This window comes from Ruegeria sp. AL11, assembly GCF_056540865.1.
This window is the reverse complement of the sequence record NZ_JBQFXO010000001.1, coordinates 447,542-502,886: the sequence shown is the minus strand read 5'-3', so window position 1 is coordinate 502,886 and position 55,345 is coordinate 447,542. Positions and strand designations below refer to the sequence as shown.

Below are 55,345 nucleotides of genomic sequence, written 5' to 3'. Positions count from 1 at the left end.
TGCTGCCAGATACCGCGCAGGCCAAGCGCTAGCGGAACGATCCCAAGATACCCGATCCACTCTGGCAAGCCGCTCTGGCTTAGGCCTGTTGCCACGGCCAAGGACAGGCACAAGACAAGTCCATGCGCGACGGCAAACCCCATAAGCGAGCGGCGGTGATCCATCACCAGCATCAGCCCCAACAACACGGCCAGGTTGTCGAGATTGGTCGAGACCATCACAACCCCGGCCGAAATCGAAAAGAGCAGATACTCAAGCATCAGCGTTGGTCATCCGCGCCAAAACGGCCTTGGCGGCGCGCAGGCCCGGTGCCTCACCGCCGCGGCCCAGACGATCCATTGTAAGCGTCATGGCCTCCCGCTGGGCCTCCGGGTTCGCGGCGACCTGTGCCAGGGCTTCGGCGATCTGGTCGGGCTGGCAATCGTCCAGCAGACACTCGGGCACTGTCCGCGTATCCGAGACAAGATTGACCAGAGTCACCGTGTCCAGATGCACCATCCGCTTTGCGATCAGAGTTGTCAGCCAGTTGAGGTTATAGGCAATCACCATCGGCGTAGCCTGCGCCGCCAGTTCCAGTGACACAGTCCCTGACGCGGCCAATGCCAGATCCGCCGCCGCAAAGGCCGCCCGCTTTTGCGCCACCGCCTGATCCGAGGGCAGATCACCCGGATCAACCACCACAGGCGATCCGGGCCAACTGCGCAAATGATCCGTCACCGTGTCGACCATATGGGCCACCGTTGGCACAACAACCCGTGTTTCGGGGCGGGTTTTCAGGTAGAGGGAAAGCGCCTCGCCGAAGACAGGGGCAAGCCGGTCGACCTCGCCCCGACGCGACCCCGGCAGGGCCAGCAAAAGCGGCGCATCCCCCAGATCATAGGTGTCTCGGAAGGCCTTGATCTCCACCTCCGTCGCCTGCGATTCGCTTGCCACCGGGTGTCCGACAAAATCGCACTCCATTCCGGCGCGTTCCATGTAGGGCGGCTCGAAAGGAAGCAGAGCCAGAACGTGATCGATCACCTTGGCCATCTTGTCGGCACGACCCGGACGCCAGGCCCAGACGCTGGGGGCGACATAGTGAACAGTGCGAATGTCGCTGCTCGCCTTGACCAGTTTGGCCACACGCAATGAGAAATCCGGACTGTCGATGGTGATCAGAACATCTGGTTGGGTGTCCAACACAGCCTGCGCAGTCTCGGCAATCCGGCGTTTGAGGTGGAAGAACTTGGGCAGAACTTCGACCAACCCCATGACGCTGAGTTCGGACATGGGAAAGCGGCTGTTCAGGCCCTGAGCCTGCATCAGCGGCCCGCCAACCCCGTCAAACGCGACGTCAGGGACCAGCGCCTTTAGGCCCTCCATCAACGCGCCGCCCAGCCGATCGCCCGAAGGTTCTCCGGCGACCAGAAAAACGCGCATCAGACAGCCCGCTCGCGCACATAGAGGAACAGGCCAAGGCGGTTGCACTCGGCGATGACATGATCCCGCCGCAGCACCATCACGCCGCCTTTTTCGATCACAATACCCGTCAGACCGGCGGCCACCGCATCAGTGACGGTCTCCGGACCGATTGCAGGCAGATCAACACGGCGATCCTGATCGGGTTTTGGGCCTTTGAACAGAACCCCGCCGCCCGCATCAGGCCGCTGGGTCAACGATTGCAACATCCACGCAGTGCCAAAAATGCTCTCAACCGCCAGAGCCTGCCCTTTGGAGACGGCACAGGCCTGACCAATATCTGCGCTGCCCATTGCGCGCAGAATACCTGCGGCACGATCCGCATCTCCCAGATCGGCCTCGGACGGATGCGCCTCGGTCAGACATCCCAGCGGAGGCAGCAGGTCAGGCGCGATCTCATGCGCGGCTTTGACGGCCAGGCCCGCATCCTCAAAGATACCGATCACAGCGCGCAAAGCGCCATCATCACCCGACATCATCGCCTTTTGAATGATCGGCACCAAAGGCATCGTTGCGGCATCAATCCGCGTGGGATCGACCTTTGGCCGCTGCACCGCACCCGCCATGCAGATCTGCGTCACGCCGCGCACCTTGAGATCTGCGAGAAAGCTGCCGAGCTGCTCCAGACGGAAAACGACGTCTACAGACAGGCTCTCAGGTTCGAACCCCTCCATCGCGCAGACCAACGGACGGTCTGGCAGAGCGTCCACGACAGCGTCCGGCAGAACACCCGTTCCTGCGATCAAAGCCAGCATTTGGTTATTTCCTCGGCGTCAGGAACGAGCGATCTGATTGACCGGTGACGAACTCGACAATGCGTTGAACATATTCGCTGTCGGTGTCCTTGCCTGCGCGATGGGCGCGTTCCTGAAAAGTCCCCTCGCCGCCGGACAGTTCCTTGAACGCCGCCCGCAGAGCCGAGATATCCTCACGCGATACACCGCGACGTTTCAGGCCAACAAGGTTCAACCCGTCCAACTTGCCACGCGGCGCTTGCACCAGACCGTAGGGAATAACGTCATTCGGAACCATGGTCAGCGCGCCGATGATAGCGCCGCGACCGACGCGGACCCATTGGTGCAGGCCCGAGATGCCGCCGACGATCACATCATCTTCGACGATACAATGCCCCGCCGCGCCCGCGTGGTTCACCATGATCACGCGGTTGCCGATCTGAACGTCATGGGCCACGTGAACTCCGGCCATAAACAGGCAATCGTCGCCAATCCGAGTCACACCACCACCGCCTTCGGTGCCCGTGTTGATGGTCACATGCTCGCGGATGCGGTTGCGCTGGCCGATCTCAAGCCGCGTATTCTCGCCCCCGAATTTCAGATCCTGCGGGATCTCACCGATCACTGAGAAGTTGAAGATGACAGTATCGTCGCCGACCGTGGTATCACCTGTGACGACCACATGCGTCTTCAGCTCGACCCGGTCGCCCAGTTTGACCTGAGGACCCACGTAGCAAAACGGACCAATCACGCAGTCCTGACCAATCTGCGCACCGTCTTCGATGATTGCGCTTGGGTGAATGCCGCTCATGTTGTTTTTTCCATGTCCCAATCGACATAGGCCGAGAATTCGGCTTCGGCTGCGACCTCACCGTCAACGGTGGCGCGTCCGTTGAACTTGAACAGCTTGCCGCCCTTCTTGCCGCGCAGGGTTTCGACATGCATCTCCAGCACGTCACCCGGCACCACTTTGCGGCGGAATTTGCATTTGTCGATGCTCATGAAATAGATCAGAAGCTCGGTATCAATGACATCCATGCCGACGCCCAGCATCACGCCCGAGGTCTGCGCCATCGCCTCGACAATGGTGACACCCGGCATTATCGGCGTTCCGGGGAAGTGGCCCTGGAAATGAGGCTCGTTCATGGTGACATTCTTGATGCCACGGGCCGATTGATAGCCGTCGATGTCGACCACCTTGTCGACCAGCAGAAACGGATAGCGATGCGGCAATATCCGCTGAATCAGCTGAATGTCGGCGCTTTTGGTTTCCGTCGTCATCGTTCACTCGTCCCGTTATTTGGATGTGTCAGTTTCCGCGTGGTTAGCAATACCCGCCCCTGAGGGCAAGCGAACCTATTCGCCTGTGCCGTCCTGCAGGCCGGTTCCATCGCCAATTGCGGCATTGATGCGGGCAATCGCATCATCCGTGATGTCGGAGGTGTCGGCGCTAAGGAATACATTTGCGCGTTCCAGCACGACGGCGGCCCCTGTTTCGCGCATCAGTTCGATTAGAACGGGCTGCGCCAAGGCGTAAAACGTTTGGCGGCTTTCTTCGCTACGCCGGGCCAAAGCGTCCAGTTTGGCGCGCTGGCCTTCGCGATGCGATTGCACCTTTTCGTCGAAGGCCTGCGCAAGAGGGCGGAAATCCTCTGGGGCCAGCTCGGCGCGTTTCTGAGTCAGGTCTTTCTCTTCGCTGCTGAGTTCCGCAACGATCCGCTCATTCTCTTCCGCGAGCTGAGCACCCTCGGATTCGATCTCGCGTAACACGCGCTGGCCGAACGCCGAATCCGCAAACAATCGGTCGCTTGAGATGGTCAGGACCAGCGGATCACGCACGCCCAATTGCTGCGCCGCTGTTTGGGACGCAAGTACAAGGCCCAGCAAAAGGCAAAGGGCCCGAACCGGGCCCCATGCGCGTCTAGATATTCGCAACCGCATGCCGGATCAGAACCGAGCCTGAACGGTCAGGTCGAAATTCTGTTCCTTGTCGAAGTCTTCCTTCTTCAACGCTTTCGAGAAGTTGAAACGCAGCGGGCCGAACGGTGTTTCCCACAGAACCGACACACCGATGACGTGACGAATGGAGCCATCCGCACCCACAATATTTGCACCTGCGGTGTTTACGTCATTGATGTTGTAAAGGTTGCCGACGTCGTAGAACAAACCGCCCCGCAGACCCAGTTCTTCCGGCAGCCCCAATGGGAAGTCGCTTTCGAACCGCGCCACCCAGTAGTAGTTGCCTCCGATAGCGTCGTCCTGCCCGTTGGACAGATCACGCGGGCCAAGACCGGCCGGTTCAAACCCGCGGAAGGTGTTCGGCCCCAAAACGAAACGGTCGATGGTACGGCTGAAGTCATTCCCCGACCAGTGAAGCGCACCAGCCTCAAGTGTCGCGCGCAGAACGACCTCTTCGTTCCATACACGGGTTTGCGCGATCGTGCGCGCCGTGGTCTTGAAGTACTTGTTGTCGCCACCCAAACCGGCTGCATCGAAGCCAAGTTCGAACAGGACACCCGCATTCGGGTTCAGGCCGCCGATACGGCTGTCATAGACATAGGTCAGGCCAAAGCTGCTGTTGACCCGCTCACCCTGCGCGATCTCCGATGTGATGACCGCACCGTTCGCCTCGTTGTCCTGCTGGGTCATTTCCGAGCGTTCCCAGCCGTAACGCACGCGCAAGGCCGACAGCTCGCCGATCGAATAAGTCAGCTGTGGGTTAAAAAACACGCGGTCCGTATCATAGCTGGCAAAGCTGGAGTTCGTGGTCGCGATACCCAGGCCCAGATCAAAACGTAGTTTGCGGCCCAATAGGTAAGGCTCAGTAAAGCTCAGCGAGTATTGCTCGGAGTCCTGAGCAGTCGAGATGGTCAGACCAAGGTTCTGCCCCCGGCCCAGAAAGTTCGATTCATTCAGACCGATGGCGACACCGAAGCCATCCGAGACCGAGTAGCTACCACCAAGGCTCAACGAGCCGGTAGGTTGTTCCTCGACATCCACATCCAGTATCACCTGGCTGGGCGAGGATCCTTCGCGCGGCTCGACCTCGGCGTTGGCAAAGAAGCCCAGGGCGTTGATCCGCTCAGCCGCCTGACGAATTTCGCGTGGGTTAAACGGGTCGCCTTCCACGGTGTCGAACTGACGACGGATCACCCGATCCAGCGTGGTTGTGTTGCCCTCAATATCAATACGCTCCACGAAAATCCGCGGCCCACGGCTGAGGACGAATTCCACGTCCAGCGTCAGATCACGCGGGTTGCGCGTGACGCGCGGTTCGACCCGCAGGAAATCCACGCCCTGCTTCACACCCAGCCGTTCCTGACGTGCAATCGAGTTCTCGATCAGGGTCGGCGAATAGGTCACGCCCGGCTTGATCTTCAGAGCATCCTGATAGATCGAAGGATCGACACCTGGGATCTCGCTTACGGTCGTGATTTTGCCGAACGAGAACTTCTGCCCTTCGGTGATGTTCATGACTAGGAAAAAAGCGTCCCGCTCGCGGGTGAATTCAACATTGGCACTGTTCACACGGAAGTCGACATAACCTCGTGACAGGTAGAAATCCCGAATGACCTGCTTGTCGAATTCGATCCGGTCCCCGATGAACGTATCGTTGCGGAAGAACGTCCGCAGGAAGGTCGCCTGTTTGGTCTCAAGCACGCGACGCAAACGACGGTCCGAGAAGGCACGGTTGCCGACGAAACTGACGCGTTCAACCTCAATCGTGGTGCCTTCTGCAACTTCAAACACCAGATCGACGCGGTTGTCGTTTCGGCGGATGACGCGCGGGATCACAGTTGCCGATACCCGGCCTTGGGCGGAATAGACTTCGGCAATCAGATCGGCGTCCGCCTCGGCTGCCTGCGGAGTGAAAACACGGCGCGGCTCGGACGAGATCACATCAAGTAGAAGGTCATCTTTGACGCGGCGATTCCCTTCGATGCTGATCTGGTTGATCGTCGGGTATTCCTGCACCTCGATCACCAGAGTCGTGCCTCGAGGTGTCAATTCGACTGTTTCAAAAACACCACTGTCAAGCACACGCTGATACGCATCATTCAACTGACCGGCCGAAACCGTCTGCCCGGGTTCGATTCCCGTCCGTTGGATGATTGTGCCGGTCTCGATACGCCGGTTGCCCTCAACCTCGAAGGAGTTGATGGTAAAGTTTTGCGCCTGTGCTGCATGCGGCAAAGCCAGTAAACCCATTGCCGCAGTAAGAAAAAGAAATGATCGTGTGCGCCACAAAATCTTGTTTGTTGTCATCTGCCCTCCGCAGGATATACCCGCGCCTCGCCCGTCAGCCATTTTTTCTCTACCCAAAAATTTAGGACTTAATGCTGAGTAACGAGATTGAATGCGCTTGTCAAAACTCCAAAACCATCGGGGCGACGATAGGTCACCTGACACGAATTCTTATAGGGTTTTGGGGAATCAGAGACCGGCGAGATACGCGCCGCCAGCAAGCGCCAGCGCCGTCAGACCAAAGCACAAAAGCACATCCCAGTTCAGAACAAACAGGACGCTGACACTCTGATAGGATTTTTGAATAGCTTTGGTCATGGCCGCCTCATTTTCAGCGGCTATTTTTTACCTCCGAAATGAGGCATCAATGCGGCGCGATTGCGCCGCTTGCGCCACAATCAGCAAAATAGATCGTTACTGACCGAGAAGACCATGAGGCTGAGAACTACCGCAATCCCGAGGGTCATCAAAATCCGCAGGGCTTTGTCGCTGGGCGGTTTGCCCGAGACCGCCTCATAGGCGTAGAACACGAGGTGCCCTCCGTCCAACGCCGGGATCGGGAAAAGGTTCAGAAGACCCACGGCCGTTGACAGCACCGCGATGAAGAAGATGAAGTTTTGAGCGCCCTGGCTGGCCATAGCGCCTGAGGTCTCGGCGATACCGATCGGACCCGAGATGTTACAGGTGCTGATCGCACCGGTAATCATGTGCCACATGCCGGACAAAGAACCTTCGATGATGCGCCCGGTCTGACCCACGCCACCAACCAGCGAATCCCAAAGCCCCGCAGGCTCGGTCGCGGGTTGCAGCATCATACCGCCAACGATCCCGATCCGCCAATGGGTGACGAACCCGCCATCCGGCTGAGGCTCATCGGTTCGACGCGGAGCAAGCGCGAATTCAAGCTCCGCCCCTTCACGCCAGACGTTCAACAACAACACGCGACCGTCCGAGCCTTCGACATGTTCTTTCAACTGCTCGAAGGCAAAGATCGGATCTCCATCGACCGAGGTGATGACGTCGCCCCCTTCCAGTTGGATATCAAACGCCGCACTGCGCGGTGTGACCTGCTGAATCAGCGGCGGGAACAGCCAAGGGGCTGAGACATCCAGCGTTTCGCCATCGCGCAGGACTGTATAGTCTAGCACCGGCTCGACCGGCAGCGCATCGGTGAAGTCGCTCCACGCGCCTTCTTCGTCGAAATCAGGGACTTCAATCCCGGCAATCGCCAGAATCTCATCGCCCTCCTGCAGCCCCTGCTCTGTTCCCGGCAGCGGCTTCAGTTCTCCAACCGTCAGCGGCTCACGCGTGACGCCCTGAGACCAGAAGATCAGGCCAAAGACCAGAATCGACATGACGAAATTGAACACCGGCCCTGCCGCCACAGTGGCTGTTCTCGCCCACAGGGGTGCTCCGTGCATGGTGTGGCGCAGATATTCCGGCTGCTGCTGCGCGATGTCACCCATCGCCTCTTCATCCTTGCCTGAGGCTGCATTGGCATCACCAAGGAATTTCACGTAGCCGCCAAAGGGCAACAACGCGATCTGCCACCGCGTGCCGCGTTTGTCCACGCGGCTCCACAGAACAGGTCCGAACCCAATCGAGAACACTTCGGCATGAATGCCAGACCAGCGGCCGACGATGTAATGCCCGTATTCGTGAACCGCGACGATCACGGACAAGGCAATCACAAAGGCCACAATCGTCCAGAGCAAATTTCCGAACTGAGGGATCAGCGAAAGTACGTCCAAAACTCTATCCTGCTCGTTTGATCACGGTTTCATCCGCCCACTGCCGTGCGAGATGGTCCGTTTGCTGTACGTTATCAAGGGTCAAAGGGGCGTTAATAAGGCCATCCTCGGCATCAAACAGGTCCAGAACGCGTGACACGACCTCCGCCATGGTCGTGAAACCGATCCGACCTTCGATGAAGTGATCCAAAGCACGTTCTTTCGCGGCGTTCAAAACCGCCCCCGAAAGGCCGCCGCGCGCCATCACGTCTCGGGCCAGTTTCAGCGCAGGATAGCGGTTCTGGTCGGGATGGGAAAAGCGTAACTGGCTGAGTTGCGCCAGATCCAGCCGCTCAACCGGCAGATTGCGGCGTTCGGGCCAGTGCAGAGCATAACCAATTGCATGCCGCATATCAGGCGGGCCCAGATGTGCCATCAGCGCCCCGTCCCGAAACCCGACCATCGCATGAACAATGGATTCTGGATGAACCAATACCTCGATCTGGTCCGGATCGACGCCAAAGAACTCTCGGGTTTCAATGACTTCAAGCGCTTTATTGAACATGGATGCGCTATCAATCGTGATCCGCTGCCCCATGTCCCAGTTCGGATGGCTTGAGGCCTGCGTAACGGTCGCGGACGCCAAATCCTCGAGCGGCCAATCCCGGAACGCTCCGCCGCTTGCGGTGATGATAACGCGCTCGACCGCATCCATATCCTCACCGACCAATGCCTGAAACACCGCTGAATGCTCACTGTCGACGGGCAGTACACGCGCATCGTTTTCACGGGCCGTCTGCAACACAAGGGCGCCCGCACAGACCAGAGTCTCTTTATTGGCAAGCGCCAGCGTTGCGCCCTGTTTTAACGCCTCAATACCAGGCGCGAGACCGGCGGCGCCAACGATCGCGGATAGCACCCAGTCCGCCGGGCGCGCGGCGGCCTCAACGATCGCGCTCTGACCCGCCGCCACCTCGATCCCGCTGCCCTGCAACGCATCACGCAGGTCCTGCAATCGGTCCTCAAACGCGGTGACAGCGAGTTTCGCGCCAAGCCGTCGGGCATCCTCGGCCAGTTGTCGGATATTCGAGCCACCTGTCAGGGCGACCACATCATAGGCTTCGATATCGCGCGCAATAAGGTCAATCGCATTCTGACCAACCGATCCGGTCGCCCCAAGGATTGAGACTTTGCGCATCACATCTCTCCGGGTGCGTAAACCAGCCCTGCGATCAGCACAAACAACGCCGCACCCATCATGCCGTCAAACCGGTCGAGAAAGCCGCCATGCCCCGGTATGAGGTTCGAGCTGTCCTTGACGCCGAATTTCCGTTTGACCGCGCTTTCAACGATATCGCCCGCCTGGCTGGCCATGGACGCCATAACTGAGACCAGAACGAACAGCACTCCAAATCCGCCATGCAGTGCGAAACCCACGCCAATCAGGCCCGCCGCGACCCAGCCACCAGCTGTGCCCGACCATGTCTTCTTGGGGCTGACCTTGGGCCAGAATTTCGGGCCACCAATTGCCTTGCCCACGAAATACCCAGCAACATCCGTGGCCACGACGACCGCGATCAGCCAGACCATCCAACCGAAGCCCATGTTTTCACGAATGGAAATGAACCCCAGACCAGCGCCCGCGATCCACAAGGCAAACAGAAAGTACAAGCCGCGCGAACAGGTGACCTGCCCTGCCCCGACCAGCGCCGGAGCCACCAGAAACGGCAACTTATAGAGCGGCGGCACGTGATAGCTGATGATCACCGCAACCCCGGTCAGAATACCGAGTTGCATGGCCAAGCCTCCGCGCTGCGGTTCGATCATGCGTACCAGCTCCCAGGTCATCAAACCGCAGGCAACCGCGATGAAGCTTTCAAACCACAACCCGCCCAGCCATACCTCGACCGCGCCGATTGCGACCAAAACGACTGCGGACAGAATCCGTGCGGTCAGATCAGACCATCGGCCTTCGCTCATGCCAGAACCGCTCCGAAACGCCGCTCGCGCGAGCCGTAGTTGCGGCACAGACGCTCCAACTCGGCGGCGGTGAAATCCGGCCAGAGCGTGTCGATAAACTCGTATTCGGAATAGGCAGACTGCCAGAGGAGAAAGTTCGAAATCCGCGCCTCTCCGCTGGTGCGAATGACCAGATCGGGATCAGGAAGAACGCGCGTATCCAGATACTTGGGGAGGGTCTCTTCATCCACATCCTCGGGCTTTAGCTGCCCTTCGGCCACATCCCGTGCAAGACGTTTCGTGGCCCGCGCCACCTCATCTCGGCCGCCATAGTTCAACGCAACGGTCAAATGGACCAAATCGTTGTCCTTCGTCGCCTCTTCCAGCGAATCCATCAGATCGATCAGCTTGGCATCCAAACGGACCCGATCGCCGATAAAGCGTACGCGAATGCCGTTCTCGGCCAGAGTGCGGGTTTCCTTGATGATGTAGCGCCGAAACAGGCTCATGAGGCCAGCCACTTCGACCTGAGTCCGCTTCCAGTTTTCCGTCGAAAACGCAAAAACGGTTAGGTATTTGATGCCCAACCCCGGACAGGCCTCGACCACCTCACGTACGCGCCGCGCACCTGCGTGGTGACCAAAAAGCCGAGGGCGGCCACGCGCCTGCGCCCACCGACCATTGCCATCCATGATAATCGCGACATGCTTTGGGCCAGCCTGCACGTCCGTATGTGGATCCTTGGGCATCAGTACCGGCTCAGACCTGCATGATTTCCGACTGCTTGTTCTCAAGCGCGGCATCAACAGCTTTGATCATCGTGTCGGTCAGATCCTGAACTTCGCTCTCCCAGAACTTCTGGTCATCTTCGGACATTCCGTCCGATTTCGCTTTCTTGATCTGATCCATACCGTCCCGGCGCACGTTGCGGATCGAAACCCGCGCGCTTTCGGCATATTGCCCGGCAACTTTGCCCAACTCGCGGCGGCGCTCTTCGTTCAGTTCCGGGATCGGCAGCATGATGATTGTGCCGTTCAGCTGTGGATTGATACCCAGCCCGCTTTCACGGATCGCCTTTTCCACTTTGCCCACAAGGCCCTTGTCCCAGACATTCACCGTCACCATCCGAGGTTCAGGCACATTGACCGTGCCAACCTGGTTGATCGGCGTCATCGAGCCATAGGCATCCACCATCACCGGCTCCAGCATCGAGGCCGAGGCCCGCCCGGTGCGCAGAGAGGCAAATTCAGTTTTGAGATTGGACATAGCGCCGTCCATGCGGCGTTTCAGATCGTCGGTGTCCAGTTCGAAGTCGTCAGACATGCTGCTCACTCCCCGTCTTCAAGTGCTGTTTGGATGGGTCTTAAGCCATCACATTTGGGATGTATAGCAATCATGAGCATGAATTGTGGCAATGACCAGAACTGTTTCGGTCCTTTTGCCGCCCAGAAGGTTAAGCCAGGGCAGTTCTGCCCCGGCTATTTTCTTGGATCAGGCGTTTACGTCGACGACAACGCGGCCCTTGACCTGACCTTTCAGAATATCCGCACCCAGTTGCGGCAAATCGGACAGAGCTGCCGGATGCACCATGGCCTCCAGCTTGTCCATTGGCAGGTCGGTCGCGATGCGCTGCCAAGCCCGCAGGCGGTTGTCATAAGGCTGCATCACGCTATCGATCCCCAGAAGGTTCACACCGCGCAGCAGGAAGGGAATCACTGTTGCAGGCAACCCCGCTCCGCCAGCAAGACCGACTGCGGCGACCGAGCAGCCATACTTCATCTGCCCCAAAACGCGCGCCAGCATGTCACCGCCAACGGCATCGACACAGCCCGCCCAAGTTTCGCTTTCCAGCGGGCGCTTCGTAGTCTCGTTCAGCTCTTCACGCGGCACGATGGTCGTGGCGCCAAGCGATTTCAGGTAGTCTCCGGTCTCAGGGCGACCGGTCACAGCCGCGACCTCATAGCCCAGCTTGCCCAGAATGGCCGTCGCCACTGAACCAACGCCGCCTGCAGCACCAGTCACCAGCACAGGCCCACGATCCGGCGTCAACCCGTGATCCTCCAGAGCCATGACCGCCAACATGGCCGTGAACCCAGCCGTTCCAACGGCCATCGCCTGCCGCGCGTCCAGCCCATCCGGCAACGGCACCAACCAATCGGCCCGAGCGTTGGCCTTCTGCGAATAGCCACCCCAATGGGCCTCACCCACACGCCAACCGGTCAGAACCACCTTGTCACCCGGCTTGTAGCGGTCGTCCGAGGACGCCTCGACCGTTCCTGCATAGTCGATACCGGGAATGTGCGGGTAGTTGCGCACCAGACCGCCGCCCTTGGCCGACAGGCACAAACCGTCCTTGTAGTTCACCGTCGAATACTCAACAGCAACCGTCACCTCTCCGTCAGGCAAATCCTCAAGCGAGAGTTGCTTGACCGAGGGACTTGCCAGACCGCTTTCTTCATCCTTTTCCATAACCAAAGCATTGAACATATTGCTATCCTTTCATTTTTGACGGCCAGCCCAATCCTTCACCTGGCCCAAAATATCTCGGGGGAGTCGCGCAGCGACGGGGGCAGAGCCCCCTGCCTCCGCTAGATCCAAAACTGCCCCTGCACCGTCGCGCCTCGCATACCGTCAGGCGTTTCAACTTCGACCTTGGTTCCGGCGTCCCAATGGCTCAATTTGACCATACCAATCGAAACATTGGTCGAGAAATCCGGAGACCAGGCAGAAGACGTCACCTGACCCACCTGCTTTCCGTCCGCAAAGACAGGCCACGGCTGGACACAAGGCAGCACCGCATCTCCGTCGATCGCAATCGGACGTATCTGTTGCACCGGACCTTCTTTGGCCACACGCAACAACGCATCCCGGCCCACGCAGCCGATGGCGGTATGCGTATTGCAGAACTTGCCCAGCCCACATTCATGCGGTGTGTTGTCATCGGTCATATCATTGCCGTAGGACAACAACCCTCCCTCGATCCGCTCGATCAGGTTGGGACACCCCGCTCGCACGTCCAGGTCTTCGCCCGCCGAGAACAGAGCGTTCCACAGAGGCATACCGATGTCGCTGCCCTCGACATAGATCTCGAACCCACCTTGCTTGGAGTAGCCCGAGCGGGCAACCGCAAGATCGCGCCCTTCGAATTCGAACATGTCGAACTTGAAGAAACGAATATCACGTACACGGTCTCCGAATACGCGCGCCATCAGCTCATCTGCTTTTGGCCCCTGAACGCCCAAGGGCGACACGTCCGGCTCATCAACCAGCACATCCAGGCGATATCCGTTGGCCAACCCTTTGACCCATAGCAACAAATCGCTGTCGGCGATAGAGATCCACCAGCGGTCTTCAGAAAGCTTCACGGCTACGGGATCGTTCAACATCCCGCCGGTTTCGTCCACAATCGGCACGTAGAAGCACTGTCCGGGCAGCATCCCGCGCAGGTCACGCGGTGTCAGCATCTGCATCAGACGCGCAGCATCCGGCCCGCGCAGTTCAACCTGACGTTCGCAGGAGACGTCCCAGACCTGAACGTTCTTCTTCAGGTGATGGTAGTCGGCCTCGACACTTTCAAAGACCGTCGGCAACAACATCCGGTTGTAAACCGTGTAGCCTTTGACACCAGCGGCTTCGACGCCTTCGGAAAACGGCGTGCGACGCAGGCGACGAGACAGGGATATTTGCGGCATTCAGCCCTCCTTTGGCATGAAGCAAAGATCGCTGACCGGGGCCTCGGAACCGGCTTCGGTCAGCATTTTGTGTAGTTGTCCACGATGATGGGTTTGATGGTTGAAGAAATGCATCACGCATTGCGCGTAAGGCAAAGTAACATCAGCCTCTTTTGCGGCCGAGTACCAAGTGAAAGGACCCGACAGTACTTCATTGCCAAGCGTATCCGCCCAATCCGAGATCCGGTCATCCATAGCCACGCGCAGAGCCAGCCAGCTGTCGAGATCAGGGCAAAGATGCACGCTTTCGTGGATGCCGCCTCCGGGTCGGTGGATATTACTCTCCGGCCCCGGCCCTTTGTCAAAGCGTGACATCCAGATCCAGTCGCCCCATAGCAAGTGGTTCGCCGTACCCATAATCGAGCCGAAAAACGCGCCGCGTTCCTGCATCAGTTCCTCGGGCGACAGTGCTTGAAGAAATTCCGCCAACTGGCTGTTTTGCCAGTGGTTGTAGCGTGCCATTTCCCTTGCGTAGGCTCCGGTGATCATCACTTGGGCCCATGCCAGTCGATCGGGCAGATCTCGGCTGATTTACCACCGAAATCCCAGACGCGCCCATAATCGCGCACTTTCGATTTGTTTCCGCGTGCCACGATGATGTCCGGCCCCATCCAGTATTTGGAGTTCGACACCATCACCGGATGCTCAGGGTCTTTACCGCCCAGCATCTCAATCTCGCCTTGGATTTTACGACCGATCGCAATCCTGCGCTTGTTGCCGTCCCGTTCGATCTGGACCGGAGCACGCTCGGCCCCGATGATCTCACTCACAAGCATCGTGAACAGGCCAGTGGTGCCGCCGGCCTGACCGCTGAAGATCTGCAGCAGCCCATTATAGGCCTTGCCGCTGGCGCGTTCATCGACATAGGCGGCGACTTTCCACTGCCCCTCGCCCATGCGGCCCGGTATATCGACCAGAAGACCAACATTCAGGCCCGACAGATCCTCGCCCTCGTAATGCCCTTCGTCGATGATCACGCCCATCCAGGCGTGGCAGTGGCCCTCGGTCGGAGGGTGCGCGCCCAGTGAGACCACGCAGGGGCAGAACACATCGCATGAGCAGTTCAGGATCAGCTCGCCCTTGATGGACCAATCCGTCGGGCTCATCTCACGCCGTTTGGGGTTGGGCATACGGCTGTCGATCCGCTGACTAATCGGAAGCCGGTCGGCCTCGGGTTTTCTGTTTTTCGCCATCAGCTTATCCTCCGTAAGCAAAGGGATAGATCAGCAGCACAACACCGCCTGCAATCAGTATGAACCCCATGGGTCGGGTCACAGCATGCCCGATCTGGGGGAGTTTTTCCAAAACCATGAACAGGGTCGCCAGACCCATCCACAAAAGGCTCATGACGCCACCAACAAAGCCAAGCGCCATGAAGCCCCAGCAGCAACCGGCGCAAAACGCGCCGAGCCCCAGCCCCATTCTCACACCGCCCGCAAAGCCGGTTTTCCAATGGCCCAGGAAATACGTCATTGGGGCGTGACAAACGCCGTGGCAGACCTCTTTCGCGCGAGTGAACTGGAAGGCGCCGACCACGATCAGCAGCCCTCCGGCCACCCAATGGGACTTGGCGATGCCCAGCATATCGACAAACCCATCGAACAGCAGGGCGAGTTGCACACCTGCAATGAGCGCCGCAAATCCGACCCAGACGATGAAATACCCGGCCAGAACGCCCAGCCATCCAGCCCGCGTACCATTGGCGCTGCGGATCAGGTCGTCATAGCTGCGGAGCGTCGGCACCAGCGTCGGCAACATCATCGCCGCCATCATGATCGCCCACATCCAGAACAAAGGTCCGAATTCAGCCATGGGCATATACATATCCATGCGCGGGTCCATCGCCGCCATAGCCTGCCCCATCGGCCCCGGCCGACCAATCCAGTCGAGGTCCATGTCTCGGCTCATCGAGAACATGACCCACCACGCCCACAGGATCACAGCATAGAACGCCAGCCACATTCCGCTGCGGAATAATGCGCGACTCATGTGATCCTCCGACTCAACTCTCTTGCTTTTCAAATGTCAGACTTTTAAATGTCAGACAAATAAAATTTTCAGACTGGCCACAAATGAAGATAGACCCCGCCAATCCCGCAGACCTCTCTGCACAGATCGCACAGGCCATTCGGAACGCGATTGTGTCCGGCGAATTGATCGTGGATGAGCGCCTGCCCTCTGAGTCAGAACTTGCGGATCAGTTCCAGGTGTCGCGACCAACGGTTCGAGAGGCCCTGAAGCGCTTGGCTGCTCAGTCCCTGATCCGCACCCAACGCGGTGCAACCGGCGGGGCCTTTGTGAACCGGATCAGCTTTGAGGACGCCTATTCGCAGCAAATCACCACCTCGACCCTGCTTCTGTCGATGAACGCCGTCAGTTTCGATACGGCCTGTGAAGCGCGATATGCTCTGGAGCGCGCCTGCGCGGCTTTGTCGGCCGAACGCCGCACTGCGGATCAACTGGCAACAATGCGGGCCGAGATCTTCCGTCAGGCTCAGCCGGGCCTGACAGATGAGGCCTTCTGCGCCTCGGACGTCGCCTTTCACCGCGCGCTGGTCGATGGCGCTGACAATCCAGTGCTGTCCTATCAACTGGCGGGTGCGGTCGAGGCCATGCAGCCGCTGATGAACATGATCACCTTCACCGCGCGCTCGCGCGAAGAGATCATTGCGCTGCACACCAAGATCGCCGACGCGCTTGAGGCGCGCGATGCGCCATCAGTGGACGCGACGCTGATCGAACTTGAAACCTATACACGCCAACTGGCCCGAGATGTGGCCGAGCGCAAACGTAAAACCGCCTGACACTCAGGCCCGAAATCTGACGCAGACCAACAGGCAGAAAGGAAGCACGAGCAGGCAGGATGTCACCCGGCGTCAAGACCGGAACTCTCAGAACGAATTGAAGATCAATGACTTACGGGAGGATGTTATGAATACAAGACCGGACCCAACCTTTTACCCATCGGCCAAACTGGCGATGGAGGGCCCCACTGAGACGCTTGCTTTTACGCTGATGCTCAGCCCGGATTTTTCGCAACCAGACGGGCTCGCGGTTGTAAATGTCGATCCGACTTCTGACGACTATGGAAAGATCGTCCATCAGGTCATCATGCCGGAAAAAGGCGATGAATTTCACCACTTTGGCTGGAACGCGTGCTCTTCGGCGCTGTCGCCGCTGACGGGTCACGCGTTTCTGGAGCGGCGCTATCTGATCGTTCCGGGCATCCGCTCCAGCCGGATCTATGTGATCGACGTGAAGAACCCGCTTGAGGCCAAGATCCACAAGATCATCGAACCCGAGGAAGTCTTTGCAAAGACTGGATATTCTCGCCCTCACACCATTCATTGCGGGCCCGAAGGAATCTATGTCAGCACCCTGGGTGGCGGCGGAGAGGACGGGACCGATGGCCCTCCGGGTATCTTCATCATGGATTGCGAAAGCTTCGAGATCATAGGACGGTATGAGATCGAGCGCGGCGTGCAAGACAAGCACTATGATTTCTGGTGGAACCTGCCTCGCGACTACATGGTCAGTTCTGAATGGGGTCTGCCGCCACAGTTTGAGAACGGAATCGTGGCCGAGGATCTGCTGTCCAACAAATATGGTCACAGCATCCATTTCTGGAACCTGCGCAGCCGTACCAATATCCAAACCATTGATCTGGGCGAAAACCACCAGATGGCTTTGGAGATCCGGCCCGCGCATGATCCGGTCAAACAGTATGGGTTCTGCGGCGTCGTTGTGGACACAACGAATCTGCAAGGCGCGATCTTCACATGGTGGCGAAACGACGACGGCACGTTTGAGGCCAAGAAAACCATCACCATCGACCCGCAACCGGCTGACCCTGATGACTTGCCGGACCTGCTGAAAGGGTTCTCGGCCGTTCCACCGCTGGTGACGGATATCGACCTGAGCCTCGACGACAAGTACCTCTATGTCGCCTGCTGGGGCACCGGAGAGATGCATCAGTACGATGTCTCAGACCCGATGAACCCGACGCTGGCTGGCAAGGTTGAAATCGGTGGTATCGTCAAAAAGACCAAACATCCGAACGGTCAGGACTTTGGCTATGGCCCGCAGATGGTTGAAATCAGCCGCGACGGGAAACGGGTCTACTGGACCAACTCGCTCTATTCCACTTGGGACGACCAGTTCTATCCCGGCGAGCGCGGTGCGGCGATGGTCAAAGCCGATGTCGGCGAGAACGGCGGCCTGACCTTGGATCCCAAATTCTGGGTCGAATTCCCCGAAGGCTATCGTAGCCACCAGATCCGGTTGGAGGGCGGAGACTGTTCGACCGACAGTTTCTGCTACCCTTCGGTCTGAGTTGGAATTTCTGATGACATCAACGGCTGGCCTCTGGCTGGCCGTTGTTCTCAGCGGTGCCTATCACGGGCTGAATCCCGGAATGGGCTGGCCGCTTGCTGTCTCCTCCGCGTTGATGGAGCAGCGCCAGTCGGCCCTCTGGCGCGCCTTGGTCGCGCTTGCGGGCGGTCATTTTCTGGCGATGCTGGGTGTCTTGTTGCCATTTGCAATGATGGCTGTGTTGATCGACTACCAACGCGAAATCCGCATTGGGGCGGCGCTGATCGTTATTGCGATGGGGCTGTATATTGCCGTCACACGCAACCACCCTCGGTTTTTGTCACGCGTGCCGCCAAGTAAACTCGCGCTGTGGTCCTTTCTGGTCGCGCTCGCCCACGGCGCGGCCTTGATGCTGGTTCCGATCTATCTGGGCCTGTGCAACCTGGATGAGCTGGACGCCGGGCATCAGGCCATCTCTCAGATCATGACAACAAACACCCTGCTGGTTCTGGCCGTGGCCGCGCTGCATACGGCGGCAATGATCCTGGGAGGCGGTCTTCTGGCCTATGGCGTCTATCGCTGGCTTGGGCTGCAATTCCTCTCACGCACCTGGTTCAACCTTGAACTCATCTGGGCACTCAGCCTGATTTTGGTCGGCGTGCTGGGGCTTTGGTCCGCAATCTAGTCGCAGCGTGAACACCTTGCACATGTTCCGAAAAACCGCTTTGTCCTGCTTTGAAAGAAGTTAGGAGTTTTCGAAGTGTCCCAGAACACGCGCCCCACGGAAATGCTGCGTCAGGGCAAGGCTGCCGACTGGCAGGCGGCAACAACCCATGCCTTCACGCGCGAGCTGTCAGACGGCACCCTGCCCGAGGACAAGATGCGCTGGTATCTGCAACAGGACTATCAGTTCGTCGATGGCTTCGTCCGCCTGCTGGCCAGCGCCATTGCACACGCGCCCACCCTGGGCGACAGCGTTCCCGCCGCGCAGTTTCTGGCGGTGATCACAGGCCCTGAAAACACCTACTTCCTGCGCTCGCTCGAAGCGCTGGGCACCCAACCCAGCACCGACCCTACCCCCGCTACCAAAGCCTTTCAGGACCTGATGGCCGAGGCCGCAGCCTCGGGCCGGTATGAGAACATGCTGGCGGTTCTGGTTGTCGCCGAATGGGTCTATCTAAGCTGGGCCAGCCCGGAAAATCCGCCGAAACCCGACCTACCCTTCTGGTTCGCGGAATGGATCACGCTACATGCCGGAGAAGGTTTTGAGGGCGTGGTCGAGTATCTGCGCGGGCAGCTCGACAAGACCTGGCCCACCTTGACGCCAGAGGCGCAAGCCGAAGTAACACGGCTGTTCCACCGGGCGGTCGAGCTGGAGAAAGACTTCTTTGACGCCGCCTACGCGGTGTAACCGGACAAAGGCACAATCATGGTACATATCCTCAACGTCATCGCGGCTCTGCTGACCATCGGCTTTGGCCTGTTCGGCTTTCTCGCACCTTTGCACACCGCGACGGCGCTGGATCTGGCCCCGACGAACAGCAACATGGGTCTGAGCGAGATGCGCGCCTCGGTCGGAGGGTTGTTCGTTGTCACGGGCATCGCCGTGATCTGGCTAAACCACCCAATGGCATACGCCATGCTGGGCGTAGCCTATGCCGGGGCGGCTTTGGGGCGGTTCGTGTCGGTGCTGCTGGACAATCCACCACTTGCTAAGGCCATGATTTTCGGGGGAATTGAACTGATCCTGGCCGTCTGGCTGATCGCCGCAAATCTGAACCGCACCCCGTGATTTACAGTGCTCTAAGGGCATTTCCGGGTTTGCATCCCGAAATCTCCTCACCTATATAAGTTCTGTCCTTCGGGACTATGGACATAAACGCGCTCGTAATAAGCGGATCGGACCCGGGGGCGGTACCCGGCGGCTCCACCAACCATCCTTCGTTTGAGGATTTTGGGGCCGAAATAGGATCGACGAACGTCTAAAGGGGTTAGCTTTGTCTCGGCTGTCTGCCACCGTTATCGGCGAAACTAGTACAATTGCAAACGACAATCGTGCTCCGGTTGCAGTTGCTGCGTAAGCAGTAACAAGACCGAAACTTAAGCCCTTGCGCCTAGCCGCGTAAGGCGGGGTTCGCAGGTACCTGGCAACAGAAACCTGCATTTCCCCTACCTTATGTCTGCGTTTATTTCGGCTCAGATTCAGAGTTTATTCATCTCTTTTGTCCAAAGTCATCCCAGACAGACAGGAGGGCCGGGATGACCCACTCAGATATCTTGAAAGCGTGGTATTCGGAAGTTTGGGAACAAGGGAATACCGATGCAATTGATCAGTACTTTGCGCCGGAAACCATGGCCGAGGGGCTGATCCCCGAAATGCAGGTTGGGGCCGATGATTTTCGCGATCTTGTGATGGCCTTCCGGCATATTCTGGGTGAAATCTCGGTCGAGCTGCCAAAGATCATCGAAAACGGGGATTGGGTGTCCGCCATTCTGCACGTCAAAACCTTCCGCGCCGACAACGGTGCCCCGCTGGAGGTGACGGGCCAGGTCATGGCCCGCTTCAAAGGCGAAAAGATGGTCGAGGCCTACAACCAGTTCGATTTCATATCGTTTTTTGAACAACTTGGTCAGTTTCCGCAGGATACCCTGCCCGTCTGCATGACCGGTCAGCGACTGGATTGGAGCTGAACACCCAAGCCGCCTTGACCCCCAAGTTTCTGACGCGATAGCTAAGGCCATACGTGCCGAGCGCATTCGGCGCACGGCCGCCATTGCGGGGAAATGGGTCATGCTTCGTGATCGAAAAAACCAGCTGTCCGAGCGCATTTTGACCGTTGGGCTAACGTGACATGACGCCTTCAGTGCGCGAGCTTGTTCTGGTCTTCGGCAGAATTGGCCTTTTGTCCTTCGGCGGCCCTGCGGCGCAGATATCCTTGATGCATCAGGAGTTGGTAGACCGTCGCGCCTGGTTGTCCGAGGAAACCTATTTGCGCGCTCTTTCCCTATGCATGTTGCTGCCGGGGCCAGAGGCGATGCAGCTGGCCACTTATGCGGGCTGGCGTCTTCGGGGCGTGACCGGAGGGTTGATTGCAGGCACCCTGTTCGTTCTGCCGGGTGCCGTTGTGATCGCTGCGCTGGTTCTGCTTTATGCGAGCTTCGGCACCCTGCCCCTTGTGCAAGCCGGTTTTCTGGGGATCAAGGCCACGGTCATCGTGATCGTCCTTCAAGCGCTCCTGAAGCTGTCACGAAAGGCATTGACCGACACGGAACACCGCCTCATCGCGGGGATCGGGTTCCTGGGTATCTTCCTGTTCAACCTGCCCTTTCCACTGATCATTCTGGCCGCCGCGCTATGGGGCTATGTGTCTTTCAAAGGACCCGTTGCGCAGCAAGACACCTCCCCACGCGCAAGTTTTTCCCGCACCCTACGCACGGTTGCCATTTGGGTGCCGCTCTGGCTCGGACCATTGGTCCTCCTGTCCCTGTCCGGTCATCAATTGCTCAGCGACTTGGGATGGTTCTTCGCCCGTCTGGCCGTGGTGACCTTTGGCGGGGCCTACGCTGTTTTGGCCTACATGACACAGACAGTGGTCGATCAATATCAATGGATCAGCACCGGCCAGATGATCGACGCGCTGGGCCTTGCGGAAACCACCCCCGGGCCGTTGATTCTGGTCACGCAATTCGTCGCGATGCTGACCGGACAAATCAACGGAGGGGTCTCGCTGGCCTTCGCCGCAGGTGCGGTTGCGCTATGGGCGACGTTCGTCCCGTGTTTCCTTTGGATCTTTCTGGCCGCTCCGTATTTGGACAAACTGGCGACCCGCCCTCGGCTCTCTGCCGCTTTGCATGGCATAACGGCAGCCGTCGTAGGTGTGATTCTCAACCTCTCCGTGTGGTTCGCCTTGAACGTTCTATTCGGTGCGCTCACGCAATACAGTTGGGGGCCTGTCTCGATACCTCTGCCAGGGTGGGACTCGCTAAACCTCACTGCGGCTGCGCTCACTATCGCCGCTGGGGTATTGATTTTTCGAGCAAAATTAGGGATGGCAACGGTTCTGGCACTGATGGCCGTCGCGGGCATCGCTATCCAGCTATTATGATCAATCCGGCGATACCCGCCCTTTCGTTTCCAGCTAAAACGCCTATGCTGGATGCAACCACTTTCGAGGATGACACATGTCGCAAGACATCGACTATGGAAACCTGATGCACACCGCCATGCGCGGGCTGATCAAAACCGTTCTGACCGGCGTGTCTGAAACCGGCCTGCCCGGCGCGCACCATTTCTTCATCACGTTTGATACAAGAGAAGACGGCGTCGACATCGCGGACTGGCTGCGTGACCGCTATCCCGAAGAGATGACCATCGTGATGCAACATTGGTTCGAAAACCTCGAGGTCGGCGAAAACGGCTTTGCGATTACGTTGAACTTCGGCGATGCGCCGGAACCGCTCTACATCCCCTACACGGCCATCAAAACGTTCGTAGACCCGTCCGTCGAATTCGGCCTGCGCTTTGAAGGACCCGAGGATGACGACGCGGAAGAGGAGTTCGTAGAAGAGACAATCGAGGTAGAAGAACCCGAGGTTCATCACGACGCCGACGTCGTCTCATTGGACAGCTTCCGCAAGTAGTCCATCAAACCCCGCGCCGGTCGCGGGGTTTATTGTTTTTGCAAAAAGGTCTCGACCGCGCGAGATTTGTCTCCGTTGATGAAGCGCGAGAACGACAGATTCAGCCCGCCCTCGGCCAGGGTTCGATCATATTGCTGCAACTCGTAGCCGCCCTGCGCATCAATAAACAGGGAAAACACGGTCATCGTGTCCCCTTCAATCCGACCCCAGACAAAGGGTTCTCCTTTCATTGGGTCCAGAGGCACCTCATGGCCGAACACATTCCGTTGCATGGCAGCCGAAAACACATCGGGCCGGTCCGAGGGCACAAAGTCGACCGAGAATTTCTGTTGCTTGACCCGCCCGTCCAGCTTGTAGGTCGTTGTGGTCCAGCTGACATTGAACCCGTGGCGGGTCTCATGGATCGAAACGCTCATATCCCGAGGCGTCGCAGTTCCATCTACGTCGACAACATTGGCGGATCCGGTGTAGTCCCCGACGAAGGGCGTGATACTGGATGCGCTTGCCAGCGTGCCCAGCAGGACCAGCCCCATGGCCAACAGCATGGTTTTCAACGGGATCATCCGAGCTGAGATTGGCATTTCATCCTCCACGATGGCCACACATATATTGTAGCTCAGCGGCAGGCGCGCACAATGGGGCTCGTGCGCGCGATTAGAACAATTTCACCCGCCTTGCGCCTATACCTTGGGTTTTGTTGAGTTTAAGCTGCGCGCAACTGGCCGATTGCGTTGCGGCGCGGCCTTGGCTAAACGGCATACAACTGCATACCAGACGGAGTACCCGATGTCTCAGACCCGCACCGAATCCGACAGCTTTGGCCCGCTCGAGGTTCCCGCTGACAAGTACTGGGGGGCGCAGACGCAGCGCTCGATTATGAACTTCCCCATCGGTTGGGAGAAGCAGCCCGTAGCCATCGTGCGCGCTCTAGGCGTGATCAAAAAAGCCTGCGCAATGGAGAACAAAGCGACCGGCAAGCTGGACGCCAAAATCGCGGACGCGATAATTCAGGCCGCTGGTGAGGTGACTGAGGGCAAATTCGACGACAATTTCCCTCTGGTCGTATGGCAGACCGGCTCGGGCACACAGTCCAACATGAACTCGAATGAAGTGATCGCAAACCGCGCGATCGAGATTCTGGGAGGCGTCATCGGCTCGAAAGACCCGGTTCACCCCAATGATCACTGCAACATGGGCCAATCGTCGAACGACACATTCCCGACCGCCATGCACATCGCAACTGCGGTCAGCGTGCGCGACGTGCTGCTGCCCGGTCTTACCAAATTTGCCGAAACGCTTGAGAAAAAGGCGGCTGAATTTGCGGGCATCATCAAGATCGGACGCACTCATACGCAGGATGCGACTCCCCTGACACTGGAACAGGAATTCGGAGCTTACGCCCATCAGATCCGTCAGGGCATTACCCGCGTTGAGGCTGCAATGCCCGGTATTTACGAGCTGGCGCAGGGTGGTACCGCCGTTGGAACTGGGTTGAACACCCATGGTGGATGGGACGAAGCCGTCGCAGCTAACATGGCTGAAATTACTGGCCTGCCCTTTGTAACCGCTCCGAACAAATTTGAAGCCCTAGCCGCGCATGACGCCATGGTCTTCTTGTCGGGTGCATTGGCGACCATCGCCGGGTCTTGCTATAAGATTGCTAACGACATTCGCTTGCTAGGCTCAGGCCCCCGCTCGGGTCTGGGCGAGCTAATTCTGCCTGAAAACGAGCCAGGGTCTTCCATTATGCCTGGTAAAGTGAACCCGACACAGGCCGAAGCGCTCACTCAGGTTGCCGCACATGTCATGGGCAATGATGCTGCGATTAAGTTCGCGGGCTCCCAGGGTCATTTCCAGCTGAATGTCTATAACCCTATGATGTCCTACAACCTTCTGCAGTCGATCCAACTGCTTGGCGACGCCACCGACAGCTTTACCGAACGGATGCTATCGGGCATTCAAGCCAACGAACCGCGCATCGACAAGCTGATGAAGGAATCGCTGATGCTGGTAACCGCTCTGGCCCCAACCATCGGCTATGACAACGCCACTACGGTTGCCAAAACAGCGCATAAGAACGGCACGACCCTCAAGGAAGAGGCCATCGCGCTGGGCTTTGTCGATGAAGAGACCTTTGACGCCGTCGTGCGCCCCGAACAGATGATCGGCCCGAAAGACTGATGGGTAAGCCGGTCAACTTAAACCGGTATCGGAAAGAGAAAGCGCGGGCCGAGAAAAAGGCCCGCGCGGATCAGAATGCGGTCGCCTTCGGGCGCGGCAAGGCCGAAAAACAGGTCGTAAAGCTGCAAAAAGACAAGCAGAACCGCGATCTGGACAATCACGAGCTGGATGAATGAGCGGCCCTCCGGTCAAACGCTCTCTGACCCTCAAGGGGCACCGGACGTCAGTCTCGCTTGAGGATGAGTTCTGGCGTGCGTTTCGCGATATTGCCGAAGAAAAACAACAACCCATCAATGCTTTGGCGGCAGATATTGATGTTGCACGTGACCCTGAAACAGGGCTGGCATCGGCCATACGTGTTTTCGTTCTGAACTGGTACCGCGACAAGCTTTGAAGCTTGTCAGAGCCTCAGCTTTGAGTGTAGGCTGGATGAGAACAAAATAGGTACATTCATGAGCAAAACCGTTTTGGGTCCTGATGGCCTCGCCCGATGCGCATGGTGTCAAGCGGCGCCTGAGTTCTTCGACTATCATGACACGGAATGGGGTTACCCTGTGTCCGATGATCGACGATTGTTCGAAAAACTGTGTCTTGAAAGCTTTCAGTCCGGCCTCAGCTGGCGCACGATCCTGAACAAGCGCGAGAATTTTCGCCGGGCCTTTTGCGACTTTGATTTCAACAAGATGGCCGAGTTTTCTGACGCAGATATTGAACGCCTTTTGCAAGATTCAGGTATCATCCGCCATCGCGGCAAGATCGAAGCCGTGATCAACAATGCCCGCCGCACGCAGGAGTTGGTGGCGCATGAAGGTTCCCTCGCGGCGTATGTCTGGCGATATGAACCGACCTCACCGCCAGAGCCACAGACTGCCAGCACCTCAGCCGAGTCGGTCGCAATGTCGAAAGACCTGAAAAAGCGGGGCTGGAAGTTTGTCGGCCCCACCACCGTTTTTGCCTTCATGCAGGCGATGGGGCTGATCAATGATCACGCGATAGGCTGCGTCAGCCGAGAAAAAGCGGAACAGATGCGCCGCGATTTCGTCAAACCGGTTTAGGCGTTAGGCCGACGCTTTGAAAATCTTGTCGATATTGCTGCCGAGGGCGGCGTTGAATTCCGCATCCGATTGCTGTTTCGAAAGCCCCTCGGTCAGCGCGCGCGAGAAGGACGCGATCATTTTGCCGTTTTGCCCCAGCAGATCACAGGCCTGCTCGGTCGAGTAACCACCCGAAAGGGCCACTACGCGCAGAACGCGCGGGTGATCGGCCACTTCGTCATAGAGGTTCGCAGAGTTTGGGATGGTCAGCTTCAGCATGACCTCCTGCCCTTCGGCCAGTTGGTCGAGGTTTTTCAGGATTTCGGTTTTTAGAATATCCTCGGCCTCGGCCTTGGTTTCCGAGTTAATGTTCACCTCGGGCTCGACAATCGGCACCATGCCAGCTTCGGTCACGACGCGGGCCACGTCGAATTGCTGGGCAACAACGGCGGCGATACCTTCGGCGTTGGCTTCATGAATGACCGAGCGTTCCTTGGTGCCAAACACGCCTTCCGTTTGGGCCAATGTCTCGGCCAGCCCCGGGATGGGCTTCATCATCTGCACACCGTTTGCAGTATCTTCCAGACCCTTGTCGATTTTCAGGAACGGCACGATCCCTTTGACGGACCATAGGTAATCGGCGACCTTGCGACCTTCGATCTCTTCGCCAAGGGTGCGTTCGAACAGGATCGCGCCGATCACTTTGTCCTTGGTGAAGTCATCCGCCAGGATGATCCGCGCGCGCATGTTCTGGATTTCGCCGAACATCTCCTCTTCCGAGGCGTATTGCGCAGCGTCCACACCATAGAGCGCCAGAGCCTTCGGGGTTGATCCGCCGCTTTGATCCAGTGCTGCAATAAAGCCTGCTCCATCTGACATCTGCGCGCGCTGTTCTGCTTTGGACATAGTATTTTCCCGTTCAAGACTGATTCCGATTTCCTTCACCGCATACAGCACAGTTATGGGTGATGGTAGTTTGTTAGCGCTCAACCACGCGCAACCATATACCATCCTGCGATCTGACCGTCAGATGAGCCACCGGAACAGGCATTTTTTCCGGGATTGTTTCGAATCTGAAATGGCGCAGCAATGTGGACAGGATCAAGGGCCCCTCGACCATCGCAAACCCGGCCCCGGGACAGACGCGAGGGCCTGTCGAGAAGGGAATGTAGGCTTCGCGCTGACAGGATTTGCCGTTTTCCGTGCCCCAACGATTGGGATCGAAACCATCCGGGTTGTCCCACAGCCGCTCCTGCCTATGCAGATGCCACGGGCTGATCACGATCTGTGAGTCTTTTGGAATGTCTCTGTTGCGAAACTTCTCAGGGCAGCTAGCCTGCCGGACCATCATCGGCACAGGCGGATAGAGCCTCAGGGCCTCGCGGAACACATCCCGGCTGAGTTTCAGCTTGGACATCACTGTGAAAGACCGATCCTCAAGCGCGTGCGCTTCCGAGACGAGTTTCTCCTGCCACTCGGGGTAGAGCGCCATCAGATAGAGAGTCCACGCCAAAGCCGAGGCGCTGGTTTCGTGTCCGGCCAGAAAGAAAATCGCAACCTGATCGACCATCTCCTCCGGTTTAAAACACTTGCCGGTTTCCAGGTCAGGTGTCGTCATGATCTTGGTTGCCAGATCATCGGGCGCGCGATGCGCAGCAATCGCCGCAGCCCGATCTTTCGTCAGTTTGGCAATCAGGGAGCGAATCTCTTGCGCGGTCTTACGAGTCTTTCGCGAATGAAATCGGGGCAACCAGCGCGGGAGCGGCACAAAAGCGGCCAGGTTCAACAAGGGCTGCTCGCGCTGATACGTTCGGAACCTGTCAAATACCTGTGCGGCGATGTCGTGTTCGATAGGCACGGAAAACAGAGTTCGGAAAATCACGTCAGCGGCGGCATGGCTAGTGACCTGTTCGCACTCGACTTGCGTTCCCACCAAAGGTCGCAGCCGATCCACACAAGCATCCGCAGCCGCGCGCATGGCAGGGAACGTATCCTTCAGCCGTCCGCCCTCAAAAGCAGGGTCAATGATACGACGCTGGCGTTTCCACACCGCGCCATTGGTCAGAAACACGGACTCCCCCAGCAATGGCCGCAGCCCTTCACTGATACGATGGGATTTCGGAAAATCATCCGGGCGTTTCTTGAGGACCTCATCCACCAAATCCGGTTGATTGATCATGTAGGACCGGAAAAACGGCGTGCGAAACTCGGCCATCCACGCGCGGTAGAGCCGCTGAGGTTGCGCTGACAGCAGGTCCTGTCGGAACAATTTCAGATAGCGCCAGAGAGAGACACGATCCGGGCGAGACTGCGGCTTGGGCGGCTTCATCGGCTCGTATCCGTGTATTTGGAAACCGGCGTCTCGATCCGGCTGTTCGACGGCGCGCGGTCTTTGAACCGTTCTGCCAATGTCAGAGGTCCCGCAGTGATGCGAAAATAATCATAGGTTCCCGGTCGGTCAAAGGCGCAGAGGTATTGAAAATGCAGCCGGAAGAACCTCCACCGCAGGGCTTTCCATCGCTCGGGCGACAGCGTCTGTGTAAACGCGGCGGAGAGGACCAAAGGCCATTTCTTGTCGGGACCCGCGACACCGCTGACGGCGACCGGATCACATAGGGCGAAAGAACAGCCATCACCGGGCGCTGAAACATCCACCCATGTCAAATTGGTTTGCGTAGACAGGAACTGAAGGTCCGACCTGAGTTTCTGCGCCTTGGGCAGGAACGAGACCATCGGCACCACTTGCCCAAGCGTCAAAAACGACAATGCAGTCCGGCTCGAGCCTACCTCCTGTCTGCGCAGAACATCCCCCAGAACAGAAACGCCAAGATGCGCGCCCGAGCTATGGCCGATGACTAGAACCTCATCAACATCCGCTTTTAGCGTGGCCTCTATCAAATCCGCGAACTCATCCAGGCGGTGCTGCAGTTTGCCCGGAATCTCCCCCTGAAATTGCGCGGAATATGCGTAGTCATGCATCAGGTAGTAGGCGAAAAGCCGATTGTCGATTTTGCGGAACCAGCGCAGCAAGCCATAGGCCAAAGTCAAACCCGGTAGTAGTCCCCACCATCCAACCAGAGTGACCGCAACTATCACGACGAAAACAGCGGCGAGAAGTTGCAGCAGCAGCATCCCCACCGGATAAAGCGCTGCAATCACCGGGCCCTTCCTGAGTTGCCGCAGCCTCCTCAATGTTCCTGTTGAGATATAGGTCCACGCCGTCTTACCAAGCTGCCCGTAAGTCGCCAGAATTGAGCCCGACATGCTGTCCTGCACGATATCGGACCAGACCAGAACCTCGATATCCGTTTGAACCTCAACCCCGTCCTGAACGGATGAAACATGCCAGCCAAATGGGCCATCGCCCGTCCTTGGCGCAAGCGCGACCTGATATCCCGAAATCTCAGCCTGCGCTTGCGACTCGGTCCGGTACAGCTCGCGATAGCGCCGCGCGGGGATCGGGTCGTAGCCGGGAATGTAAAACACATGCCGCCTGCGCAGCTGTGGCTGATTTATCTGACTGCTCATGGCCTTACCTTCTGCTGCGCAGGTTAGCGCAGCATTGCGGCCAAGGTAAGGTGGATCAGCCTAGAACCGCCAGCGCCGGGAAGGTTTCCAGCAGCCACCAGCTGAATTCGGTGAACAGGCCGGTGATCAGCATGATGCCCACGAACAGAAGCAGCCCGCCCATAACCTTCTCGATCGTGCCCATATAGGGTTTGATACGGTTCATGACACCCATCGAGCGATTCAGGAACATCGCAGCCAACAGGAACGGAATACCCAAACCCGCCGCATAGACGCCGAGCAACAAAGTACCCCGTGCGACTGATGCCTCAGATGCGGCCAGCGACAGGATCGCGCCTAGCTGAGGGCCAATGCACGGCGTCCAGCCAAAGGCAAATGCGAGACCCAGAATATAGGCGCCAAAGACCGAGCCGCCGGAGTCTCCGGTTTCCACCCGCGCCTCGCGATCCAGTAGAGGGATACGGAACACGTTCAGAAAGTGCAGACCAAAGACAATCACCACCGCACCCGAGAGCTTGGCGAAAAGAACCTGATTTTTCAGAACAAACGCCCCAAAGGCCGAGGCTGTAAAGCCAAGCAGCAGGAATACGGTCGACAGACCCAGAACGAAGAACAAGGCGGTCAAAGTCGCCTTGCGCCGGGCGCGGGCCTGATCTTGCATTTCGTTAATGCTGACGCCGCTCATATACGCCAGGTACGGCGGCACGATAGGCAGCACGCAAGGCGACAGAAAGCTGATCAAACCGCCGATCAGGGCGATGAACATGGCAGGCAGCAGACCCGCGTCGATGATATCTATTCCGAACATGTTTCAGCACATATGGTAAGAAGGCGGCTTCGTCACGGGGCTATTAAGTCACATCATCGTGGTTGCGCGCTGGACACTGCGCCTTGGGCGAAATATCTGAGCCTTATGTCTAATCCTACTGAAACCCTCGATGCCCTGGGCCTGTTGTGCCCCTTGCCTGTGTTGAAAGCGCGCAAAAGGTTGAAGTCCTTGCCCGGTGGAGCAGTATTGCGCGTGCTGGCGGATGATCCTGCGGCGATTGTTGATGTCCCGCATTTTTGTTCGGAGAGCGGCCACACCCTACTGTCGCAAGGCGAAGAGAACGGCCATCAGGTGTATCTGATCCAAAAAGCGGGCTAAGTCGCAAGCAATCGAATCGAAAAAGGCGGGCCTCAAGCCCGCCTTTTCTTTTTTAGCTTCTCATTTTAGCTTCCGAGCGACCACCAGCCGCGCCGTTTAGGCTTGGGCGGCTCCGCCGGTTGTTCCAGCTCTTCCGCAACCGTTTCCAGAACGGGTTCGGCTGGGATTTCCTCAACTACGGGTGCGACTTCAACCTCGGCAACCTCTTCGACCGGAACAGGTTCTTCGACTGGAGCGGGCTCCTCAGCCGGTTGAGCTTCGACCAGTTCTTCTGCTTCCACCGCCTCGGCAGGCGCTGCCGCTTCAACCGCCTCAGCAGGTTCTGCGGCGTCTTGAGCTGGTTCCGGTGTGGCTTCGGCAACCTCAGCGACGTCCGCCGGAGCCTCTTCGGCCTGTTCCGGAGCCGTCTCAGTTTCAGCAACCACATCGGCCGTTTCCACCGGGGCGTCTTCCTGGGCCTCAGCCACCTGTTCGGGGGCATCCTGCGCTTCGGCTTCCACGTCTTTCTTCTTGCGACGCGGCGCACGGCGACGCTTGGGCTTGGCAGGCTTTTCGTCCTCGTCCGATGCCTCAGGAGCGTCTTCCGAGGGAGCCTCGGCAGCAGTATCTTCAGCCGCTTCCGATGCCTCAGCCTCTTGCTGATCGTTGCCACCCTTCTTGCGGCGACGACGACGACGCTTGCGCTTGGGCTTGGCTTCTTCTTCGGCCTGAACCGCCTCTTCTTCGGCCTCTTCCTCTTCGGTTGCGTCAACCAGATCCATCAGTGACGCATCGACGGAGACGACCGGAGCGGTCGCTTCGGGCACGATCCGGCTGGCGGTCTTGAACTTCTCCAGCGAGAAATCAGGGCTGACCAGATGCATGTCGCCTTCGACACGCACGGACAGACCGTAGCGCGACTCGATTTGCGCAATGTGTTCGCGTTTCTGGTTCATCAGGAAGTTAGCAATGCTGACCGGGCAGCGCACCAGAACCTCGCGTGAGCGGCGGCGGGTGCCTTCCTCTTCGATCTGACGCAGGATCGACAGCGCCATGTTGTCGTCCGAGCGGATCAGACCGGTGCCGTGACAAGCCGGACATGGCTGCGTCGTCGCCTCAAGCATACCGGGGCGCAGACGCTGGCGGCTCATCTCCAACAGGCCAAAGCCCGAGATACGACCCACCTGAATACGCGCGCGGTCGGTTTTCAGCTTGTCTTTCAGGCGTTTTTCGACCGCCGTGTTGTTCTTGCGCTCATCCATATCGATGAAGTCGATGACGATCAGACCGGCAAGGTCACGCAGACGCAACTGGCGCGCCACTTCCTCGGCCGCCTCAAGGTTGGTCTTGAGCGCGGTTTCCTCGATCGAGCCTTCCTTGGTCGCCCGGCCCGAGTTCACATCGATCGCCACCAACGCTTCGGTCACGCCGATCACGATGTAACCACCGGATTTCAGCTGCACGGTCGGGTTGAACATCCCGGCCAGATAGCTTTCCACCTGATAGCGCGCGAACAAAGGCAGCGCGTCCTCATAACGTTTCACGTTCTTGGCGTGGGACGGCATGATCATCTTCATGAAGTCCTTGGCGATGCGGTAACCGCCCTCGCCTTCGACCAGAACCTCGTCGATGTCCCGGTTATAGAGGTCACGGATCGACCGTTTGATCAGATCGCCTTCCTCATAGATTTTTGCGGGTGCGATAGATTTCAGAGTCAGCTCGCGAATTTGCTCCCACATACGCTGCAGGTATTCATAGTCGCGCTTGATCTCGGATTTCGTGCGTTTGGCCCCTGCGGTCCGGATGATCAGGCCCGCGCCAGTTGGCACGTCGATCTCGGCTGCGATTTCCTTCAGCTTTTTGCGGTCGGGCGCATTGGTAATCTTGCGGCTGATGCCGCCGCCACGCGCGGTGTTGGGCATCAGGACGCAGTAGCGACCGGCCAGCGACAGATAGGTGGTCAGCGCGGCGCCCTTGTTGCCCCGCTCTTCCTTGACGACCTGCACCAGCAGAACCTGGCGCACTTTGATCACTTCCTGGATCTTGTAGCGACGCGGGCGCGGCTTGCGCGGAGGACGGATATCCTCGCTGTCGTCCTCATCGGCGACCGATTCAATCGAATCATCCTTGGCAGTCGCATCAGGTTTTTTCTCTTCGTCGTCTGAGTCGTCACCTTCGGCAAGCTCTGTCTCAGTGGTTTCTGCCTCAGGCTCAGCCTGCGCGGTTTCCTCAGAGTCAGCCTCGGCTTCTTCCGCATCAGCAGTAGCTTCGGGCTGTTCTTCCGCCTCGGTTTCAGCCTGCTCATCAGAGGTCGCCTCAACGGTCTCGACCTCAACAGCCTCAACCTCAGCAGTCTCTTCTTCTGCGGTCGGCGCGTCAGTGGTCTCAGACACTTCATCCTCAGAAGGTTCTTCTACCGGCGTCTCGGCAACCGTCTCCATCGGAGAGGTCCCCTCGGGCACTGTCAGATCATCGCTCTCTTCGCTGTCGTCGAGATCAATGGTCTCCATACCCGTCGGCTCGGACGTGACATCCAATGTCTCGACCGGATCGTTCGACTTGACGTCCGCTGCCTTGCTGCGCGACCGCGAACGGCGTTTCTTGGGCTTGGCTTCCTCGGCCTCGTCACGCGCCTTCATCGCCTCGGCATAGGCGCGCTCTTCCTCCATCAGCGCCTCACGGTCGGCGACGGGGATCTGATAATAGTCGGGATGAATTTCCGAAAACGCCAGGAAACCATGACGATTGCCGCCATAGTCCACGAATGCCGCCTGCAGAGACGGTTCGACCCGGGTAACTTTTGCTAGATAGATATTGCCAGCGAGCTGGCGTTTATTTTCGGATTCAAAATCGAACTCCTCGACCTTGTTTCCGTCAACCACCACAACCCGAGTTTCCTCGGCGTGGGTGGCATCGATAAGCATTTTCTTAGCCATGTGTCCTTGATGCACCGCGCCAAACGCGTTGTCCTGACCCATCCAGGCGGACAGGCACTTTTGGGGAGGTGTCTTGTACGGGCGATATCAGACGGCGCGCGGCAGGGTCTGGCGCTGTGGCCCCCTGCCCGGTCTTTCAAACGTTGCGCGCGCGTCATCGCGGTTCTTCTCCGACAGGCGCGATCTTGGTCGCCGCCTGCCCATTTATTCCTTTCGCCCGGAATTTTCCGGGCTCAGGCACTCCATTGCCCCGATCGGGGCACAATCGGTCTGCCATGCCGTGAAAGATGGATCATCACATGCGGCACAGCAGCGAAACTCAAAAAAGCGGGACTTATGGGCGTCAAAATCGCCATGCCCGTTCGGACACAATAAAAGCAGTCCTGTGGAAAAGACAATGGGCAAACGTCACGCGACCGAGAAAGCAACATAATTGACAGCGAGGTCGCAAACAGAACAGACTTAAATCTAGCGCTGCTCAGGATGGGCGTGCAAGTCCGAGGAACTGAATGCACAACGAAGTTTGGAAAATACGTCTGATCAGCCGCACGATTGGCGCGGATCGTGGGCGTGCGGCACGGGGACGCCCAGCACAGGTCTGATTTTGCTCGCAATCTCAATCACCTGAATAATCGGATATCTAAAATGAACGAACAAACTCGCAGCTCTGCAAGAACTGGCGGACGCGCAGCGCGTCGTGCTGCCCGCGCCGCAGCCCTGCCCGACCACCTGCGCCCGGTCCGCCCGGGGATGGAGGGCGGCACCTACAAGCCTCTGACCCAAGCGCAGATGGAGCGTATTCACGAAGCGGCGCTTCAGGCTCTGGAAACTATCGGGCTGGCGGACGCCCCGCAAAGCGGGATCGACTATCTGGTGGGCGCTGGCTGCACTCTAGGCGACGATGGGCGCATTCGTTTCCCTCGCGCACTAGTCGAGGACACGATCGCAAAGGCAAACCGCTCGGTCACTCTGTATAGTCGAAACGGCAAGACGGATTTGGAGCTGAGCGGGACAAAGGTTCACTACGGCACGGCGGGTGCCGCGGTCAGCATGGTCGATGTGGATGGGCGGAATTACCGCGACTCGACCGTGCAGGACCTGCACGATGCTTCTCGCATCTGCGAGCAGCTCGACAATATCCACTTCGTTCAGCGCCCCATGGTGTGTCGTGACATCGCCGACAACCTCGAGATGGACTTGAACACGATCTACGCGGCATGCGCGGGTACTTTCAAACATATCGGCACCTCCTTTACCGAACCCAGCCACGTCGCCCCGGCGATGGAGATGATCCACATGATCGCCGGCGGTGAGGATAAATGGCGCGAACGTCCTTTCATCTCGAACTCGAACTGCTTTGTTGTGCCGCCCATGAAATTCGCAACCGAAAGCTGCGAGGTCATGGAAGCGGTGATCAAAGCTGGGATGCCGGTCCTGTTGCTGTCTGCTGGCATGGCCGGAGCAACCGCACCGTCGACCATCGCAGGGGCCATCACTCAAGCCACAGCGGAATGCCTGGCCGGTCTGGTCTACGTAAATGCCGTGGTGCCTGGCGCGCCCGCCGTCTTTGGCACATGGCCCTTCGGTTTGGACCTGCGCACCGGGGCGATGTCCGTGGGATCGGGCGAACAGGCGCTGCTGAGCGCGGGATGTGCCCAGATGCACAATTTCTACAACCTTCCGGGTGGAACCGCCGCCGGAGCATCGGATTCGAAACTGCCCGACATGCAAGCCGGGTGGGAGCAGATGTGTTCGAACGTCATGACCGGCCTATCCGGCGCCAATATGATCTACGAGGCTGCCGGTATGCACGCGTCTCTTCTGGGATTCTGTCTTGAAAGCCTGATCCTCGGCGATGACCTGATCGGACAGGCGCAGCGCTGCGTGCGTGGGATCGAGGTGTCGGACGAAACTCTGGCGCTGGATCAGATCGCCGAGGTTTGCCTGGGCGGCCCCGGCCACTATCTCGGTACGGATGCGACGCTCAGCCGGATGCAGGCGGATTATGTGTATCCGACCTTCGGCGACCGCACCTCACCCAAGGAATGGGCCGAATTGGACAAGCCTGATCTGATCGAAAAAGCCATCGCGCGGAAAAACGAAATCCTCTCCAGCCCGTCTGCAGCGAATTTCGACCCTCTGCTGGACGCGGAAATTCGCGCCAAGTTCAACATTCACTTGCCGTTGTAAGAAATTGAAAAGCGGCCCGATTTTACTCGGGCCGCTGTTTTTTGCCAGCAATCAGCCGTTGCTTGGGGGCAGCAAACCGGCTTCTTGCGCGATGGCGATTTCATCTGCATCCAATGCGCCATCCCCATTTGCGTCCATGGCCGAGAACGTGTCGGCGTTAACCTCGGGCACGACGGCTTGAACCTCTTCGATTGTCAACACGCCATCTCCATTTGCGTCGGCTGCCGATTGCGCAGTGGCCAGAGTGGGCAGTGCGAGTGCTACAGCCGCGAGAGCGGTCAGGTATTTCGGTGTCATAAGTTTGCCTCCTGAGTGAATATTTGGATTTTGCGTCCGGACGAGTGCAAGAGACCTCAGGACTGGAGCCGCGTCACCCGCATAACGAGATCGAGGCCACTTCGCGCCAATCTCCGCGTGTTTGACCGAGTCGCCTCTGCGGCTTGTTGCTGGGCAAAAATCCCCCATCGCGTCTCGGCAAAACTTGCCCGACGGTTTTGAGGTGATCTGGCAAAACTCAGCTTAGCGGCCGGTCGTTGGACAAAAAGAAAGGGGGCCGAAGCCCCCCTGTCAGTTTCGCCTTCCAGGCTCATTTCGTTGACCGCCCGGTATTTTTTTGCCTGCGGCCTGGACTGCGCATGGGGCGAGCGCACCCGCCCCGTGAAAGAGTGGGAGGGAGCAATATTCCGCCCCACCCTGTTCCCGGCCCACACGGGCATGTCGGCCGAGTGGAACATGGCTTTGATGGTAAGTCTCAGCGCCACGCTCCGTATTCGTCGGGGCCGGTACATAAGGCAGCGACCGACCCCTGCACCCCGGGTTGCCAGGGCGCTAAACTCAGCTACACCCGCTTGTCGCGCCGCAGGTGTTGCACTTCATGCAGGTGCCGTTGCGCACCAGCGTGTAGTTTCCGCATTCGCCGCAGGGGTCCCCTTCATAGCCCTGCATCTTGGCTTTGGTCCGTGCGTCCATGCCGGTCGCCACTGCCGTTTCCGCCGACGATTCAAACGCGGCTGCCGGTTCGGACATTCCGTTGAGCTCGGCTTGCGGGTTGAACATCGCCAGGTCCTGCGGCAGACGCTTGCGCAGATACCCAGTTGAGCTGATTTGCTTCAGCACTTCCAAAGACTTGGACGCTGCTGTGTCACTGATCTCGGAGACGTTCGAGACGCCTTCTTCCTCACCACGGCCCAGATCATCAAAGCTCGCGCCTTCGGGTTTCACATGGGCCAGATCGGTGCGGTCCAGATAGGACACGGCCAGTTCGCGGAAGATGTAGTCCAGGATCGATGTCGCGTTCTTGATCGAGTCGTTGCCCTGCACCATCCCAGCCGGTTCGAACTTGGTGAACGTAAAGGCGTCGACGAATTCCTCGAGCGGTACGCCGTATTGCAGGCCGACCGACACCGCGATGGCAAAGTTGTTCATCATCGCCCGGAAGCCCGCGCCTTCCTTGTGCATGTCGATGAAGATCTCGCCCAGCTTGCCGTCTTCGAACTCGCCGGTCCGCAGGTAAACCTTGTGGCCACCGACGATCGCCTTTTGGGTGTAGCCCTTGCGGCGATGGGGTAGTTTCTCGCGATGGCTGCGGATCATTTCCTTAACCACAACCTTCTCGATCACCTTTTCGGCCAGAACGACGGCTTTTTCCTGCGTCGAGCCGCTTTCCAGCACTTCCGCAGCTTCGTCGTCATCTTCGACCAGCGCCGCCGCCAAAGGCTGCGACAGTTTCGAGCCATCACGATAGAGCGCGTTCGCCTTAACACCCAGCGACCAACTGAGTTCGTATGCCTTCTGGCAATCCTCAATGGTCGCGTCGTTCGGCATGTTGATCGTCTTCGAGATCGCACCCGAGATAAAGCTCTGCGCCGCCGCCATCATAGTGATGTGGCTATCAACCCCAAGGAAACGCTTGCCTTTCTTGCCGCACGGGTTGGCGCAGTCGAAGATCGAATAGTGCTCTTCCTTCAGATGCGGCGCGCCTTCCAGCGTCATGGTTCCGCAGACATGATCGTTGGCCGCGTCGATATCGGCCTTGGTAAAGCCCAGATGGCGCAGCAGATCGAAAGTCGGGTCGTTCAACTTGGTCGCCGGGATGCCCAGTACGCCGGTGCAGAAATCCTCACCCAATGTCCATTGGTTGAAGACGAACCGGATGTCGAAGGCGCTTTCCAGTGCAGCGTCTACTTTAGCCAGCTCATTCGGGCCAAAACCATGGCCGGTCAGCGAGGTATGGTTGATGCCCGGCGCGTTGCCGATCGTGCCGTGGCCAACCGCGTAGCCCACGATCTCTTCGATCTCAGACGAGGAATAGCCCAGCTTCTCCAGCGCCGACGGCACCGAGCGGTTGATGATCTTGAAGTAGCCGCCACCCGCGAGCTTCTTGAACTTTACCAGAGCAAAATCCGGCTCGATCCCTGTGGTGTCACAATCCATTACCAGACCGATGGTGCCGGTGGGCGCGATCACGGTGGCCTGCGCGTTGCGGTAACCGTTCTGTTCACCAAGGCTCAGTGCCTCGTCCCATGCCGACATGGCCAGATCGACCAGACGTTTGTCCGGGCAGTTGTTGTGGTCCAGAGGCACGGGCTTTACGGCCAGTTTCTCATACCCATTGGCCACGCCTTGCGCTGCACGGCGGTGGTTGCGAATGACGCGCAGCATGTGGTCCGCGTTGCGCTCATAGCCCTTGAACGGACCCAGCTCTCCGGCGATCTCAGCCGAGGTCGCATATGCCACAGCAGTCATGATTGCGGTCAGCGCGCCACAGATCGACCGACCCTCGTCCGAGTCGTAGCTGTAGCCCATGTTCATCAGCAGACCGCCGATATTGGCATAGCCCAGACCCAAGGTGCGGAAATCATAGGAGAGTTTGGCGATTTCCTTCGACGGGAACTGCGCCATGGTCACCGAGATTTCCAACGTCAGGGTCCACAGGCGCGCCGCATGCATGTAATCAGCCGCTTGGAACTCGCCATCCTTCAGGAATGTCAGCAGGTTCATCGACGCGAGGTTACAGGCCGTATCGTCCAGGAACATGTATTCCGAACACGGGTTTGAGCCGCGAATCTCACCATCTTCGGGACATGTGTGCCACTCGTTGACCGTGTCATGGAACTGGATGCCCGGATCGGCGCAGGCCCAAGCGGCGTGACCGACTTTCTCCCACAGATCGCGTGCTTTTACGGTCTTGGCGACCTTGCCGTCGGTCCGGTTGATCAATTCCCAATCGGCGTCTTTCTCAACAGCGGTCAGGAACGCATTAGTCACGCGGATCGAGTTGTTCGAGTTCTGACCCGAGACCGAGCTATAGGCCTCCGAATCCCAGTCCGTGTCGTAGGTGGGGAACTCGATGCTGTCGTGACCCTGCCGCGCATAGTCCAGCACGCGCTTGATGTAAGTCTCGGGGATCGCGACCTTTTTGGCCGCACGAACCGCTTTCTTCAAACTATCATTCTTGTTGGGATCATACGCATCGTCCTGCGCACCGTCCCAGCTGCGGATGGCCTCGAAAATGCCGTTCAGCATCTTCTCGTGCATCTTCGATCCGGCAACGATCGAGGCCACCTTCTGCTCTTCGATCACCTTCCATTCGATGAATTGCTCGATGTCCGGGTGATCCGCATCGACGATCACCATCTTTGCTGCTCGACGGGTTGTCCCGCCTGATTTGATCGCGCCAGCGGCGCGGTCGCCGATCTTGAGAAAGCCCATTAGGCCCGAGGACTTGCCGCCACCCGACAACGCTTCGCCTTCTGCACGCAGATGGCTGAAATTGGTGCCGGTTCCCGAGCCATATTTGAACAGGCGCGCCTCTCGCACCCACAGATCCATAATGCCGCCTTCGTTCACCAGATCATCATCGACGGACTGGATGAAGCACGCATGCGGCTGCGGGTGCTCGTAAGCGGATTTCGATTTGGTCAGTTTGCCGGTTTTGTAGTCGACATAGTGATGCCCCTGCGCCGGGCCGTCGATCCCGTAAGCCCAGTGAAGACCGGTGTTGAACCACTGAGGCGAGTTCGGCGCGGCACGCTGGGTCGCCAGCATGTAACGCATCTCGTCAAAGTAAGCGCGCGCGTCTTCCTCGGTTGAGAAATAGCCGCCCTTCCAGCCCCAATAGGCCCAAGCGCCCGCCAAACGGTCAAACACCTGTTTCGAAGATGTCTCACCTTCGAACTCGGCATCGTCAGTCGGGACCGAGCGCCACAGGAATTCAGGAACGCCCTTTTCTTTGACCTTCTTCAGCTTGCTGGGTACGCCCGCCTTACGGAAGTATTTCTGTGCGATGACATCACTGGCCACCTGGCTCCAGCTTGAGGGGACCTGGATATTGTCCAGACGAAAAACAATTGTGCCGTCAGGGTTTCGAATCTCGGACGTTGCCGAGACGAAATCGAGGTCCGCATACGCATCCTGCCCTGATTTGGTAAATTTTCTTTCAATCTTCATGTCCGCCGCCTTTTAATGTCCGTCTACCCTCGCTGCGGCTTGGGAAATGCAAAGCCACTAGCAATGCCGAACTTGACAGACGCAAAGGACCAACCGCTGCCCGTATGAGCGCGATACCGCCGCTGCGGTTGCACAAATGTACTCGTGTGCGTTCCGTCCCTGCCCTGCGCCCTCTCCGGCTTTCATACCAGATGTAGTGGCGTCATATTCGGCCCATACAATCTGGCGTATCTTTGCATATCAGGTCAACGACCTTTTTAAGTCATTTTTGAAATCTTTTGTGTTGACCTGTTTGTCGGGTGCATGGAGATCTGATTCCTCCACAGAGTGATCCACGGCGAGACGACGCCGATCGCAAAACCGGCCACATGAAATTGCCTTTTTTACCAGCATGGTTATCCGGGTTTGATCATCCAGACCTGTGCTGGCTAAGCTGGCAGGGAATCATGTTGTGGCCTTTCGGACATATCCTTGCGTCAACCCATTGAACAAAGAGCAGGCAAAACGATGAAGTTGCTTCACCTCGCCCCGATAGGCGCCCTAATCGCGGCCTGCACAGCGCAAGAATTGCCAACGGCGTCGCGTAGCGCTCAATTCAGCGCCTACCCCGACAGGTTGTTCGAAACCTTCCAGACCAGTTGCGACGGCCCCGGCGAAACCTTCCAGAAAATCGACGCCAATTCTTATGAGTGCCGCGAGTTTCTACCACCGGATACCACAGCCTTTTTGATTCTCAGCTATGATGGCTCGCCCGAGGATCTGCCGCAGAGTATCATGCGCATGACCTCAACCAAAACCTCTGGCGGGTACCGCGTGGATGCGCGGCTGTTCTTTCAAGTGCCGCAGAAAAGCGGCGCAACCGTCGAAGTTCCCGTTGAAAGCAAAACGCTGGATAAAGCGCTGAGCGCGCTCTACCAAGCGATGGGTGGTTCACCAACATAAGTGAAGAAGTGGTCGGGGCGGCAGGATTCGAACCTACGACCCCCTGTACCCAAAACAGGTGCGCTACCAGACTGCGCCACGCCCCGAACCGTGCGCCGTTCCTAACGATGCTGATCTGATTTGAAAAGCCCTAACAGGGCCAAATCGCACTCGCTTGTGAAAAAATTTCGTGCCGCATCTGGGTGCCGGGCTGAATGCCGTAACGCGCGGACAAACCGGCGTTGATTTCAAGCACGGCAAAGATGTCGCCGCCCCCTTCAATCGGAGTCAGATCACCGGGAATCGCACCTTCATGCACGCGGGTCACAACGCCCGAGTGATCGACGAAAATCATGTCCAGAGGAATCAGCGTATTCTTCATCCAGAACGCCACCTGTTGCGGTGGGTCGTAGACGAAGAGCATGCCAGACCGGTTCGGCAAGTGCTCGCGGAACATCAGCCCGCGCGATTTCTCGGGACCGGTCACGGCCAGTTCAACATCAAATCGGACATGAGTCTGATCGTTGCGCAACTCTACCCGGTCAGGACGACATTCTGCGGCCACGCTTTCTGCCAGAAATGTCACGCATACTGCCAGAGAAGCCCAAAACCGCATCATGGTGTTAGTGATCCAGCGCCGCTTCCCAAGCCAAGACCTGAGCCGCCATGCGGCCCCGTTTGCCATCAATCACCCGCATGGCAAGCGCTTCGCCCGGCTGCAGATCGGCAAGACCGGAACGGCGGAGAACCTCGATATGCAAAAACACATCCTCATCCCGGCCGAACACATTGGCGAAACCGAATCCCTTGCCTTTGTCGAACCATTTCACCCGTGCAGCTTCCAACGGCGCGGCCGCAATCGCCGCCGGATCCAGCTCGGCAAAGTCGGCCAACATCATTGAGTCGGCGCGCACCGGAGGATCGACAGCAACAACTTCGACCGCCTGAACACCGCGATCCGTACGATGGGTCATGATCTCGATGCCTGCCCCATCGGCGACCGAGCTCTGCCCGAAATTCCGCAACACGTTCACATGCAACAGAATATCCGGGCCGCCTTCATCAGACACAACGAACCCGTATCCCTTTGCGGGATCGAACCATTTTACGTGTCCACGAACGCGGTACATGTTGTTCAGGTCTTCAGGCACGGTGTTCCCATCGAATGATTTAGTAGTGCGTTAAGGTTTCGGTTTTTATGGCAATGGCAGGCAAATTCAAGCTGAAAAAAACCTTTGATTTCGGTCTGTTGCATTTCGCGATACGTGAACGTCATGGATTTAACCTCTGCACATCCCAAGCGGAACCCGGATCAGCCCTCCGCCATCTAAACCGATCATGCAGGCGAAATGCGCCGTCGGCCCAGAATTCAATTTCAGTCGGAACCAACCGGTATCCTCCCCAAAATGGAGGGCGCGGCGGATTGGATCCAAGTTTTGCCGTCACCTTGGCAACCTCGGCCATCAGGGCCGTTCGGCTGCTAAGGGGTTGCGACTGCTTAGACGCCCAAGCACCCAGCCGACTTTTCAGCGACCGTGACGCATAATATTCATCCGCCTTGGGCCCGCTTTCCCGACTGACTATACCACGAACACGAATCTGACGCCGCAAAGATTTCCAATGCATGACAAAAGCGGCTTTTTCAGCCTGATCCAACTCAGCCGCCTTGGCACTTTCATAGTTGGTATAGAAAACAAAGGCCTCCGGCTCGATGTCTTTCAAAAGTACCATGCGCGCGTTCGGCATGCCGTCTTTGTCAACGGTCGCCAGCGCAATCGCGTTCGGGTCATTCGGTTCATTCTGTTCGGCCTCACCCAACCACCGCGCCGCTATTTCAAACGGATCGGAGCCAGCAAAAATGCCATCACGCTCGGTCATTTCCATCCCCTGGAAAGTATTTGTCGGAAGCCTAGGGCGATTACCCGCCGCGGGCAAGACCACACGGCCTTGAAGCAGGGCAGTCAATGGCATAAACCCATCGCAACATAACGCGACGACAGGCGGAGAACCAATCATGTCAAATCAGTTGATGGCCGGAAAACGCGGCCTCATCATGGGACTGGCCAATGACAAATCAATCGCATGGGGAATCGCCCGCGCCTTGTCCAACGCCGGGGCCGAGCTGGCCTTTTCTTATCAGGGCGATGCTCTGAAAAAACGTGTCGACCCTCTGGCAGCGCAACTCGGTAGTGAAATCGTGCTGCCATGTGATGTCAGTGACGAGGCGTCGATCGACGCTCTGTTTACTTCACTGGAAGAGAAATGGGGCAAACTGGATTTCGTTGTCCACGCCATTGGTTTCTCGGACAAAAACGAGCTGCGCGGCCGCTATGTCGACACCAGCCGAGCAAACTTCAAACTAACTATGGATGTGTCCGTCTATTCCTTCACCGCCGTGATGCAGCGGGCCGAAAAGATGATGTCCGAGGACAGCAGCGCCATTACTCTGACGTATTACGGCGCCGAGCAGGTAATGCCCCATTATAATGTGATGGGTGTCGCTAAAGCCGCGCTCGAAGCGTCGGTCAAGTATCTCGCCGAAGATCTGGGCAAGGACGGTATCCGCGTTAACTCGATTTCCGCCGGCCCGATCAAAACACTGGCCGCCAGCGGCATCGGAGACTTCCGCTACATCATGAAGTGGAACGAATACAACTCGCCCCTGCGCCGCAACGTGACGATCGACGACGTGGGCAACTCGGCCCTGTATCTGCTGTCCGACCTCAGCAGCGGCGTCACCGGAGAGAATCTGCACGTGGATTCGGGGTATCACATCGTTGGCATGAAAGCCGTCGATGCCCCGGACGTTGAAAAGGGTTAAGACAACATGAGCGCCAAAGACCGCCTGCCCCACGAAAAAGGCTTCCACATCAGTTGGGATCAAATTCACCGCGACTCGCGCGCTCTGGCGTGGCGGCTGGATGGTCAAGGCCCGGATGATGGCGCATGGCGCGCTGTTGTTGCGATCACCCGCGGCGGCATGGCCCCTGCCATGATCGTCAGCCGCGAGTTGGACATCCGCACCGTCGACACAATCAGCGTCCGCTCGTATCACCATCAGGAACAAGGCGAAGCCGAAGTTTTGAAGGCACCAGATGCAAATCTGATGGGCGATGGTGAAGGCGTTCTGATCATCGACGATCTGGTCGATAGCGGGAAAACGCTGGAACTGGTGCGCGCGATGTACCCTAAGGCGCATTTCGCCACCGTTTATGCCAAGCCCAAAGGCCGCCCCATGGTGGACACGTTCATCACCGAAGTCAGCCAGGACACGTGGATATTCTTCCCCTGGGATATGGCCCTGCAATATGTCGAGCCTTATCGCGGCACCGACTAACTTCTTCTGTTCAAAAATACCTCGGAGCGCGAGGCAGAGCCTCGCAAAGATTCTGCCATGTCCCAAACACGCACTCGGTCCACTTTCCCCCCTCCAGTTATGGAGGCGCGGCGTTGGTTGGACGGGGTCGTGTTTCCTGATGACCGGCCCCTGATCAATGTTAGCCAGGCCGCGCCGGTTGACCCGCCGCCGCTGTCCATGCGGCAGGCCATGGCAGAGTTCGCGGTGACCGAAGACAGCGCCCATCTTTATGGGCCTGTGCTCGGCAATCACGATCTGCGCGCCGAATTGGCCGCGCAAATCAGCAATCACTATGCGGGACAGGTTTCGCAGGATCAGATCGCCATAACGTCTGGTTGCAATCAGGCATTCTCTGCCGTAATTTCGGCACTGACCGACGAAGGGGATGAGGTCATCCTCCCAACCCCATGGTATTTCAACCATAAAATGTGGTTGGACATGGCAGGCGTGCGGGCAATTGACCTGCCCACGGGCGACGATTTGCTCCCCGACCCAGAGGCGGCGCGTGCTTTGGTCACCGAAAAAACCCGCGCCATTTCTCTGGTAACCCCAAACAATCCGGGCGGCGTCGAATACCCGGCTGAACTGGTCAGTGCCTTCTACGATCTCGCGCGTGAGGCAGGCATTCGTCTGCTGGTCGACGAAACCTACCGCGATTTTGACAGCCGCAGTGGTCCTCCGCATGACCTGTTCCAAAGGCCCGGCTGGGACGAGACGCTGGTGCATCTCTATTCCTTCTCCAAAGCCTACCGCCTGACCGGACATCGCGTCGGCGCGGTTGCAACCAGTACAAGCCTGCTGGCCGAGGCCGAGAAGTTTCTCGACACCGTCGCCATCTGCCCCGGTCAGATCGGCCAGTTTGCCGCCCTGTGGGGCATGCAGAACCTGTCGCAATGGCTTGCCGGAGAGCGGGACGAAATCCTCGACCGCCGCGCCGCGATTGCTGAGGGCGTGCCTCAGCTCGAGGCCAAAGGGTGGCGCCTGCTGGGTCTTGGTGCCTATTTCGCCTATCTCGAACACCCTTTCGACCTCCCGTCGGACGAGCTGGCGCAAAGACTGGTGCCTGAGGCCGGTATCCTGCTGCTGCCCGGCACCATGTTCATGCCTGATCATGACCCGGCTGGAAAACGTCAGGTGCGCATCGCGTTCGCCAATCTAGACCGCGCCGGGATCGTCCAATTGTTCGACCGGTTGCAGGCTCTGTCCTTCTAAGCTTGCCCCCCGGCGGTGCCCGTCGTATTCAGGGCCGCAACCAACAGGGCAAGCAGTAAGAGGGCATCATGGCCGCAGGCAAAAACAGCATCTCGAAAACCTTTGTCTGGATTCTGATGGGCCTTCTGTTCGTAGGCCTCGCAGGGTTTGGCGCCACTAGCCTGACTGGCACCATCCGCACGGTTGCGCAGGTCGGGGATGAGAGCATCTCGGTCGACGCCTATGTCCGTGAGCTTCAACGCGAAATCCGCGCGGTTGAGGCGCAGACCGGCCAAGCCCTGCAGATGTCTCAGGCGCGCGAACTGGGTCTGGAACAGCTCGCCCTGTCCCGCCTGACCGCTCTGGCCGCGCTTGATAACGAAGTCGGTCAACTGGGCCTGTCCATTGGTGACGAGAACTTGCAAGACGAGATCGTCTCGATCCCGGCCTTTCAGGGCGTGAATGGCACGTTCGACCGCGAAGCCTATCGATTTCAACTGGAACAGATCGGGATGACGGATACCGAGTTCGAATCGGACCTGCGAAAGGAATCCTCGCGCACCATCGTACAGGGCGCGATCATCGGTGGTGTCGAAATGCCATCAACGCTGACAAACACTCTGACAAACTACATCGGCGCGCGCCGCAGCTTTACCGTGGCGACTTTGGGTACGGACGCGCTGGAAACCCCAGTTGGCTATCCGACCGATGCGCAAATCCAAGCCTACTATGACGAGAACACCGACCAATTCACCCTGCCCCGCACTAAGCGTCTGACCTATGCGATCCTGTCGCCAGAAATGCTGCTGGATACAGTTGAAGTGGACGAGGACACGCTGCGCCGCCTCTACGATGAGCGCGTCGATGAATACCAACAGCCCGAGCGCCGCTTGGTCGAACGCCTGAACTTCCCGGATGAGGACTCTGCGAACAACGCCAAAGCCCAGCTTGAGGTCGGCGGCACAACCTTCGAGCAACTCGTACGCGAACGCGAGCTTGAGCTGAGCGACATTGATCTGGGCGACGTAACCCGCGACGATCTGGGCGAGGCCGCGGATGAGGTCTTTGCAGCGGAGTTGGACTCGGTCGTTGGCCCTCTGCCCTCCGTGTTCGGCCCGGCGCTGTTCCGCATCAACGGTTCGCTGGCCGCCAACAACGTCCCGTTCGAGGATGCCGAGCCTGCCCTGCGGGAAGAACTGGCCTCGGATCGCGCGCGTCGTCTGATCGAAGCACAATCCGAAGACATCAACGATATGCTCGCCGGTGGTGCCACGCTCGAAGAGCTGGCCCAGGAAACCGACATGGAGCTGGGCCAAATCGACTGGACCCGCGACAGTGTGGATGAAGTTGCCGCCTATGACGGCTTCCGCAGCGCGGCCGAGGCAGTACGCGACGGCGACTTCCCCGAGATCGACTTCTTGGAAGACGGCTCGATTTTCGCTCTGCGTCTGAACGAAGAACTGGCGCCACGCCCAGAGCCTCTGGACAGCGCCCGTGACCGCGTCGCTGCTGCCTGGATTGCCGCCGAGACAGCAAAAGCACTGCAAGAGCAGGCCAATTCTGTCGTCACCACCCTGGCAACGGATGGCGATTTCACCGCCACCGGCCTGCCGTTCCGCGTGGAAAACGCGCTGACGCGGACTGCGTTCCTGGATGACGTCCCTGCAAACTTCATGAACGAAGTCTTCGAGATGGAGCCGGGCGACCTGCGCGTCATTGGCGGCGAAGGAACTGCCCTGATCGTTCGTCTGGACGAGGTTCTGCCCCCGGCCGAAAGCGATGAGCTGCGTCAACTGAGCGACGCTCTGGCCGCGCAGATGAATCAGGCACTGGCGCAGAACATCTTTGACGCCTACGTGCGCGACGCCCAAACCCGCGCGCGCCCGGTTGTCGACCAGCAGGCCCTGAACGCCGTGCAGGCGAGTTATTAAACGAGACCCAAATGGCCCTGACCCCCGAATATGAAAGCTTCGCGCGCGCTTATGAAGCGGGCGAAAACCAGGTCGTCTATACGCGTCTTGCGGCTGATTTAGACACGCCTGTCTCGCTGATGCTGAAACTGACAGGGGCGCAGAAGGATGCCTTTGTGCTGGAATCGGTCACCGGAGGCGAAGTGCGCGGGCGCTACTCGATCATCGGTATGAAACCCGATCTGATCTGGCGTTGCCGGGGCGAGCAGTCCGAGCTGAACCGCTCGGCCCGGTTCGATGGCGAAGCCTTCACGCCGCAAGACGGCAATCCGATGGATAACCTGCGCGCGCTGCTGGCCGAAAGCCGTATCGACCTGCCCGATGATCTGCCTCAGGCAGCCGCTGGGCTGTTCGGCTATCTGGGCTATGACATGGTCCGTCTGGTCGAGCATCTGCCCGACGTGAACCCCGACCCACTGGGCCTGCCAGACGCCATTATGCAACGCCCCTCTGTCATTGCGGTGCTGGACGGCGTGAAGGGCGAAGTGACCGTCGTGTCCCCGGCGTGGGTGACCGATGGCCAGTCGGCCAAGGCCGCCTATGCGCAGGCAGCCGAGCGTGTGATGGACGCGGTGCGTGATCTGGAACGTGCCATGCCCGCCGAAACCCGCGATCTGGGCGAAGCGCATGAGGTTGCGCCTCCGGTGTCGAATTTCACCAAATCCGGCTATATGGAGGCGGTCGAAAAGGCCAAGGAGTACATCCGCGCAGGCGATATCTTTCAGGTCGTCCCAGCCCAACGCTGGACGCAGGACTTCCCGCTTCCGCCTTTTGCGCTTTATCGGTCGCTGCGCCGTACGAACCCGTCGCCCTTCATGTTCCATTTCAACTTCGGCGGCTTTCAGGTCGTGGGTGCCAGTCCCGAGATTCTGGTGCGCGTCTTCGGCAGCGAAGTGACTATTCGCCCGATCGCCGGCACCCGCCCCCGTGGCGCCACTCCGGAAGAGGACAAGGCAAATGAACTTGACCTGCTGGCCGACAAAAAGGAACTGGCCGAGCACCTGATGCTGCTGGATCTGGGTCGCAATGACACGGGCCGCGTCGCCAAGATCGGCACCGTTCGCCCGACCGAAGAGTTCATCATCGAGCGCTACAGCCACGTGATGCATATCGTCTCAAACGTGGTCGGAGAGCTGGCCGAAGACAAAGACGCGCTGGATGCGTTCTTTGCCGGGATGCCTGCGGGCACCGTCTCGGGCGCGCCCAAAGTGCGCGCGATGGAGATCATTGACGAGCTGGAGCCCGAAAAGCGCGGCGTTTATGGCGGTGGCGTTGGCTATTTCAGTGCGGGCGGCGATATGGATATGTGTATCGCCCTGCGTACAGCCATCGTGAAGGATCAAAAGCTCTATATCCAAGCCGGTGGCGGCGTTGTCTATGACAGCGACCCCGAGGCCGAATATATGGAAACGGTCCATAAATCCAACGCCATAAGACGCGCGGCGGCGGACGCGGCCCGGTTCACGGGCAACCGCAACTCATAAAGAAAGGGCGGCTGATCACATGATCAACCGCCCTTCTCTTTTCTGCGGAAACGTTACTGAACTTCGCGTTTCATAACCGCTGAGATCGGCGCCATAGCAACCCGGTTGCCGCGATCCTCAAGCCCCCACAGTAGCAGGGCCGAGATCGTTTCGGGGCGCACGCGTCCCAGCATCACAACCGTTCCCTCCTGCCCGGCACGGAACGCTGCCTGATCAAGGAAACGGCGCATGATCTTTGGGTCCTGCCGCGCACCATCGATATCGCGGAACACCACGCCAGAGGGGATGCCATTGCGTGCGGCCAGTTTCTGCACCGTGTTCAGGCCGTTATCTTGCGTGATTAACCCACGACCGGTGGCCGCCGCAATCGACGCAACCTGATCGGCCAGTTTCCGATTGCCCTGAATTCCGCTTTCGACACCTTCCAGAATACCAACTGTCTCGTGCAGCGTGTCCAACCATACGGCCATCGACACCTCAGCATCCTGCGCGCTGGCGGATTCATGCAGATCGGCCATGGCCAGAACCTCAAAACCCGCGGCGCGGTGGCGCGCCATTTTCTCGGCGGCGTCGGGATCAGAGGGGCTGATCGCGAAGCTGACGGGATACGGGAAGTCCTGCAACGCTTCGGCTCCGAAAGAGCCCTCATCATCGATCAGGATAATCGACATCAGCGGCTTGGCTTCGGGGTTTTCAAAGCTTGCAGCGTAGTCCTCGATCGGCTTTCCGGTCATCTCTTCTACGACTGCTTCATTGGTTTCAACCGGGGTATCGTCCCGTTCGGTCAGGGGGACAACGCGCGTGCCAACCAGTGAGTTGGTCGAGGTCGTGTCCTCTCCGCCAATCTGGGGGAGTGCGGCCAGCTTGGGCAGATTGCGGGGCAGAGTATCCTCATCCCCTTCCACAGCGATTGGGCTGTTTTCAAAAGGATTCTCTCCATCCAGCTCAGCCTCTTCCGGTGCAAGCTGCGATGGCAGTTCAGGCAAAAGCGTCGCAACATCTTCTGGCTCGGCAGAGGGTTCCGGGGCTTCATCCACAACAACCGGCGCCGCGTCTGTTTCCGGCGATGCGGGGGCTGTAATTGGTGACTGCGGCGCAGCTGGCGCGTCGGTCATGACGGTTACGCTGGTTTGATCTTCGGCCTCAGGTTCCTGCAACGCGTCCTCAGCCTCAGCCACGACGGGCTGTTCGTCGGGCACCGTTTCCAGATCGGACAGATCAAGCGCCTCATCCGGCGCTTCGGCGGGTTTCGGCCCAGCAGGCGGCAGTTCTACAAGATCCGCGTCCGACGGGGTCTCGGCGATTTGTTCCGGTGCTTCGGGTGTTTCGACATCTACCGGCTCGGGAGCCTGGGTCTTGACCACCGGCTTATTGGCCAGCGGCGTGTTGAGCGACAACATCACCCCCACGATCAAAACAACGACCGCCCCGACGATCATTCCTCCGAAAAATCCACGCATTGCTCGTGCCTCTCGACTTTAATCTTGCCTCGCCCATCCTGCGCCATCTTCTGTGGCGCTCGACCTGATGGCGGGTCAAGAACGGGATGTCCTCTTGACGCTGCCTCACAAGCCTGAGCATGTATGTCCCGACATTATACCGTGGCCCGGGGCTGCATCGCCAGCCTGAAATGCCCAAGCGAAGACAAGTGCCAAATGCTGCTGCTGATCGACAACTACGACTCGTTTACCTACAACCTGGTGCATTATCTGGGCGAACTTGGGGCCGAAATGGTCATTCGCCGAAATGATGCGCTGGATGTGCAAGAGGCCATGGCGATGAATCCCGCCGGTATCCTGCTGAGTCCCGGCCCCTGCGACCCGGATCAGGCGGGCATCTGTCTTGCCCTGACCGAAGCTGCGGCCGAGACAAAAACTCCGCTTTTGGGTGTGTGCTTGGGGCACCAGACCATCGGGCAATCTTTTGGCGGAAAGGTCGTGCGTTGCCACGAGATCGTGCATGGCAAGATGGGCACCATGAACCACACTGGAAAAGGTGTTTTCGCTGGGCTTCCTTCGCCGTTTGAGGCCACGCGCTATCACTCGCTGGTGGTTGAACGCGAGAGCCTACCCGACTGCCTCGAGATCACAGCCGAGCTGGAAGACGGCACCATCATGGGCCTGCAACACAAAGAGCTGCCCATTCACGGTGTCCAGTTCCACCCGGAGTCGATCGCGTCCGAGCATGGCCACGCCCTGCTCAAGAACTTCCTGCAAGAGTTGAAAGTCCCCGCATGAGCGACGCCCTGAAACCGCTGATCGGAGCGTCAGCCGACCGCCCTTTGACCCGTGCCGAGGCAGAGCAGGCCTTTGCCATCCTCTTCGACGGCGAAGCCACGCCCAGCCAGATTGGCGGTCTGTTGATGGCAATGCGCACGCGCGGTGAAACGGTCGATGAATACGCCGCAGCCGCCGCTGTGATGCGCGCCAAATGCAACGCAGTGCACGCACCCGAGGGCGCAATGGACATCGTCGGAACAGGCGGTGACGGCAAGCACACCCTCAACATTTCAACCGCGACGGCCTTTGTGACCGCTGGCGCGGGCGTGACGGTCGCCAAACATGGCAACCGCAATCTCAGCTCGAAATCCGGGACCGCTGATCTGCAGTCACAGATGGGGATCAACGTGATGGTTGGCCCCCAAGTGGTTGAAAAAGCGCTGAATGAGGCCGGCATCTGCTTCATGATGGCCCCTATGCATCACCCTGCGATCGCCCATGTCATGCCCTCGCGGCAGGAGCTCGGAACCCGCACGATCTTCAACATTCTCGGGCCGCTGACCAACCCTGCGGGCGTTAAACGCCAGCTGACCGGTGCCTTCACGCGCGAGCTGATCCGCCCCATGGCAGAAACGCTGGGTCTGCTGGGGTCTGAGCGCGCTTGGCTGGTGCATGGTTCAGACGGCACGGATGAACTGACAATCACCGGCATCAGTTGGGTTGCCGCTTTGGAAGACGACCGCGTCAAAGAGGTCGAACTGCATCCCGAAGATGCTGGCCTACCCGTCCATCCGTTCGAAGACATCGTCGGCGGCACACCCGAAGACAACGCCGTCGCGTTCCGCGCTCTGCTCGACGGCGCGCCCTCGGCCTATCGCGATGCAACGCTGTTGAACGCAGCGGCCGCTCTGGTCGTTGCTGATGCCGCGTCAGATCTGCGCGAAGGTGTTGAAATGGCTGCTGAAAGCATCGACAGTGGCAAAGCAAAAGAAAAATTAACCGCGCTGGCGCGGATCACACAGGAAGCCGCATGACCGAGACCGTTCTGGACAAAATCAAAGCCTACAAGCTGGAAGAAATCGAAGCGGACAAGGCGCAAAAATCCCTGGATGAGCTTGAAAGCGAAGCCCGGAGCGCGCCCGAGGTTCGCGGCTTTACCGAAGCTCTGCGTAAAGCCGCCCGGTCTGGCTATGGCCTGATTGCCGAGGTGAAAAAGGCTAGCCCGTCCAAAGGCTTGATCCGTCCCGACTTTGATCCGCCGCTTCTGGCGAAAGCCTATGAAGAGGGCGGCGCGGCTTGTTTGTCGGTCCTGACCGATACGCCCAGTTTCCAAGGCGCCAAAGAATACCTAACGGCCGCGCGTTCCGCGACCAACTTGCCAGCACTGCGCAAGGATTTCATGTACGACCCTTATCAGGTCGTCGAGGCTCGTGCCTTAGGCTCCGACTGCATCCTGATCATAATGGCCTCGGTCGAAGACACTCAGGCCGCCGAGTTGGAACAGACGGCGTTTGACTGGGGCATGGACGTCCTGATCGAGGTTCACGATCAGGAAGAGTTGGAGCGTGCAACAGAACTCAAGAGCCCGCTGATCGGGATTAATAACCGCAATCTCAAGACCTTCGAGACCACTCTGGATACAACGCGTCGCCTGTCCAAACTGGTGCCCGGCGATCGTACCATCGTCTGTGAAAGCGGCTTGGGTACACCCGAGGATCTGGCGGACATTGCCCGCTACGGCGCGCGCTGCTTCCTGATCGGCGAAAGCCTGATGCGGCAGGATGACGTCACCGCGGCCACCCGCCACATCCTCTCCAACCCGCTGATCCCCGGGGTGATGTGATGCCTCTCACCCATTTTGATGCGCAGGGGCAGGCTCATATGGTCGATGTCTCGGAGAAAGAGGTGACTGACCGCGTGGCTGTTGCAGCTGGTCACATCAAGATGGCCCGAGAAACCTTTGATTTAATTTCGGAAGGTCGCGCCAAGAAAGGTGACGTTCTGGGTATCGCACGGCTAGCAGGGATCATGGGGGCCAAGAAAACTCCAGACCTGATCCCGCTTTGCCACCCTCTGCCCGTGACCAAGGTCGCGGTCGAGTTGACGCTGGACCCCGACCTGCCCGGCGTTCAGATCGAGGCGACCGTCAAGACCTCGGGCCAGACCGGGGTTGAGATGGAGGCCTTGACCGCCGTTTCGACAGCGGCGCTTACCGTCTATGATATGACCAAGGCGGTCGACAAAGCGATGGAGATCGGCGGCATTCGCGTATTGCTGAAAGACGGCGGTAAATCAGGGCGTTACGAGGCGACATGATCACTGTCGAAGACGCCCGCGCCCTGCTTTTTGATCTGGTTGAAACGCTGCCCGCAGAAACCGTCCCTCTGGCCGAGGCCGCAGGTCGTGTGCTGTCGCAGGACGTGAGCGCAACGCGCGATCAACCGCCTTTCGCGGCCTCATCCATGGATGGCTATGCAGTCAAGGCGGCCGAGGTCGAATTGCACGCCATGTTCAAGCTGGTGGGGGAATCGGCAGCCGGAAATCGCTTTGACGGCGCGGTAGGTCCCGGTCAAGCCGTGCGGATATTCACCGGCGCGCCAGTGCCGGAAGGTACTGATTTCGTTGTGATTCAGGAAGATGTCGACCGTAAGGGCGACCTAATCACCATCAGCGATGACCCCGGTAAGAAAACCAACATCCGACCTGCTGGAATTGACTTCACCAAGGGCACGACAATCACCGCCCCGCGCGTGATCCGCCCTGAAGACATGGCGCTTATGGCGGCGATGAATATCCCTCAGGTCCCCGTAACGCGGAAACCTCAGATTGCGTTGATCTCGACCGGGGATGAGTTGGTGATGCCCGGAGAGGTTCCGGGTCCGGATCAGATCATCGCGTCGAATACGTTCGGTTTGAAGGCGTTGTTGGAGCGTGAAGGCGCTCATGTTCGCATTCTCCCCATCGCGCGGGATACCGCATCGTCGCTGGAAACCGCCTTTGGGCTGACCAAGGGCGCGGATCTGGTGGTCACGATTGGAGGGGCATCTGTCGGCGACTATGATCTTGTCTCCGACGTCTCCGAGGCGTTGGGCATGGATCGGTCCTTCTACAAGATCCGGATGCGGCCGGGTAAACCTCTGATGGCCGGTCGCATGGGGGATGCAGCGATGGTCGGATTGCCTGGAAACCCAGTCAGTGCAATGGTTTGCGGCTATCTATTCCTTATTCCTCTGGTACGGCGAATGCTGGGGCTGGAAGCTGTTCTCAACCCGTTCAAAACAGCCGTACTGGCCGAACCGCTTGCAGCCAATGGTCCGCGTGAACACTACATGCGCGCTATCGTCGATGAAAACGGCATTCGGGCCTGCGCGGATCAGGACAGTTCCTTGCTGAGTGTTCTGGCCGACGCCAATGCTTTGCTGATGCGCCCTCCCGAGGATCCGGCCTTGCCCGAAGGGACCCAAGTTCACTACCTGCCGCTGTAGAACATCCTCAAAATCGTTGACACAAAACGTGAACATGCGTAGAACAAATGCAAACGCATAAGCGACGAGGTATGAGCGATGCTGACCAAGAAGCAGCTGGATTTGCTGGAATTCATCCACAAACGCGTACAAGCAGACGGCGTTCCGCCCAGCTTTGACGAAATGAAGGCGGCGTTGGACCTTCGATCCAAATCCGGCATTCACCGTCTGATCACCGCGCTTGAAGAACGCGGCTTTATCCGGCGTCTGGCGCACCGCGCCCGCGCGATTGAGATTGTCAAACTTCCAGAGAGCTTAGGCGGAGAGCCCACGGCGGGCTTCACCCCCCGCGTGATCGAGGGCGACAAGCCCGAAGGCCCGCGCCCTGCCAATTTCGAGCCGGTCTCGGTCGACGCAATGGAACTGCCAGTCATGGGCCGGATCGCAGCCGGTGTTCCGATCGAGGCGATCAGCCATGTCTCACA

General features: G+C 58.5%; 56 protein-coding genes, 1 tRNA gene and 1 other RNA gene (2 of these 58 cut by a window edge). 27 read left to right on the top strand and 31 right to left on the bottom strand.

Going from position 1 to position 55,345, the window contains the following annotated elements:
- The 18 genes from ACR0IP_RS02515 to ACR0IP_RS02430 all read right to left on the bottom strand — a co-directional run.
- A protein-coding gene (locus tag ACR0IP_RS02515; RefSeq protein WP_480523603.1) for a hypothetical protein crosses the window boundary here: on the bottom strand, positions 1 to 260 show its beginning. Its footprint begins 316 nt before the window's first position; the window shows 260 of its 576 coding nt (coding positions 1–260); its start codon is at positions 258 to 260; the stop codon falls past the left edge of the window.
- On the bottom strand, positions 253 to 1,419 hold the full coding sequence (gene lpxB / locus ACR0IP_RS02510) for a lipid-A-disaccharide synthase (protein ID WP_480523601.1): 1,167 nt from the start codon (positions 1,417 to 1,419) through the stop codon (positions 253 to 255). The genes ACR0IP_RS02515 and lpxB overlap by 8 nt, the downstream gene beginning before the upstream one ends.
- Entirely contained in the window at positions 1,419 to 2,213 is a 795-nt protein-coding gene (locus tag ACR0IP_RS02505) for a UDP-2,3-diacylglucosamine diphosphatase LpxI domain-containing protein (RefSeq protein WP_170688692.1), read from the bottom strand. Before ACR0IP_RS02505 ends, lpxB begins: the two co-directional genes overlap by 1 nt.
- 4 nt (positions 2,214 to 2,217) lie before the next feature.
- A complete protein-coding gene (lpxA, locus tag ACR0IP_RS02500) occupies positions 2,218 to 3,003 on the bottom strand; it encodes an acyl-ACP--UDP-N-acetylglucosamine O-acyltransferase (RefSeq protein WP_480523600.1) in 786 nt (261 codons plus the stop codon).
- Positions 3,000 to 3,473, bottom strand: coding sequence for a 3-hydroxyacyl-ACP dehydratase FabZ (gene fabZ / locus ACR0IP_RS02495; protein ID WP_170373767.1), 474 nt, complete (start codon positions 3,471 to 3,473; stop codon positions 3,000 to 3,002). Before fabZ ends, lpxA begins: the two co-directional genes overlap by 4 nt.
- A 75-nt stretch (positions 3,474 to 3,548) precedes the next feature.
- Complete coding sequence (locus tag ACR0IP_RS02490; RefSeq protein WP_480523598.1) at positions 3,549 to 4,031, bottom strand: OmpH/Skp family outer membrane protein; 483 nt, start codon at positions 4,029 to 4,031, stop codon at positions 3,549 to 3,551.
- A 108-nt stretch (positions 4,032 to 4,139) separates the two neighbouring features.
- On the bottom strand, positions 4,140 to 6,458 hold the full coding sequence (bamA, locus tag ACR0IP_RS02485; RefSeq protein WP_480523596.1) for an outer membrane protein assembly factor BamA: 2,319 nt from the start codon (positions 6,456 to 6,458) through the stop codon (positions 4,140 to 4,142).
- A 168-nt stretch (positions 6,459 to 6,626) separates the two neighbouring features.
- Complete coding sequence (locus ACR0IP_RS02480) at positions 6,627 to 6,755, bottom strand: hypothetical protein (protein WP_419737989.1); 129 nt, start codon at positions 6,753 to 6,755, stop codon at positions 6,627 to 6,629.
- A gap of 80 nt (positions 6,756 to 6,835) precedes the next feature.
- Positions 6,836 to 8,188, bottom strand: a complete 1,353-nt coding sequence (gene rseP / locus ACR0IP_RS02475; protein ID WP_170688694.1) for an RIP metalloprotease RseP — start codon at positions 8,186 to 8,188, stop codon at positions 6,836 to 6,838.
- A gap of 4 nt (positions 8,189 to 8,192) precedes the next feature.
- Positions 8,193 to 9,365 (bottom strand): 1-deoxy-D-xylulose-5-phosphate reductoisomerase, encoded by a 1,173-nt coding sequence (dxr, locus tag ACR0IP_RS02470; RefSeq protein WP_170688695.1) that lies wholly within the window; start codon positions 9,363 to 9,365, stop codon positions 8,193 to 8,195.
- Positions 9,365 to 10,147 (bottom strand): phosphatidate cytidylyltransferase, encoded by a 783-nt coding sequence (locus tag ACR0IP_RS02465; RefSeq protein WP_170688696.1) that lies wholly within the window; start codon positions 10,145 to 10,147, stop codon positions 9,365 to 9,367. The genes dxr and ACR0IP_RS02465 overlap by 1 nt, the downstream gene beginning before the upstream one ends.
- Complete coding sequence (locus tag ACR0IP_RS02460; protein ID WP_480523593.1) at positions 10,144 to 10,875, bottom strand: isoprenyl transferase; 732 nt, start codon at positions 10,873 to 10,875, stop codon at positions 10,144 to 10,146. Before ACR0IP_RS02460 ends, ACR0IP_RS02465 begins: the two co-directional genes overlap by 4 nt.
- A 10-nt stretch (positions 10,876 to 10,885) precedes the next feature.
- On the bottom strand, positions 10,886 to 11,449 hold the full coding sequence (frr, locus tag ACR0IP_RS02455) for a ribosome recycling factor (protein ID WP_480523591.1): 564 nt from the start codon (positions 11,447 to 11,449) through the stop codon (positions 10,886 to 10,888).
- 168 nt (positions 11,450 to 11,617) lie between these two features.
- Entirely contained in the window at positions 11,618 to 12,613 is a 996-nt protein-coding gene (acuI, locus tag ACR0IP_RS02450) for an acryloyl-CoA reductase (RefSeq protein WP_170487026.1), read from the bottom strand.
- 101 nt (positions 12,614 to 12,714) lie between these two features.
- Positions 12,715 to 13,818 carry a dimethylsulfoniopropionate demethylase gene (locus tag ACR0IP_RS02445; protein WP_480523589.1) on the bottom strand — a complete coding sequence of 368 codons (1,104 nt, stop codon included), beginning with the start codon at positions 13,816 to 13,818 and terminating at the stop codon, positions 12,715 to 12,717.
- Positions 13,819 to 14,319: a DinB family protein gene (locus ACR0IP_RS02440; protein WP_480523587.1), complete on the bottom strand. Its 501-nt coding sequence runs from the start codon at positions 14,317 to 14,319 to the stop codon at positions 13,819 to 13,821. It lies immediately after the preceding gene.
- A 26-nt stretch (positions 14,320 to 14,345) separates the two neighbouring features.
- Entirely contained in the window at positions 14,346 to 15,050 is a 705-nt protein-coding gene (locus ACR0IP_RS02435; protein ID WP_170458301.1) for a DUF1326 domain-containing protein, read from the bottom strand.
- Between the two features lie 4 nt (positions 15,051 to 15,054).
- Positions 15,055 to 15,846: a DUF2182 domain-containing protein gene (locus ACR0IP_RS02430; RefSeq protein ID WP_480523585.1), complete on the bottom strand. Its 792-nt coding sequence runs from the start codon at positions 15,844 to 15,846 to the stop codon at positions 15,055 to 15,057.
- An 83-nt stretch (positions 15,847 to 15,929) separates the two neighbouring features.
- Between ACR0IP_RS02430 and ACR0IP_RS02425 the strand changes: the two genes are divergently transcribed.
- The 9 genes from ACR0IP_RS02425 (at position 15,930) to ACR0IP_RS02385 (ending at position 22,809) form a co-directional block, all read left to right on the top strand.
- Entirely contained in the window at positions 15,930 to 16,661 is a 732-nt protein-coding gene (locus tag ACR0IP_RS02425; RefSeq protein ID WP_480523583.1) for a FadR/GntR family transcriptional regulator, read from the top strand.
- 127 nt (positions 16,662 to 16,788) lie between these two features.
- Entirely contained in the window at positions 16,789 to 18,189 is a 1,401-nt protein-coding gene (locus ACR0IP_RS02420) for a selenium-binding protein SBP56-related protein (RefSeq protein WP_170688702.1), read from the top strand.
- A gap of 13 nt (positions 18,190 to 18,202) precedes the next feature.
- Positions 18,203 to 18,853 (top strand): hypothetical protein, encoded by a 651-nt coding sequence (locus tag ACR0IP_RS02415; RefSeq protein WP_480523581.1) that lies wholly within the window; start codon positions 18,203 to 18,205, stop codon positions 18,851 to 18,853.
- A 75-nt stretch (positions 18,854 to 18,928) separates the two neighbouring features.
- The gene (locus ACR0IP_RS02410) at positions 18,929 to 19,579 is read left to right on the top strand and encodes a TenA family protein (protein WP_480523579.1); all 651 of its coding nucleotides are present in this window, start codon (positions 18,929 to 18,931) and stop codon (positions 19,577 to 19,579) included.
- Positions 19,580 to 19,597: 18 nt separating this feature from the next.
- A complete protein-coding gene (locus ACR0IP_RS02405; RefSeq protein ID WP_170665087.1) occupies positions 19,598 to 19,960 on the top strand; it encodes a DUF4345 family protein in 363 nt (120 codons plus the stop codon).
- Positions 19,961 to 19,985: 25 nt separating this feature from the next.
- Positions 19,986 to 20,333: a transfer-messenger RNA gene (gene ssrA, locus ACR0IP_RS02400) on the top strand.
- 94 nt (positions 20,334 to 20,427) lie between these two features.
- Positions 20,428 to 20,859 carry an ester cyclase gene (locus ACR0IP_RS02395; RefSeq protein WP_170688703.1) on the top strand — a complete coding sequence of 144 codons (432 nt, stop codon included), beginning with the start codon at positions 20,428 to 20,430 and terminating at the stop codon, positions 20,857 to 20,859.
- 161 nt (positions 20,860 to 21,020) lie between these two features.
- Positions 21,021 to 22,274, top strand: a complete 1,254-nt coding sequence (gene chrA, locus ACR0IP_RS02390; protein ID WP_480523576.1) for a chromate efflux transporter — start codon at positions 21,021 to 21,023, stop codon at positions 22,272 to 22,274.
- Positions 22,275 to 22,350: 76 nt separating this feature from the next.
- Complete coding sequence (locus tag ACR0IP_RS02385) at positions 22,351 to 22,809, top strand: SspB family protein (protein WP_170466831.1); 459 nt, start codon at positions 22,351 to 22,353, stop codon at positions 22,807 to 22,809.
- 29 nt (positions 22,810 to 22,838) lie between these two features.
- On the opposite strand, the gene ACR0IP_RS02380 is transcribed toward ACR0IP_RS02385, so the two are convergent.
- Positions 22,839 to 23,354, bottom strand: a complete 516-nt coding sequence (locus ACR0IP_RS02380) for a hypothetical protein (RefSeq protein WP_480523858.1) — start codon at positions 23,352 to 23,354, stop codon at positions 22,839 to 22,841.
- Between the two features lie 241 nt (positions 23,355 to 23,595).
- Between ACR0IP_RS02380 and fumC the strand changes: the two genes are divergently transcribed.
- Genes fumC through ACR0IP_RS02360 form a run of 4 tightly spaced genes read left to right on the top strand, consistent with a single transcriptional unit; the run spans position 23,596 to position 26,045 of the window.
- The gene (gene fumC / locus ACR0IP_RS02375) at positions 23,596 to 24,990 is read left to right on the top strand and encodes a class II fumarate hydratase (RefSeq protein WP_480523574.1); all 1,395 of its coding nucleotides are present in this window, start codon (positions 23,596 to 23,598) and stop codon (positions 24,988 to 24,990) included.
- Positions 24,990 to 25,166 (top strand): DUF4169 family protein, encoded by a 177-nt coding sequence (locus tag ACR0IP_RS02370; protein WP_480523572.1) that lies wholly within the window; start codon positions 24,990 to 24,992, stop codon positions 25,164 to 25,166. The genes fumC and ACR0IP_RS02370 overlap by 1 nt, the downstream gene beginning before the upstream one ends.
- Positions 25,163 to 25,384: a ribbon-helix-helix domain-containing protein gene (locus ACR0IP_RS02365; RefSeq protein WP_170466824.1), complete on the top strand. Its 222-nt coding sequence runs from the start codon at positions 25,163 to 25,165 to the stop codon at positions 25,382 to 25,384. The genes ACR0IP_RS02370 and ACR0IP_RS02365 overlap by 4 nt, the downstream gene beginning before the upstream one ends.
- Positions 25,385 to 25,442: 58 nt before the next feature.
- Positions 25,443 to 26,045 (top strand): DNA-3-methyladenine glycosylase I, encoded by a 603-nt coding sequence (locus ACR0IP_RS02360; protein WP_480523570.1) that lies wholly within the window; start codon positions 25,443 to 25,445, stop codon positions 26,043 to 26,045.
- A 3-nt stretch (positions 26,046 to 26,048) separates the two neighbouring features.
- On the opposite strand, the gene ACR0IP_RS02355 is transcribed toward ACR0IP_RS02360, so the two are convergent.
- From ACR0IP_RS02355 to ACR0IP_RS02340, 4 genes are all read right to left on the bottom strand, one after another.
- A complete protein-coding gene (locus tag ACR0IP_RS02355; RefSeq protein ID WP_170641703.1) occupies positions 26,049 to 26,930 on the bottom strand; it encodes a fructose bisphosphate aldolase in 882 nt (293 codons plus the stop codon).
- Positions 26,931 to 27,003: 73 nt separating this feature from the next.
- The gene (locus tag ACR0IP_RS02350; protein ID WP_480523568.1) at positions 27,004 to 28,353 is read right to left on the bottom strand and encodes a cytochrome P450; all 1,350 of its coding nucleotides are present in this window, start codon (positions 28,351 to 28,353) and stop codon (positions 27,004 to 27,006) included.
- Positions 28,350 to 29,552, bottom strand: coding sequence for a hypothetical protein (locus ACR0IP_RS02345; protein WP_480523566.1), 1,203 nt, complete (start codon positions 29,550 to 29,552; stop codon positions 28,350 to 28,352). The genes ACR0IP_RS02350 and ACR0IP_RS02345 overlap by 4 nt, the downstream gene beginning before the upstream one ends.
- A 55-nt stretch (positions 29,553 to 29,607) precedes the next feature.
- On the bottom strand, positions 29,608 to 30,360 hold the full coding sequence (locus ACR0IP_RS02340; RefSeq protein WP_170373794.1) for a cytochrome c biogenesis CcdA family protein: 753 nt from the start codon (positions 30,358 to 30,360) through the stop codon (positions 29,608 to 29,610).
- A 105-nt stretch (positions 30,361 to 30,465) separates the two neighbouring features.
- Between ACR0IP_RS02340 and ACR0IP_RS02335 the strand changes: the two genes are divergently transcribed.
- Positions 30,466 to 30,699 carry a sulfurtransferase TusA family protein gene (locus ACR0IP_RS02335; protein ID WP_170373795.1) on the top strand — a complete coding sequence of 78 codons (234 nt, stop codon included), beginning with the start codon at positions 30,466 to 30,468 and terminating at the stop codon, positions 30,697 to 30,699.
- 65 nt (positions 30,700 to 30,764) lie between these two features.
- Here ACR0IP_RS02335 and ACR0IP_RS02330 read toward each other — a convergent pair whose 3' ends face one another.
- Positions 30,765 to 33,614, bottom strand: a complete 2,850-nt coding sequence (locus ACR0IP_RS02330) for an Rne/Rng family ribonuclease (RefSeq protein WP_480523564.1) — start codon at positions 33,612 to 33,614, stop codon at positions 30,765 to 30,767.
- A gap of 645 nt (positions 33,615 to 34,259) precedes the next feature.
- On the opposite strand from ACR0IP_RS02330, the gene ACR0IP_RS02325 reads away from it, so the two are divergent.
- A complete protein-coding gene (locus ACR0IP_RS02325) occupies positions 34,260 to 35,804 on the top strand; it encodes a trimethylamine methyltransferase family protein (protein WP_480523562.1) in 1,545 nt (514 codons plus the stop codon).
- 51 nt (positions 35,805 to 35,855) lie between these two features.
- Here the strand turns inward: ACR0IP_RS02325 and ACR0IP_RS02320 are convergent, their stop codons facing one another.
- On the bottom strand, positions 35,856 to 36,101 hold the full coding sequence (locus ACR0IP_RS02320) for an EF-hand domain-containing protein (protein WP_170638644.1): 246 nt from the start codon (positions 36,099 to 36,101) through the stop codon (positions 35,856 to 35,858).
- A gap of 537 nt (positions 36,102 to 36,638) precedes the next feature.
- Positions 36,639 to 40,253 (bottom strand): vitamin B12-dependent ribonucleotide reductase, encoded by a 3,615-nt coding sequence (locus ACR0IP_RS02315; protein ID WP_480523560.1) that lies wholly within the window; start codon positions 40,251 to 40,253, stop codon positions 36,639 to 36,641.
- 507 nt (positions 40,254 to 40,760) lie between these two features.
- On the opposite strand from ACR0IP_RS02315, the gene ACR0IP_RS02310 reads away from it, so the two are divergent.
- Entirely contained in the window at positions 40,761 to 41,195 is a 435-nt protein-coding gene (locus ACR0IP_RS02310; protein WP_170466802.1) for a hypothetical protein, read from the top strand.
- A gap of 9 nt (positions 41,196 to 41,204) precedes the next feature.
- On the opposite strand, the gene ACR0IP_RS02305 is transcribed toward ACR0IP_RS02310, so the two are convergent.
- The 4 genes from ACR0IP_RS02305 to pdxH all read right to left on the bottom strand — a co-directional run bounded on the left by ACR0IP_RS02305 (position 41,205) and on the right by pdxH (position 43,052).
- Positions 41,205 to 41,281, bottom strand: a tRNA-Pro gene (locus ACR0IP_RS02305).
- A 44-nt stretch (positions 41,282 to 41,325) separates the two neighbouring features.
- Positions 41,326 to 41,793: a DUF192 domain-containing protein gene (locus tag ACR0IP_RS02300; RefSeq protein WP_170688714.1), complete on the bottom strand. Its 468-nt coding sequence runs from the start codon at positions 41,791 to 41,793 to the stop codon at positions 41,326 to 41,328.
- A gap of 4 nt (positions 41,794 to 41,797) precedes the next feature.
- Entirely contained in the window at positions 41,798 to 42,325 is a 528-nt protein-coding gene (locus tag ACR0IP_RS02295; RefSeq protein ID WP_170373801.1) for a cold-shock protein, read from the bottom strand.
- Between the two features lie 121 nt (positions 42,326 to 42,446).
- Entirely contained in the window at positions 42,447 to 43,052 is a 606-nt protein-coding gene (gene pdxH / locus ACR0IP_RS02290) for a pyridoxamine 5'-phosphate oxidase (protein WP_170373802.1), read from the bottom strand.
- A 136-nt stretch (positions 43,053 to 43,188) separates the two neighbouring features.
- Between pdxH and fabI the strand changes: the two genes are divergently transcribed.
- The 5 genes from fabI to trpE all read left to right on the top strand — a co-directional run bounded on the left by fabI (position 43,189) and on the right by trpE (position 49,177).
- Positions 43,189 to 43,995 carry an enoyl-ACP reductase FabI gene (fabI, locus tag ACR0IP_RS02285; RefSeq protein WP_170373803.1) on the top strand — a complete coding sequence of 269 codons (807 nt, stop codon included), beginning with the start codon at positions 43,189 to 43,191 and terminating at the stop codon, positions 43,993 to 43,995.
- Positions 43,996 to 44,001: 6 nt separating this feature from the next.
- Positions 44,002 to 44,511 (top strand): xanthine phosphoribosyltransferase, encoded by a 510-nt coding sequence (gpt, locus tag ACR0IP_RS02280; protein ID WP_170373804.1) that lies wholly within the window; start codon positions 44,002 to 44,004, stop codon positions 44,509 to 44,511.
- A gap of 57 nt (positions 44,512 to 44,568) precedes the next feature.
- Positions 44,569 to 45,744 carry an aminotransferase gene (locus tag ACR0IP_RS02275; RefSeq protein ID WP_480523557.1) on the top strand — a complete coding sequence of 392 codons (1,176 nt, stop codon included), beginning with the start codon at positions 44,569 to 44,571 and terminating at the stop codon, positions 45,742 to 45,744.
- A gap of 68 nt (positions 45,745 to 45,812) precedes the next feature.
- On the top strand, positions 45,813 to 47,654 hold the full coding sequence (locus tag ACR0IP_RS02270; protein ID WP_475215856.1) for a SurA N-terminal domain-containing protein: 1,842 nt from the start codon (positions 45,813 to 45,815) through the stop codon (positions 47,652 to 47,654).
- An 11-nt stretch (positions 47,655 to 47,665) separates the two neighbouring features.
- Positions 47,666 to 49,177: an anthranilate synthase component I gene (trpE, locus tag ACR0IP_RS02265; protein ID WP_480523554.1), complete on the top strand. Its 1,512-nt coding sequence runs from the start codon at positions 47,666 to 47,668 to the stop codon at positions 49,175 to 49,177.
- A 53-nt stretch (positions 49,178 to 49,230) separates the two neighbouring features.
- Here trpE and ACR0IP_RS02260 read toward each other — a convergent pair whose 3' ends face one another.
- Positions 49,231 to 50,637, bottom strand: coding sequence for a divergent polysaccharide deacetylase family protein (locus tag ACR0IP_RS02260; protein ID WP_480523553.1), 1,407 nt, complete (start codon positions 50,635 to 50,637; stop codon positions 49,231 to 49,233).
- Between the two features lie 195 nt (positions 50,638 to 50,832).
- Here ACR0IP_RS02260 and ACR0IP_RS02255 point away from each other — a divergent pair, with 195 nt between their 5' ends.
- The 6 genes from ACR0IP_RS02255 to lexA form a co-directional block, all read left to right on the top strand.
- A complete protein-coding gene (locus ACR0IP_RS02255) occupies positions 50,833 to 51,414 on the top strand; it encodes an anthranilate synthase component II (RefSeq protein WP_170459279.1) in 582 nt (193 codons plus the stop codon).
- The gene (gene trpD / locus ACR0IP_RS02250; RefSeq protein WP_480523551.1) at positions 51,411 to 52,430 is read left to right on the top strand and encodes an anthranilate phosphoribosyltransferase; all 1,020 of its coding nucleotides are present in this window, start codon (positions 51,411 to 51,413) and stop codon (positions 52,428 to 52,430) included. The genes ACR0IP_RS02255 and trpD overlap by 4 nt, the downstream gene beginning before the upstream one ends.
- Positions 52,427 to 53,239, top strand: coding sequence for an indole-3-glycerol phosphate synthase TrpC (gene trpC / locus ACR0IP_RS02245; RefSeq protein WP_480523549.1), 813 nt, complete (start codon positions 52,427 to 52,429; stop codon positions 53,237 to 53,239). The genes trpD and trpC overlap by 4 nt, the downstream gene beginning before the upstream one ends.
- A complete protein-coding gene (moaC, locus tag ACR0IP_RS02240; protein ID WP_480523547.1) occupies positions 53,239 to 53,712 on the top strand; it encodes a cyclic pyranopterin monophosphate synthase MoaC in 474 nt (157 codons plus the stop codon). The genes trpC and moaC overlap by 1 nt, the downstream gene beginning before the upstream one ends.
- Positions 53,709 to 54,881, top strand: coding sequence for a molybdopterin molybdotransferase MoeA (locus tag ACR0IP_RS02235; RefSeq protein WP_480523545.1), 1,173 nt, complete (start codon positions 53,709 to 53,711; stop codon positions 54,879 to 54,881). The genes moaC and ACR0IP_RS02235 overlap by 4 nt, the downstream gene beginning before the upstream one ends.
- Before the next feature lie 78 nt (positions 54,882 to 54,959).
- Positions 54,960 to 55,345 carry the 5' portion of a transcriptional repressor LexA gene (gene lexA / locus ACR0IP_RS02230; protein ID WP_170373813.1) on the top strand. Its footprint extends 313 nt past the window's final position, so only the first 386 of its 699 coding nucleotides appear in the window; the start codon lies at positions 54,960 to 54,962; its stop codon lies off the right edge, out of view.

What these genes read in the sequence shown, in the direction of transcription:
- lpxB (WP_480523601.1), bottom strand. Translation starts at nt 1,419, where the DNA reads ATGCGCGTTTTTCTGGTCGCCGGAGAACCTTCGGGCGATCGGCTGGGC.
- ACR0IP_RS02505 (WP_170688692.1), bottom strand. Translation starts at nt 2,213, where the DNA reads ATGCTGGCTTTGATCGCAGGAACGGGTGTTCTGCCGGACGCTGTCGTG.
- lpxA (WP_480523600.1), bottom strand. Translation starts at nt 3,003, where the DNA reads ATGAGCGGCATTCACCCAAGCGCAATCATCGAAGACGGTGCGCAGATT.
- fabZ (WP_170373767.1), bottom strand. Translation starts at nt 3,473, where the DNA reads ATGACGACGGAAACCAAAAGCGCCGACATTCAGCTGATTCAGCGGATA.
- bamA (WP_480523596.1), bottom strand. Translation starts at nt 6,458, where the DNA reads ATGACAACAAACAAGATTTTGTGGCGCACACGATCATTTCTTTTTCTT.
- ACR0IP_RS02480 (WP_419737989.1), bottom strand. Translation starts at nt 6,755, where the DNA reads ATGACCAAAGCTATTCAAAAATCCTATCAGAGTGTCAGCGTCCTGTTT.
- dxr (WP_170688695.1), bottom strand. Translation starts at nt 9,365, where the DNA reads ATGCGCAAAGTCTCAATCCTTGGGGCGACCGGATCGGTTGGTCAGAAT.
- ACR0IP_RS02465 (WP_170688696.1), bottom strand. Translation starts at nt 10,147, where the DNA reads ATGAGCGAAGGCCGATGGTCTGATCTGACCGCACGGATTCTGTCCGCA.
- ACR0IP_RS02460 (WP_480523593.1), bottom strand. Translation starts at nt 10,875, where the DNA reads ATGCCCAAGGATCCACATACGGACGTGCAGGCTGGCCCAAAGCATGTC.
- frr (WP_480523591.1), bottom strand. Translation starts at nt 11,449, where the DNA reads ATGTCTGACGACTTCGAACTGGACACCGACGATCTGAAACGCCGCATG.
- acuI (WP_170487026.1), bottom strand. Translation starts at nt 12,613, where the DNA reads ATGTTCAATGCTTTGGTTATGGAAAAGGATGAAGAAAGCGGTCTGGCA.
- ACR0IP_RS02445 (WP_480523589.1), bottom strand. Translation starts at nt 13,818, where the DNA reads ATGCCGCAAATATCCCTGTCTCGTCGCCTGCGTCGCACGCCGTTTTCC.
- ACR0IP_RS02440 (WP_480523587.1), bottom strand. Translation starts at nt 14,319, where the DNA reads ATGGCACGCTACAACCACTGGCAAAACAGCCAGTTGGCGGAATTTCTT.
- ACR0IP_RS02435 (WP_170458301.1), bottom strand. Translation starts at nt 15,050, where the DNA reads ATGGCGAAAAACAGAAAACCCGAGGCCGACCGGCTTCCGATTAGTCAG.
- ACR0IP_RS02430 (WP_480523585.1), bottom strand. Translation starts at nt 15,846, where the DNA reads ATGAGTCGCGCATTATTCCGCAGCGGAATGTGGCTGGCGTTCTATGCT.
- ACR0IP_RS02425 (WP_480523583.1), top strand. Translation starts at nt 15,930, where the DNA reads ATGAAGATAGACCCCGCCAATCCCGCAGACCTCTCTGCACAGATCGCA.
- ACR0IP_RS02420 (WP_170688702.1), top strand. Translation starts at nt 16,789, where the DNA reads ATGAATACAAGACCGGACCCAACCTTTTACCCATCGGCCAAACTGGCG.
- ACR0IP_RS02415 (WP_480523581.1), top strand. Translation starts at nt 18,203, where the DNA reads ATGACATCAACGGCTGGCCTCTGGCTGGCCGTTGTTCTCAGCGGTGCC.
- ACR0IP_RS02405 (WP_170665087.1), top strand. Translation starts at nt 19,598, where the DNA reads ATGGTACATATCCTCAACGTCATCGCGGCTCTGCTGACCATCGGCTTT.
- ACR0IP_RS02395 (WP_170688703.1), top strand. Translation starts at nt 20,428, where the DNA reads ATGACCCACTCAGATATCTTGAAAGCGTGGTATTCGGAAGTTTGGGAA.
- chrA (WP_480523576.1), top strand. Translation starts at nt 21,021, where the DNA reads ATGACGCCTTCAGTGCGCGAGCTTGTTCTGGTCTTCGGCAGAATTGGC.
- ACR0IP_RS02385 (WP_170466831.1), top strand. Translation starts at nt 22,351, where the DNA reads ATGTCGCAAGACATCGACTATGGAAACCTGATGCACACCGCCATGCGC.
- ACR0IP_RS02380 (WP_480523858.1), bottom strand. Translation starts at nt 23,354, where the DNA reads ATGCTGTTGGCCATGGGGCTGGTCCTGCTGGGCACGCTGGCAAGCGCA.
- fumC (WP_480523574.1), top strand. Translation starts at nt 23,596, where the DNA reads ATGTCTCAGACCCGCACCGAATCCGACAGCTTTGGCCCGCTCGAGGTT.
- ACR0IP_RS02370 (WP_480523572.1), top strand. Translation starts at nt 24,990, where the DNA reads ATGGGTAAGCCGGTCAACTTAAACCGGTATCGGAAAGAGAAAGCGCGG.
- ACR0IP_RS02365 (WP_170466824.1), top strand. Translation starts at nt 25,163, where the DNA reads ATGAGCGGCCCTCCGGTCAAACGCTCTCTGACCCTCAAGGGGCACCGG.
- ACR0IP_RS02360 (WP_480523570.1), top strand. Translation starts at nt 25,443, where the DNA reads ATGAGCAAAACCGTTTTGGGTCCTGATGGCCTCGCCCGATGCGCATGG.
- ACR0IP_RS02355 (WP_170641703.1), bottom strand. Translation starts at nt 26,930, where the DNA reads ATGTCCAAAGCAGAACAGCGCGCGCAGATGTCAGATGGAGCAGGCTTT.
- ACR0IP_RS02350 (WP_480523568.1), bottom strand. Translation starts at nt 28,353, where the DNA reads ATGAAGCCGCCCAAGCCGCAGTCTCGCCCGGATCGTGTCTCTCTCTGG.
- ACR0IP_RS02345 (WP_480523566.1), bottom strand. Translation starts at nt 29,552, where the DNA reads ATGAGCAGTCAGATAAATCAGCCACAGCTGCGCAGGCGGCATGTGTTT.
- ACR0IP_RS02340 (WP_170373794.1), bottom strand. Translation starts at nt 30,360, where the DNA reads ATGTTCGGAATAGATATCATCGACGCGGGTCTGCTGCCTGCCATGTTC.
- ACR0IP_RS02335 (WP_170373795.1), top strand. Translation starts at nt 30,466, where the DNA reads ATGTCTAATCCTACTGAAACCCTCGATGCCCTGGGCCTGTTGTGCCCC.
- ACR0IP_RS02330 (WP_480523564.1), bottom strand. Translation starts at nt 33,614, where the DNA reads ATGGCTAAGAAAATGCTTATCGATGCCACCCACGCCGAGGAAACTCGG.
- ACR0IP_RS02325 (WP_480523562.1), top strand. Translation starts at nt 34,260, where the DNA reads ATGAACGAACAAACTCGCAGCTCTGCAAGAACTGGCGGACGCGCAGCG.
- ACR0IP_RS02320 (WP_170638644.1), bottom strand. Translation starts at nt 36,101, where the DNA reads ATGACACCGAAATACCTGACCGCTCTCGCGGCTGTAGCACTCGCACTG.
- ACR0IP_RS02315 (WP_480523560.1), bottom strand. Translation starts at nt 40,253, where the DNA reads ATGAAGATTGAAAGAAAATTTACCAAATCAGGGCAGGATGCGTATGCG.
- ACR0IP_RS02310 (WP_170466802.1), top strand. Translation starts at nt 40,761, where the DNA reads ATGAAGTTGCTTCACCTCGCCCCGATAGGCGCCCTAATCGCGGCCTGC.
- ACR0IP_RS02300 (WP_170688714.1), bottom strand. Translation starts at nt 41,793, where the DNA reads ATGATGCGGTTTTGGGCTTCTCTGGCAGTATGCGTGACATTTCTGGCA.
- pdxH (WP_170373802.1), bottom strand. Translation starts at nt 43,052, where the DNA reads ATGACCGAGCGTGATGGCATTTTTGCTGGCTCCGATCCGTTTGAAATA.
- fabI (WP_170373803.1), top strand. Translation starts at nt 43,189, where the DNA reads ATGTCAAATCAGTTGATGGCCGGAAAACGCGGCCTCATCATGGGACTG.
- gpt (WP_170373804.1), top strand. Translation starts at nt 44,002, where the DNA reads ATGAGCGCCAAAGACCGCCTGCCCCACGAAAAAGGCTTCCACATCAGT.
- ACR0IP_RS02275 (WP_480523557.1), top strand. Translation starts at nt 44,569, where the DNA reads ATGTCCCAAACACGCACTCGGTCCACTTTCCCCCCTCCAGTTATGGAG.
- ACR0IP_RS02270 (WP_475215856.1), top strand. Translation starts at nt 45,813, where the DNA reads ATGGCCGCAGGCAAAAACAGCATCTCGAAAACCTTTGTCTGGATTCTG.
- trpE (WP_480523554.1), top strand. Translation starts at nt 47,666, where the DNA reads ATGGCCCTGACCCCCGAATATGAAAGCTTCGCGCGCGCTTATGAAGCG.
- ACR0IP_RS02260 (WP_480523553.1), bottom strand. Translation starts at nt 50,637, where the DNA reads ATGCGTGGATTTTTCGGAGGAATGATCGTCGGGGCGGTCGTTGTTTTG.
- ACR0IP_RS02255 (WP_170459279.1), top strand. Translation starts at nt 50,833, where the DNA reads ATGCTGCTGCTGATCGACAACTACGACTCGTTTACCTACAACCTGGTG.
- trpD (WP_480523551.1), top strand. Translation starts at nt 51,411, where the DNA reads ATGAGCGACGCCCTGAAACCGCTGATCGGAGCGTCAGCCGACCGCCCT.
- trpC (WP_480523549.1), top strand. Translation starts at nt 52,427, where the DNA reads ATGACCGAGACCGTTCTGGACAAAATCAAAGCCTACAAGCTGGAAGAA.
- moaC (WP_480523547.1), top strand. Translation starts at nt 53,239, where the DNA reads ATGCCTCTCACCCATTTTGATGCGCAGGGGCAGGCTCATATGGTCGAT.
- ACR0IP_RS02235 (WP_480523545.1), top strand. Translation starts at nt 53,709, where the DNA reads ATGATCACTGTCGAAGACGCCCGCGCCCTGCTTTTTGATCTGGTTGAA.